The 57671-nt window shown below is 69.7% G+C and carries 53 protein-coding genes (1 of these 53 running past the window's edge); 19 read left to right on the top strand and 34 right to left on the bottom strand.

Going from position 1 to position 57671, the window contains the following annotated elements; translation table 11 throughout:
• Positions 1 to 1201: the 5' portion of a chaperonin GroEL gene (groL, locus tag ACWDNU_RS20960; RefSeq protein ID WP_449670108.1), read on the bottom strand. It extends 416 nt beyond the left edge of the window; 1201 of the gene's 1617 nt are visible here — the first part of the coding sequence; the start codon lies at positions 1199 to 1201; its stop codon lies off the left edge, out of view.
• Positions 1202 to 1299: 98 nt separating this feature from the next.
• Positions 1300 to 1593 (bottom strand): co-chaperone GroES, encoded by a 294-nt coding sequence (gene groES / locus ACWDNU_RS20955; RefSeq protein ID WP_009072407.1) that lies wholly within the window; start codon positions 1591 to 1593, stop codon positions 1300 to 1302.
• 382 nt (positions 1594 to 1975) lie between these two features.
• Between groES and ACWDNU_RS20950 the strand changes: the two genes are divergently transcribed.
• A complete protein-coding gene (locus ACWDNU_RS20950) occupies positions 1976 to 3898 on the top strand; it encodes an N-acetylmuramoyl-L-alanine amidase (RefSeq protein ID WP_449670107.1) in 1923 nt (640 codons plus the stop codon).
• A gap of 45 nt (positions 3899 to 3943) precedes the next feature.
• Here ACWDNU_RS20950 and ACWDNU_RS20945 read toward each other — a convergent pair whose 3' ends face one another.
• Together ACWDNU_RS20945 and xrtP are read right to left on the bottom strand one after the other, a co-directional pair.
• Positions 3944 to 5272 (bottom strand): glycosyltransferase family 2 protein, encoded by a 1329-nt coding sequence (locus tag ACWDNU_RS20945; protein ID WP_449670131.1) that lies wholly within the window; start codon positions 5270 to 5272, stop codon positions 3944 to 3946.
• A gap of 53 nt (positions 5273 to 5325) precedes the next feature.
• Positions 5326 to 5832, bottom strand: coding sequence for an exosortase P (xrtP, locus tag ACWDNU_RS20940; protein ID WP_449670130.1), 507 nt, complete (start codon positions 5830 to 5832; stop codon positions 5326 to 5328).
• Between the two features lie 377 nt (positions 5833 to 6209).
• On the opposite strand from xrtP, the gene ACWDNU_RS20935 reads away from it, so the two are divergent.
• The 3 genes from ACWDNU_RS20935 (at position 6210) to wecB (ending at position 8410) form a co-directional block, all read left to right on the top strand.
• A complete protein-coding gene (locus ACWDNU_RS20935; protein ID WP_344270351.1) occupies positions 6210 to 6977 on the top strand; it encodes a choice-of-anchor P family protein in 768 nt (255 codons plus the stop codon).
• A 20-nt stretch (positions 6978 to 6997) separates the two neighbouring features.
• Positions 6998 to 7177 carry an LPXTG cell wall anchor domain-containing protein gene (locus ACWDNU_RS20930; protein ID WP_344270349.1) on the top strand — a complete coding sequence of 60 codons (180 nt, stop codon included), beginning with the start codon at positions 6998 to 7000 and terminating at the stop codon, positions 7175 to 7177.
• Between the two features lie 69 nt (positions 7178 to 7246).
• Complete coding sequence (wecB, locus tag ACWDNU_RS20925; protein ID WP_449670129.1) at positions 7247 to 8410, top strand: non-hydrolyzing UDP-N-acetylglucosamine 2-epimerase; 1164 nt, start codon at positions 7247 to 7249, stop codon at positions 8408 to 8410.
• Here the strand turns inward: wecB and tsaD are convergent.
• The 3 genes from tsaD to tsaB are packed head-to-tail and all read right to left on the bottom strand — an operon-like array spanning position 8391 to position 10581.
• Positions 8391 to 9437, bottom strand: a complete 1047-nt coding sequence (tsaD, locus tag ACWDNU_RS20920; protein WP_449670106.1) for a tRNA (adenosine(37)-N6)-threonylcarbamoyltransferase complex transferase subunit TsaD — start codon at positions 9435 to 9437, stop codon at positions 8391 to 8393. The two genes, wecB and tsaD, sit on opposite strands and share 20 nt — an antisense overlap.
• Positions 9437 to 9919, bottom strand: a complete 483-nt coding sequence (gene rimI, locus ACWDNU_RS20915) for a ribosomal protein S18-alanine N-acetyltransferase (RefSeq protein ID WP_344270343.1) — start codon at positions 9917 to 9919, stop codon at positions 9437 to 9439. The genes tsaD and rimI overlap by 1 nt, the downstream gene beginning before the upstream one ends.
• Complete coding sequence (gene tsaB / locus ACWDNU_RS20910; RefSeq protein WP_449670105.1) at positions 9916 to 10581, bottom strand: tRNA (adenosine(37)-N6)-threonylcarbamoyltransferase complex dimerization subunit type 1 TsaB; 666 nt, start codon at positions 10579 to 10581, stop codon at positions 9916 to 9918. The genes rimI and tsaB overlap by 4 nt, the downstream gene beginning before the upstream one ends.
• 354 nt (positions 10582 to 10935) lie before the next feature.
• Between tsaB and ACWDNU_RS20905 the strand changes: the two genes are divergently transcribed.
• The 7 genes from ACWDNU_RS20905 (at position 10936) to ACWDNU_RS20875 (ending at position 18709) form a co-directional block, all read left to right on the top strand.
• Complete coding sequence (locus ACWDNU_RS20905; RefSeq protein ID WP_370932159.1) at positions 10936 to 11424, top strand: hypothetical protein; 489 nt, start codon at positions 10936 to 10938, stop codon at positions 11422 to 11424.
• 4 nt (positions 11425 to 11428) lie between these two features.
• Complete coding sequence (locus ACWDNU_RS20900) at positions 11429 to 12028, top strand: DUF3558 family protein (RefSeq protein ID WP_449670104.1); 600 nt, start codon at positions 11429 to 11431, stop codon at positions 12026 to 12028.
• Positions 12025 to 13329: a hypothetical protein gene (locus ACWDNU_RS20895; protein WP_449670103.1), complete on the top strand. Its 1305-nt coding sequence runs from the start codon at positions 12025 to 12027 to the stop codon at positions 13327 to 13329. The genes ACWDNU_RS20900 and ACWDNU_RS20895 overlap by 4 nt, the downstream gene beginning before the upstream one ends.
• 3 nt (positions 13330 to 13332) lie before the next feature.
• Positions 13333 to 14079, top strand: a complete 747-nt coding sequence (locus ACWDNU_RS20890; RefSeq protein ID WP_449670102.1) for an ESX secretion-associated protein EspG — start codon at positions 13333 to 13335, stop codon at positions 14077 to 14079.
• Between the two features lie 109 nt (positions 14080 to 14188).
• Complete coding sequence (locus tag ACWDNU_RS20885) at positions 14189 to 15610, top strand: acyl-CoA synthetase (protein ID WP_370932163.1); 1422 nt, start codon at positions 14189 to 14191, stop codon at positions 15608 to 15610.
• Positions 15607 to 16923: a carboxyl transferase domain-containing protein gene (locus ACWDNU_RS20880; protein ID WP_449670101.1), complete on the top strand. Its 1317-nt coding sequence runs from the start codon at positions 15607 to 15609 to the stop codon at positions 16921 to 16923. Before ACWDNU_RS20885 ends, ACWDNU_RS20880 begins: the two co-directional genes overlap by 4 nt.
• Positions 16924 to 17305: 382 nt before the next feature.
• The gene (locus tag ACWDNU_RS20875) at positions 17306 to 18709 is read left to right on the top strand and encodes an MFS transporter (protein WP_370932165.1); all 1404 of its coding nucleotides are present in this window, start codon (positions 17306 to 17308) and stop codon (positions 18707 to 18709) included.
• A 66-nt stretch (positions 18710 to 18775) separates the two neighbouring features.
• Here the strand turns inward: ACWDNU_RS20875 and tsaE are convergent, their stop codons facing one another.
• The 8 genes from tsaE to glmS form a co-directional block, all read right to left on the bottom strand.
• The gene (gene tsaE, locus ACWDNU_RS20870) at positions 18776 to 19231 is read right to left on the bottom strand and encodes a tRNA (adenosine(37)-N6)-threonylcarbamoyltransferase complex ATPase subunit type 1 TsaE (protein WP_370932166.1); all 456 of its coding nucleotides are present in this window, start codon (positions 19229 to 19231) and stop codon (positions 18776 to 18778) included.
• Positions 19228 to 20316, bottom strand: coding sequence for an alpha/beta fold hydrolase (locus ACWDNU_RS20865; RefSeq protein WP_449670100.1), 1089 nt, complete (start codon positions 20314 to 20316; stop codon positions 19228 to 19230). Before ACWDNU_RS20865 ends, tsaE begins: the two co-directional genes overlap by 4 nt.
• On the bottom strand, positions 20313 to 21434 hold the full coding sequence (alr, locus tag ACWDNU_RS20860) for an alanine racemase (RefSeq protein ID WP_449670099.1): 1122 nt from the start codon (positions 21432 to 21434) through the stop codon (positions 20313 to 20315). The genes ACWDNU_RS20865 and alr overlap by 4 nt, the downstream gene beginning before the upstream one ends.
• A 29-nt stretch (positions 21435 to 21463) precedes the next feature.
• Entirely contained in the window at positions 21464 to 22564 is a 1101-nt protein-coding gene (locus ACWDNU_RS20855) for an ABC transporter ATP-binding protein (protein WP_354748156.1), read from the bottom strand.
• Positions 22565 to 22567: 3 nt separating this feature from the next.
• Positions 22568 to 24001: a xylulokinase gene (xylB, locus tag ACWDNU_RS20850; protein WP_449670098.1), complete on the bottom strand. Its 1434-nt coding sequence runs from the start codon at positions 23999 to 24001 to the stop codon at positions 22568 to 22570.
• A complete protein-coding gene (locus ACWDNU_RS20845; RefSeq protein WP_370932170.1) occupies positions 23991 to 24815 on the bottom strand; it encodes a DeoR/GlpR family DNA-binding transcription regulator in 825 nt (274 codons plus the stop codon). Before ACWDNU_RS20845 ends, xylB begins: the two co-directional genes overlap by 11 nt.
• Before the next feature lie 326 nt (positions 24816 to 25141).
• Positions 25142 to 26587 carry an NAD(P)H-hydrate dehydratase gene (locus ACWDNU_RS20840; protein WP_449670097.1) on the bottom strand — a complete coding sequence of 482 codons (1446 nt, stop codon included), beginning with the start codon at positions 26585 to 26587 and terminating at the stop codon, positions 25142 to 25144.
• Between the two features lie 11 nt (positions 26588 to 26598).
• Positions 26599 to 28461, bottom strand: a complete 1863-nt coding sequence (gene glmS, locus ACWDNU_RS20835; RefSeq protein ID WP_449670096.1) for a glutamine--fructose-6-phosphate transaminase (isomerizing) — start codon at positions 28459 to 28461, stop codon at positions 26599 to 26601.
• A gap of 194 nt (positions 28462 to 28655) precedes the next feature.
• Between glmS and ACWDNU_RS20830 the strand changes: the two genes are divergently transcribed.
• On the top strand, positions 28656 to 29492 hold the full coding sequence (locus tag ACWDNU_RS20830; protein WP_449670095.1) for a dienelactone hydrolase family protein: 837 nt from the start codon (positions 28656 to 28658) through the stop codon (positions 29490 to 29492).
• 14 nt (positions 29493 to 29506) lie between these two features.
• Here the strand turns inward: ACWDNU_RS20830 and ACWDNU_RS20825 are convergent, their stop codons facing one another.
• From ACWDNU_RS20825 to rplM, 6 genes are all read right to left on the bottom strand, one after another.
• Positions 29507 to 29956 carry a hypothetical protein gene (locus tag ACWDNU_RS20825; protein ID WP_449670094.1) on the bottom strand — a complete coding sequence of 150 codons (450 nt, stop codon included), beginning with the start codon at positions 29954 to 29956 and terminating at the stop codon, positions 29507 to 29509.
• On the bottom strand, positions 29953 to 32676 hold the full coding sequence (locus ACWDNU_RS20820; RefSeq protein ID WP_449670093.1) for a hypothetical protein: 2724 nt from the start codon (positions 32674 to 32676) through the stop codon (positions 29953 to 29955). Before ACWDNU_RS20820 ends, ACWDNU_RS20825 begins: the two co-directional genes overlap by 4 nt.
• Positions 32676 to 32990, bottom strand: a complete 315-nt coding sequence (locus ACWDNU_RS20815) for a hypothetical protein (RefSeq protein ID WP_370932176.1) — start codon at positions 32988 to 32990, stop codon at positions 32676 to 32678. Before ACWDNU_RS20815 ends, ACWDNU_RS20820 begins: the two co-directional genes overlap by 1 nt.
• A 128-nt stretch (positions 32991 to 33118) precedes the next feature.
• Complete coding sequence (gene glmM, locus ACWDNU_RS20810; RefSeq protein ID WP_449670092.1) at positions 33119 to 34456, bottom strand: phosphoglucosamine mutase; 1338 nt, start codon at positions 34454 to 34456, stop codon at positions 33119 to 33121.
• A gap of 206 nt (positions 34457 to 34662) precedes the next feature.
• A complete protein-coding gene (rpsI, locus tag ACWDNU_RS20805) occupies positions 34663 to 35151 on the bottom strand; it encodes a 30S ribosomal protein S9 (protein ID WP_037816243.1) in 489 nt (162 codons plus the stop codon).
• A gap of 11 nt (positions 35152 to 35162) precedes the next feature.
• On the bottom strand, positions 35163 to 35615 hold the full coding sequence (gene rplM / locus ACWDNU_RS20800; RefSeq protein WP_009072361.1) for a 50S ribosomal protein L13: 453 nt from the start codon (positions 35613 to 35615) through the stop codon (positions 35163 to 35165).
• A 253-nt stretch (positions 35616 to 35868) separates the two neighbouring features.
• On the opposite strand from rplM, the gene ACWDNU_RS20795 reads away from it, so the two are divergent.
• A complete protein-coding gene (locus ACWDNU_RS20795; protein WP_370932178.1) occupies positions 35869 to 36774 on the top strand; it encodes a hypothetical protein in 906 nt (301 codons plus the stop codon).
• A gap of 52 nt (positions 36775 to 36826) precedes the next feature.
• On the top strand, positions 36827 to 37510 hold the full coding sequence (locus ACWDNU_RS20790) for a DUF4333 domain-containing protein (RefSeq protein WP_370932179.1): 684 nt from the start codon (positions 36827 to 36829) through the stop codon (positions 37508 to 37510).
• Between the two features lie 139 nt (positions 37511 to 37649).
• Here the strand turns inward: ACWDNU_RS20790 and ACWDNU_RS20785 are convergent, their stop codons facing one another.
• The 5 genes from ACWDNU_RS20785 to eccCa form a co-directional block, all read right to left on the bottom strand.
• Positions 37650 to 37940 carry a WXG100 family type VII secretion target gene (locus tag ACWDNU_RS20785; protein WP_116202478.1) on the bottom strand — a complete coding sequence of 97 codons (291 nt, stop codon included), beginning with the start codon at positions 37938 to 37940 and terminating at the stop codon, positions 37650 to 37652.
• Between the two features lie 61 nt (positions 37941 to 38001).
• A complete protein-coding gene (locus ACWDNU_RS20780; protein ID WP_370932180.1) occupies positions 38002 to 38322 on the bottom strand; it encodes a WXG100 family type VII secretion target in 321 nt (106 codons plus the stop codon).
• A gap of 241 nt (positions 38323 to 38563) precedes the next feature.
• Positions 38564 to 38923 carry a hypothetical protein gene (locus tag ACWDNU_RS20775; protein WP_449670091.1) on the bottom strand — a complete coding sequence of 120 codons (360 nt, stop codon included), beginning with the start codon at positions 38921 to 38923 and terminating at the stop codon, positions 38564 to 38566.
• Between the two features lie 10 nt (positions 38924 to 38933).
• On the bottom strand, positions 38934 to 40958 hold the full coding sequence (locus tag ACWDNU_RS20770) for a type VII secretion-associated protein (RefSeq protein WP_370932182.1): 2025 nt from the start codon (positions 40956 to 40958) through the stop codon (positions 38934 to 38936).
• Between the two features lie 43 nt (positions 40959 to 41001).
• Positions 41002 to 45018 carry a type VII secretion protein EccCa gene (eccCa, locus tag ACWDNU_RS20765; protein ID WP_370932183.1) on the bottom strand — a complete coding sequence of 1339 codons (4017 nt, stop codon included), beginning with the start codon at positions 45016 to 45018 and terminating at the stop codon, positions 41002 to 41004.
• Positions 45019 to 45346: 328 nt separating this feature from the next.
• Here eccCa and eccD point away from each other — a divergent pair, with 328 nt between their 5' ends.
• Positions 45347 to 46747 carry a type VII secretion integral membrane protein EccD gene (eccD, locus tag ACWDNU_RS20760; protein ID WP_370932184.1) on the top strand — a complete coding sequence of 467 codons (1401 nt, stop codon included), beginning with the start codon at positions 45347 to 45349 and terminating at the stop codon, positions 46745 to 46747.
• A gap of 8 nt (positions 46748 to 46755) precedes the next feature.
• A complete protein-coding gene (locus ACWDNU_RS20755) occupies positions 46756 to 48420 on the top strand; it encodes a S8 family serine peptidase (RefSeq protein WP_449670090.1) in 1665 nt (554 codons plus the stop codon).
• Between the two features lie 136 nt (positions 48421 to 48556).
• Here the strand turns inward: ACWDNU_RS20755 and ACWDNU_RS20750 are convergent, their stop codons facing one another.
• The 3 genes from ACWDNU_RS20750 to eccB all read right to left on the bottom strand — a co-directional run bounded on the left by ACWDNU_RS20750 (position 48557) and on the right by eccB (position 51531).
• The gene (locus tag ACWDNU_RS20750) at positions 48557 to 49585 is read right to left on the bottom strand and encodes a WXG100 family type VII secretion target (protein WP_370932186.1); all 1029 of its coding nucleotides are present in this window, start codon (positions 49583 to 49585) and stop codon (positions 48557 to 48559) included.
• Positions 49582 to 49890 carry a hypothetical protein gene (locus tag ACWDNU_RS20745; protein ID WP_449670089.1) on the bottom strand — a complete coding sequence of 103 codons (309 nt, stop codon included), beginning with the start codon at positions 49888 to 49890 and terminating at the stop codon, positions 49582 to 49584. The genes ACWDNU_RS20750 and ACWDNU_RS20745 overlap by 4 nt, the downstream gene beginning before the upstream one ends.
• A gap of 90 nt (positions 49891 to 49980) precedes the next feature.
• Complete coding sequence (gene eccB, locus ACWDNU_RS20740; RefSeq protein ID WP_370932188.1) at positions 49981 to 51531, bottom strand: type VII secretion protein EccB; 1551 nt, start codon at positions 51529 to 51531, stop codon at positions 49981 to 49983.
• A 526-nt stretch (positions 51532 to 52057) separates the two neighbouring features.
• Here eccB and ACWDNU_RS20735 point away from each other — a divergent pair.
• From ACWDNU_RS20735 to ACWDNU_RS20725, 3 genes are read left to right on the top strand one after another with little or no spacing between them, the layout of a single operon-like run.
• The gene (locus tag ACWDNU_RS20735) at positions 52058 to 52417 is read left to right on the top strand and encodes a hypothetical protein (protein ID WP_449670088.1); all 360 of its coding nucleotides are present in this window, start codon (positions 52058 to 52060) and stop codon (positions 52415 to 52417) included.
• A complete protein-coding gene (eccE, locus tag ACWDNU_RS20730) occupies positions 52414 to 53646 on the top strand; it encodes a type VII secretion protein EccE (RefSeq protein ID WP_449670087.1) in 1233 nt (410 codons plus the stop codon). Before ACWDNU_RS20735 ends, eccE begins: the two co-directional genes overlap by 4 nt.
• Before the next feature lie 8 nt (positions 53647 to 53654).
• On the top strand, positions 53655 to 54374 hold the full coding sequence (locus tag ACWDNU_RS20725; RefSeq protein WP_370932190.1) for a hypothetical protein: 720 nt from the start codon (positions 53655 to 53657) through the stop codon (positions 54372 to 54374).
• A 55-nt stretch (positions 54375 to 54429) separates the two neighbouring features.
• Here the strand turns inward: ACWDNU_RS20725 and ACWDNU_RS20720 are convergent, their stop codons facing one another.
• The 5 genes from ACWDNU_RS20720 to ACWDNU_RS20700 form a co-directional block, all read right to left on the bottom strand.
• Entirely contained in the window at positions 54430 to 54852 is a 423-nt protein-coding gene (locus ACWDNU_RS20720; RefSeq protein WP_449670086.1) for a type II toxin-antitoxin system death-on-curing family toxin, read from the bottom strand.
• Complete coding sequence (locus tag ACWDNU_RS20715) at positions 54849 to 55052, bottom strand: CopG family transcriptional regulator (protein WP_370932192.1); 204 nt, start codon at positions 55050 to 55052, stop codon at positions 54849 to 54851. Before ACWDNU_RS20715 ends, ACWDNU_RS20720 begins: the two co-directional genes overlap by 4 nt.
• A gap of 59 nt (positions 55053 to 55111) precedes the next feature.
• The gene (truA, locus tag ACWDNU_RS20710) at positions 55112 to 55948 is read right to left on the bottom strand and encodes a tRNA pseudouridine(38-40) synthase TruA (RefSeq protein WP_449670085.1); all 837 of its coding nucleotides are present in this window, start codon (positions 55946 to 55948) and stop codon (positions 55112 to 55114) included.
• A 72-nt stretch (positions 55949 to 56020) separates the two neighbouring features.
• Positions 56021 to 56563 carry a 50S ribosomal protein L17 gene (gene rplQ, locus ACWDNU_RS20705; protein WP_449670084.1) on the bottom strand — a complete coding sequence of 181 codons (543 nt, stop codon included), beginning with the start codon at positions 56561 to 56563 and terminating at the stop codon, positions 56021 to 56023.
• A gap of 42 nt (positions 56564 to 56605) precedes the next feature.
• The coding region (locus ACWDNU_RS20700; protein WP_449670083.1) for a DNA-directed RNA polymerase subunit alpha at positions 56606 to 57671 on the bottom strand (1066 nt) is incomplete at its 5' end.

The raw sequence follows: 57671 nt of genomic DNA, 5'->3' as shown, positions 1-57671 counted from the left end.
TCGAAGCCACGGCGTCCTCGATGCGGTGCTTGCGCTCGTTCAGCTCGGTCTCGGTAGCAGCGCCGACCTTGATCACGGCCACGCCGCCGCCGAGCTTCGCGAGCCGCTCCTGCAGCTTTTCGCGGTCCCAGTCGGAGTCGGTGGTCTCGATCTCCTTGCGGATCTGCGCGGTCCGCGCGGCGATGTCGTCCTTCGTGCCGCCGCCGTCGACGATCGTCGTGTCGTCCTTGGTGACGACGACCCGGCGGGCCTTGCCCAGCGAGCTGAGGTCGACCTCGGACAGCTTGCGGCCGATCTCCGCGGAGATCACCTCGCCGCCGGTGACGACCGCGAGGTCGTCCAGGAACGCCTTGCGGCGGTCGCCGAAGAACGGGGCCTTGACCGCGACCGCGGTGATCGTCTTGCGCAGCGAGTTCACCACGAGGGTGGACAGCGCCTCGCCGTCGACGTCCTCGGCGATGATCAGCAGCGGCTTCTTCGCCTCGACGACCTTCTCCAGCACCGGGAGCAGGTCGGCCAGCGCCGAGATCTTCTCGCGGTGCAGCAGGATGTAGGCGTCCTCGAGGGTCGCCTTCTGGTCCTCCGGGTTGGTCGCGAAGTGCGCCGACAGGAAGCCCTTGTCGAACTGGACGCCCTCGGTGATCACGAGTTCGGTCGCCAGCGTGGACGACTCCTCGATGGTGATCACGCCGTCCTCGCCCACGCGCTCGACGGCCTCGCCGAGCAGCGCGCCGATCGCCGCGTCACGCGAGGTGACGGTGCCGACCTGGGCGATGTTGTCGCGGCCCTTGACCGGGGTGGCCTTGGCCTTGAGGACCTCGATGACCTTTTCCGCGGCCGCCTCGATGCCCTTGCCGACCGAGGTCGGGTTGGCGCCGGCGGCGACGTTGCGCAGGCCGTGCTTGACCAGCGACTGGGCCAGCACGGTGGCGGTGGTGGTGCCGTCGCCCGCGACGTCGTTGGTCTTGGTGGCGACGCTCTTCGCGAGCTGCGCGCCGAGGTTCTCGAACGGGTCGTCGAGCTCGACCTCACGAGCGACGGTGACGCCGTCGAGGGTGATCGTCGGGCCGCCGAACTTCTTGTCGAGGACGACGTGGCGACCGCGCGGGCCGAGGGTGACCTTGACCGCGTCGGCGAGCTTGTTCACCCCGCGCTCGAGCGCGCGACGAGCGTCCTCGTCGAAACTGATCTGCTTGGGCATAACGCTTTCCGCTTACCTTTCGGTTGTCGTGCGACGCAAAACGCCCCGCACCCCGGCATGAGCGGGGCCCGGGGCGTCCTTGCGCTGCGAGTGACGCGTCAGTTGATGACGGCCAGCACGTCGCGGGCGGAGAGGATCAGGTAGTCCTCGCCGTTGTACTTGACCTCGGTGCCGCCGTACTTGGAGTAGATGACGACGTCGCCGACAGCCACGTCCAGCGGAACGCGGTTGCCCTTGTCGTCGATGCGGCCCGGGCCAACGGCCAGAACCTTGCCCTCCTGGGGCTTCTCCTTGGCGGTGTCGGGGATGACGAGGCCGGAAGCGGTCGTCTCCTCGGCCTCGCTCGTCTGGACAACGATCTTGTCCTCGAGCGGCTTGATGTTCACGCTCACCGGGTTGACCTCCACGGTCGTCGAAAGCGTCGGCATGATGACTGGTTACGGCTCATACCACCCCCGCCGTCGCGGGTGCCGGGGCGTGTCCGGGCCGTTCATTTAGCACTCTAGCCACGTGAGTGCCAGCTTCGCAAGGAGGGTCCGCTCACGAGCCGGAACTCGGGACGGAAGCCGCTGACCGGCGGCTTTGTTCCACACGGATTCCGCACCCCCGGCCGGGCGCGGCGATCAGGTGCGCACGCCCGGCTCGTCCGCTGGCCCAGGCTCCGCGGGCGCCGCCGCGTGCCCGTTCGGACGCATCCGGCGGATAAACCCCACCAACTCCCCCGGCGGCTGGTTGGATCCGCACAGACAGGCATCTCACTCCTGGAGTCCTCCTATGCCCCGCTCACTCCCGTGGCGCCTGGCCGCCGCGACCACCGGGCTGCTGGCACTCACCGCGATCGCGGTCACTGTCCCGGCCTCCGCCCAGCCAGCCAACGAGGCCCGCCAGCGCGACTTCGCCGACGCCGCCCGCGAATTCGGCGTCCCGCTGGACGTCCTGCTCGGCGTCTCCTACCTCGAATCCCGTTGGGACACCCACTCCGGCGCTCCCAGCACCGCCGCCGGCTACGGGCCGATGCATCTCACCGACGTCCGCACCACCGGCCTGCGCACCAGCGAGTTCGACAACCCCGACGAAGACCCCCGCGGCGACGACTCGCGGCCGACGCTGCGGCTGAAGCCGCTCAAGCCCTCGCCTCCCCCGCCCGGCAGCCAGACCATCGACAAGGCCGCCGAACTGCTGCACACCGACGCCGCGAAGCTCCGTACCGACGCCGAAGCGAACATTCGCGGCGGAGCGGCACTGTTGGCCCAGTACCAGCGAGAGTTGGGCGTCAAGAGCGACAACGCGAAGGACTGGTACGGAGCCGTCGCGCGATACAGCGGCTCCGAAGACGTCACCGGCGCGCGCACCTTCGCCGACGAAGTCTTCGCCACCATCAGCAGCGGCATCACGCGTACGACCGACGACGGACAGGCCGTCAAACTCGCCCCGGCCTCCGACGTCACCCCGGACCGCGCCCAGGCGGACCGCCTCGGGCTGCGCGCCGGAGAGCCGCCGGCCACCGAGTGCCCGCGGTCGATGTCCTGCGAGTCGGTGCCCGCGCCGTTCCAGAAGATCGGCGACAGCTACGGCAACTACGACAAGGCCGACCGCCCGCGCGACCAGAAGATCGACTACATCGTCATCCACGACACCGAGGGAACCTGGGACTCGGTGATGAAGCAGGCCCAGACCCCGGGCCAGACCGCGTGGCACTACACAGTCCGCTCGTCGGACGGCCAGGTCGCCCAGCACGTGCCGACGAAGGACGTCGGCTGGCACGCCGGGAACTGGTACCTGAACGCGAAATCCCTCGGCGTCGAGCACGAGGGCTTCGCCGCGCAGGGCACCTGGTTCACCGAGGCGATGTACCGCCAGTCCGCGAAGCTCGTGCGTTACCTCGCGCACCGCTTCGGCGTTCCGCTGGACCGCGCGCACATCCTCGGCCACGACAACGTTCCCGGCCCGAACGCGGACAAGATCAAGAGCATGCACTGGGATCCCGGCCCGTACTGGGACTGGGCGCACTATTTCGACCTGCTCGGCTCTCCGCTGGAGCACGAGGGCGCGCCGGATTCCGGCCTCGTCATGATCGCGCCGGAGTACTCCGTCAACCGTCCGGTGTTCACCGGCTGTGACAAGATCGGCTCCGGAAACCCTTGCCCGGAACGGAGTTCGAGTTCCGTCGTGCTGCACACCGAACCGAGCGAATCCGCGCCGCTGCTGTCCGACGTGGGCATGCACGGGCCGAATCCGTCCACAATGGACGTCTCAGACATCGGCAGCCGCGCGGCCACCGGCCAGAAGTACGCCGTCGCGGACACCAAGGACGACTGGACCGCGATCTGGTACCTCGGGCAGAAGGGCTGGTTCCGCAACCCGGGCGACGCGCCCACCGCGTATCCGGCCGACGGATTCGTCGCGACTCCCAAGGAGGGCAAGGCGACCGTGCCGGTCTACGGGAGCGCGTACCCGGAGGCCGGGGCGTACCCGAAGGACATTCCGGTGCAGGAACTCAAGCCGCTGCCGTACCAGCTCGGCGCGGGCCAGAAGTACTCGGTCGGCGGGCTGACCGGCTCGGAGTACTACTCGGCGTCGTTCGACGTCGCGGCCAACAAGGTCGTGAAGGGCAAGTCGAGGTACGTGGAAATCCAGCTCGGCCACCGCGTGGCGTACGTCAGCCGCGACGACGTCGACCTCGAACCGGCGTCCTGATCAACCCTCGTGAGCGGCGATCCCGGTTCTAACCGGGATCGCCACTCACGAGTCCAAAGCCACTTTCACGCCGGCGCTGGCCTCGGTGTTGCGCCGGGTCTTGGCCCAGCCGTTGCGACCGCGCACCAGCCGGAACAGCGCGCGCCAGGACGTGATGTAGAAGGTGTAGATGTAGGCCGCGTACAGCAGGCCCATGCCGATGCCGCGGAAGACGTTCTTGCTGCGCAAGCATTTCATCTGGTAGATCGGGCCCCACACGACGAATGGCAGCAGCCCGAACGAACCGTAGATCGCGAACAGGATCCAAGCTCCGCCGGTGAACCACGTCCACACCTGGCCGGGATCGCCCGCGGTGCTCACGAGAAGCATGATGAACGGCACCGGATACAGCAGCGAGCCGAGCAGCTGCATCCACGGCTGCGCCAGGTAGTACATCATCTCCGCGGCGCCCAAAGTGGACACATGCGGTGAGTCCCAGATGCGGCGCAGGTACCGCATGCATTGCATGGTTCCTTGACCCCAGCGCGTGCGCTGCACCAGGAATCGGCGGAGGCTGTACAGACCTTCTTGCGCCACATGCGAATCCGGCGTGAACCCGGTGCGCCAGCCCGCGGTGAGCAGGTGCACGCCGAGTTCGAAGTCCTCCAGGAGCGAACCGCGCCACGGGGCCAGTTCGTCACCGGCGATCGAGTCCAATGCGGACAGTCGGGTGAACTGCCCGTTGCCGCCCATGGAGATCGTGCCGGTGAAGCCGCGCGACGTCTGGATCGCCGCGATCGCGGTACGGAACTCCAAGTCCTGCAGCTGGGCGAGTTTGAGCCCGAACGCGCGGGAGAACCACGTGCGACCGGGCGGACGGCTGCGGAAGTTGCTCATCCGGACGTCGAGCTGGACGGCACCGACGGTCTCGTCGCCGAACAGGTGGTCCGCCGCGCACACTTCGAGGCAGTTGGGCGCGGGACGGCCGTCCGCGTCGACCACCACGACCACCACGCGATCGCGGTCCGCGTCCGGGCCGAGCCATTCGTCCAGCTCGCGGTAAGCGGCGTTGAGCGCGTCCCCCTTGCCGGTGCGCGCTTCCGGGCGCTGCCGGGCGACGAGGTGCAGATTCGCGTCGTAGCCGCCGTTGCGCCGCCACACCGAGCGCACGACGCGGGCTGTGCGGTCGTCGGAGTCGTCGTCCACAACCCACACGTGCGCGCGGCGGAAGGTGCTGCGCAGGTACTTCACCGTCTCGCGGATCACCACCTCCTCGTCGCGGCAGGGGACGAAGAAGTGCCAGGAGAAGTCGGCCGGATCGCCGACCGGAGCGGGCTTGCGGCGCAGGTACGGCACGACGATCACCACGACGTACACGAGGAACGCGACGCTCATGGTGAGCGCGAAGGCCTGCGTGACCGACAGCAGGATCTTCAGGCCGGAGTCGCTCACGCCGCGGCCTGCTTCTCGGCCTTCGTCTTCCGCGTCGCCAGCCACACGAAGAGCACCAGCGAGATCGCGCCGCCGATGACGCTGACCAGCGAACCGAGCAGCGTGTGGCCCCAGTAGTAGCCCTCGTCGGTGCCGAGCCCGTTGACCAGCCCGACGATGGTGAGAATCCGTAACTGATTAACCAAAATCACCGCGATCGCGGAAATTCCCAGCGAGAAAAAGAGCCTGCGGGCATTCTGTGGCCGGAACCACAGAAGTGCGGCGGTTACTAATAGCAACGGCAGCAGAAGGAATACCGACGAGCATTCCGGAGTCATCCGCAACCCGAATGGAGTATCGCCGGACAACCCGAAGTAGACCGATTCCCGGTTTCCGGCCACATAGACCCCCGATGAGGTGACAACCCGGAGGATGGCACCGGCCAGTTGCACTTCCAGCTCGCGGTACCCGCGCTCCACGAGCACCAGCACGACCCCCGCGGCAAGCACCCCGAACACCGCCATACGCAGCGGAAACCGGGATGCGCCGGACACCGGCGCGTTGACTGCTGTCACGACGACCCTCTCGAGAAGAAACCCAGCGGAACCGGGGCGGTACCGGCCACGGTCGTGTCCGCGACGGTTTCCGCCCTTCCCCGGGCAGCCCCTTTTCGGGGATACCCGAGCAGCTTTCGGCATATTCTTACTCAAGCTTGCTAGTCCGTTCGAGTGATACTTCGCGCAACCTGGGAAAAAGCCGAATCTATATCACCCGATGTGGTGATCCACCGAAAAAGCTGTGCCATTTCGGAAACGTCCGCCGATAACCGATCCGCGTGCCGACTCTTGCTCAGCGGGTTTAGTCCGCGCGGCGGCTCGCCCTGAGAAAATTCGGAGGACCAGTGAAGAGACACCTCGTGCGACGAGGCGGCATGCTCGCCGTTGTCGTGGCGAGCATCGCCCTGGCCGGAGCCGCTCCGGCCAGCGCCGCTCCCGGCGACGGGTCGGCCTACGGCGTCAACGTCAACGTGACGCTGCTCGGCCAGCCCGCGGTGCACCTCGGCCCGCTCGCGGCCGCGAACACCGGCGGCCCGACGGAAAACACCGCGGTCTCCGCGAACGTTCCCGGCGTGCTCACCACCGGCGTGATCAACACGTCCGCCGTGCGCGACGACAACTCCGGCGCGGTCACAGCGAAGGCGTCCACCGCCGACGTCGGGCTGCCGCTGCTCAAGGCCGCCGTCGGCAATGTCGGCGCGAAGGCGGTCGAAGCCGTCTGCACCGCGACCCAGGAAGGCGTCAAGGGCAGCACCACGCTGGTCGGCGCGAACCTCGGCAGCCTCGGCAAGGTCGACGCCACCCCGGCGGCGAACACCGAGCTGAAGGTCCAGGTCGGCCCGCTGCACGTGGCGACGCTGATCCTGAACGAGCAGATCAAGAACCCGGACGGCAGCCTCACCGTCAACGCCCTGCACCTGAAGCTGCTCGGCGGCGACGCGCTGGGCGCGCTCGGTTCGGGCGACGTGATCCTGTCGTCGGCGACCTGCGGTCCGGCCGCTCCGCCGATGCCGCTTGCCTCCGGTGCGGGCATGTGGATCGGTTTCGGCGTGCTCGCCGCCGTCGCGGTGCCGGTCGGCCTGCGCTTCACCCGGCGTCGTTCGGCCGCCTGATCCGGTGAGGTGATGGATCGATGTACAAGATGCCTGGCGCCGGGGTCGGCGTCGCCGGTGGCGGGGTGGGCACCCTCGCCGCCACCGGTGCCGACGTCGGCTGGTGGCTCGCGGTCGGCATCGCGCTGGTGATCCTCGGGATCGCCGCGCTGATCGCCGTCCGCCGCCGGAATCGGCGGTTCTCCCGCCTGGACGGCTGAAGAATCCGGGCTGCCGGCGTGATCCCGCCGGCAGCCCGGATTTCCGGGACACTCGAAAGGGTGAAAACGTTGGACGTGATGCTGCTGGCCGGGACGCGGCCGGAGGCGGTGAAGCTCGCGCCGCTCGCGCTGGCTCTGGACGCCCGGCCCGGGCTGCGGCCGCTGGTAGTGCACAGCGGACAGCACCAGGGCATGGTCGAACAGGCGCTGGCCCCGTTCGAGGTGGCGATCGATGCGTGGCTCGACGTGCCGCCGCGAGTGTCCGGCACGCAGGCGGAACTGGTGTCCGGCCTGCTGCCCGCACTCGACGCCGCGCTGCGCCGGTATCGGCCGTCGGCGGTCGTCGTGCAAGGCGACACCACCACCGGACTGGCCGGCGCGCTCGCCGCGTTCTGGCTCGGCATCCCGGTGGTGCACCTCGAAGCCGGGCTGCGCACGCACGACCTGGCGTCGCCGTTCCCCGAGGAGGGAACGCGGCAGATGATCTCGCGGATCGCAGCGCTGCACCTGGTCCCGACCGCGGCCGCGGGCGCGGCTTTGCTGGCCGAGGGCGTTCCGGCGGAGCGCATTACGCGTACTGGCAACACTGTCGTCGACGCGGTGCTGGCGGTGGCCGCACGCGATTTGCCTGCCCGTGATCCGGCGCTTGCCTTGCTGGAGATGGGAATCGCCGAAGCGGGCGAACAGTTGGTGCTGGTCACGTCGCATCGCCGCGAGTCGTGGGGTGAACCGTTGACGCGCACGCTGACCGCGGTGCGGCAGATCGTCGACGCCCATCCGCGCGTGCAGGTGCTGTTCCCAGTGCATCCGAATCCGGCTGTGCGGGAACAGGTCGAAGAAGTGCTGGGCGGGGTCGCGCGGGTGACCGTCACCGAGCCGTTGGAGTACCCGGATCTCGTGCGCGCGCTGCGGTTGGCATCGCTCGTGCTGACGGATTCCGGTGGTATTCAAGAAGAAGCGCCGACGTTCGGTACACCAGTGCTGGTGCTGCGCGACACGACGGAACGCCCGGAAGCGGTCGAAGCCGGTTGCGCTTGGCTGGTCGGCACCGACACGGAGCTGATCACCGACACCGCCGCACGCATCCTTCGCGGCGAGATTAGCGCTGCCGCGTCAGCGAATCCTTATGGAAACGGCTCCGCGGCAGCACAGTCGGCTTCGGCGATCGAGGCGCTGCTAGGGGTGTCCCTTGATGCTGCTGCTCTCGTGAGTCCTAAAGGGACACAATGTTGACTGGCAGACCCGGGTTCGCCGAGAAGTCCAACGGCGCCACCGCCCGGCCTGCCGCCACCACGTGCGCGCCCAACGCCGCGATCATCGCGCCGTTGTCCGTGCACAACCGCGGCCGCGGTACGCGCAGCTCAATACCGGCCTCAGCACAACGCTCCGCCGCCAGCTCCGAAAGCCGCGAATTCGCTGCCACACCACCGGAAATTACCAAAGTGCCGATGTCTTGTTCGCGTGCGGCACGGATCGCCTTCGCGGTGAGCACGTCTGCGACCGCTTCCTGAAAGGACGCCGCGACGTCGTTCACCGGCACGGCGTCGCCAGCGCGCTCAGCGTTCTCCACCCAGCGTGCCACGGCCGTTTTCAAGCCAGAGAAGGAAAAGTCGAACTTCGCGTCACGCGGACCGGTCATGCCGCGCGGGAACGCGATCGCCTTCGGGTTGCCCTGTTTGGCCGCCTTGTCGATCGGCGGCCCGCCCGGATACGGCAGTTCCAGCACGCGCGCGACCTTGTCGTACGCCTCGCCCGCCGCGTCGTCCACAGTGGACCCAAGCTCGGTGATGCTCGACGCGATGTCGTCCACTCGCAACAGCTGCGTGTGCCCACCGGAAACCAGCAGCGCCAACACCGGCGACGGCAGCGGGCCGTGCTGCAACGTGTCCACCGCGATGTGCCCGGCAAGGTGATTCACGCCGTACAGCGGCACATCCAGCGCGGTGGCATAGGCTTTCGCCGCCGAAACCCCGACCAGCAACGCTCCCGCAAGACCCGGCCCAGCCGTCACCGCAATAGCGTCCACATCGGACAGTTTCAGCCCCGCAGTGGCGAATGCCCGCTCCGCCGTCGGCACCATCGCTTCGAGATGCGCGCGACTGGCGACCTCCGGCACGACGCCGCCGAAGCGAGCGTGCTGGTCCACACTGGACGCGACCTCGTCGGCGAGCAGTTCCACCGTGCCGTCGTCGTGCAGCCGGACGAGGCCGACGCCGGTCTCGTCGCAGGAGCTCTCGATACCCATGATGACGCGCGCCATCAGCCGGCCACCTCGTCTCGTGCCGGGGCCTGCGCGGGGCGGGCCATGGTGAACGCGTCGGCGCCGGAAGGCTGGTAATAGCGCTTCCGGATGCCGAGTTTCTGGAAACCGTGTGCCTCGTACAGCGTCACGGCCGGGTCATTGTCCGTACGCACTTCGAGGAAGACAGCCGCGTGCAGTTCGTCGGCGCGCGTCAGCAACGCTCGCAGCAACGCCTTGCCGATGCCCTGCCCCTGCGCCTCCGGCACGACGCCGATCGTGTGCACGTTCGCTTCGTAGTCGCCGCGCCGCCCGACCACCGCGAGCCCCGCGTATCCCAGCAGGGTCTCGCCGTCGTCCGACCGCGCGGCCAGGTAGTAATGGCCCTGATCGAGCTCGGAATGAAACGCGCGCGCACTCCAGGGATCGTCGCCGGGAAAGAGGATCTTCTCGATCTCCGCACACCTCGCGACGTCAGCGCGGCGCAGCTGGTCGAGCTTCACAGCGCGGTCACCCTCTTGCGGGCCGAGGGCTCGACAGCGTCCGGACGACGCAGGTAGAGGGGAGTCAACGGCTCCGGCTCCGCGCGCTCGAGAAGCGCCGTACGCGCAACGCGCACCAACCCAGCCGGCGACGGAAACCGCGGCTCGATCGGCACCACGCCCACCGCCGCCGCGTACTGCAACGCCCCGTCCCCCGCCGCGACGCGAATGTCGGTTTCGATGTCCGCGGGCCGCTGTACGTGAGGACCGTCAGTGCGCGCGCCCGAAGCGTCGTACGCAGCCCAGTAGACCTCGCGACGCCGCGCGTCCGTGAAGACGAGAAACGGCTTCTCCGTGCGCACCACGTCAGCAGCGATCGCGTCGAGACTGCACACCGGGTACGCCGGAATGCCGAGCGCGTGCGCGTACGCAGCCGCCGTGGCCATCCCCGCCCGCAACCCAGTGAAGGGCCCCGGCCCGACGCCGCACACGATCGCGTCGAGCTCGCGGAGCGTGACCCCAGCTTCGTCCGCAGCAGCAAGCGCATGCGGGGCAATCAGCTCGCCGTGCGCCCTCGGATCCACCGTGACGCGGTCCGCCCGAGTGACGAGCTCAGCCTCGTCGAGAGCGACGATGCCCGCCGTCACCGCCGGAGTAGCCGTGTCGATCGCCAATACCAGCACGATTTCCCAGGATAGCTCTGGTCCGAAGGAGACCGGGGAGCGGGCGGGGCGGATGGGGGCTCGGGAAAGATACGTTCCGTGATGAAGCTGCCTTTCGTGGCCGTGGTGGTTCTGGCAGGTTGAGCCGCTCGACGTGGCCAAGTACGAGCAGGCACCTTGCGCTCCGCACACCCCGGCCCAGGCCGCGGAGGTCATCGAGTCGGTCCACAGCAGCTCTGATCACTGTCAAGACAGCTTCCTGACACCTGCCCGGCTTGGGGGATTTTGTCCACACGCGGAACCTCGACCGATTAAGCTCAGTCAAAGCGTCGGCAGTCGGAGACAGTGCCGCCGGGACCGAGGGGGAGCGTCATCGTGGGCAATGGGGAGTCGTCCAGCAGCCAGCCGGTGGACGGGCGCGCGGGGTACGTCGACCCGGAAGAGCAGGCCAAACGCGACCGCCAGGACAAGCAGTTCGGCGAAGCGATGAACTCCAACGGCGTGCGCGTCTACCAGCAGCGCGCGGCCGAGGACGCCAAGGTGAACGCCGCCGCGGCGGGTGGCGGGTTCAACATGGACATCGCGGCGATGAAGACCTTGCAACCGGAATGGCAGAGCATCGCCGACGGCCTGAACGGCATGATCAGGTCAGGTCGGCAGTTGCGCGCGGTAACGCCGCCGGCCAGCGACGACGGCAGCTCCCTGCAGAAGCGAGCAGCGGATATGCATGCCGACGCCTACCTCACGAGTCTTCAGCAACAGCAGACCTACGCGCAGGGTTATGCCGACCGGTTGAAAGAAGCCATCGGCAAGTACGAGAAGCAGGATCATGCCAACACGACCAGCATGAGCAAGCAAGGATGACCCGGTGACGAAGACCAGCCTCCGCGCCGCGGCGACAGCGATCCTGCTCCTCGCCCTGGCCGCTTGCACGTCCAATCCGGGTTCTCCCGCGCCGTCGACTCCGAGCGCGCCACCGGCGACGTCTTCGGCCGCGCCCGATGTTCCCCAGGTAGCCAACCCGCTCGACGTCGCCAAGTACGAGCAGGCACCGTGTTCTCTGCTCACCCCGGCCCAGGCCGCGGAGGTCATCGAGTCGGTCCGCACCACCACCGACGCCGGAGCCGGAGCACCGATCTGCAGCTGGTACGGCCCGGACAACAGCAGCGTCGGCATCGGATTCGTCCCCAACGGCGGCGGACTCGCCAGCGCCTACCAGTACAAAGACAGCTCATCCGGATACTTCGAGAAAGCACCCGACACCGACGGCTACCCGACCGTGCTTTCCGGCCCCACCGACGACCGCAAAAAAGGCGGCTGCCAGGCCATCGTCGGCGTGAAGAACGACGAGACCTTCACCAGCTCGGTCATCCTCCGCGAATCCTCCCCGCATTACGGCGACCCGTGCGCATTGGCCATCACAGCGGCTACCGCAGCGATCAAGACGATCAAGACAGGTGCGCGATGACTAATTACACTCCGCAGCAAATCGTCGGCTTCGTCACAAGCGGCAAGGGCTCCGGCGGGATGTACACCGGGGCAGACCTGTCCTCGGATCTCTCCCGCCAGCACCAGGAAATCGCCGGCCGGATGCAGCAGCTGCAAGGCAAGATGAGCCAGTACTGGCAGGGAGATTCCGCCGGTCAGGCCTACGCCGGCGCGGGCCCGCTCGTGCAGGCGTCCCAGGTCAGCGGGCAGCATCTCCAGCAGGCGCAGGACCTCTACCACGGCCAGGGCGGCTCGTTCCAGCAACTGCACAACAAGATCCAGGACATCGGCGACATCGGCGAGAAACCGGCAGGCGACTGGGTTTCCGGGACCCCTCTCTCGTTCCTCTCGAACCGGCAGCACGAGATTGACGACTGGAACCGGAAAGCTCAGGCGATCACCGAAAGCTACGACTCTTACCACCAGGAGTCGTCGGACAATTCGAGTCGCTGGGCGGACCCGTCCCAATACGGGCAGCTCGCGATGCCCTCCGCGGGCGGCGACTTCACCATCACCCAGCCCGGCAGCACCGGTACCGCTCATCTGCCCACGCACTACACCCCGGGCGGCCCCGGCGGCACCGCTGGCACGTACTCCGAGGGCGGCTACGTCGGCGGCGACAACAACACCAGCAGCAGCACCGGCGGCAGCAACACCGGCCACCGCGATCACACGAACGATCGCACTGGGCCTCCCGGGGTGACGCCTCCTTCGGAGACTCACCGGTGGGATCCGGAGGTTCCGCCGCGCAACGGTCCGACGGATACGCCGGGCAAGTACCACCCGCCGCACAGCGATTTGCCGGATGACACTCGGACCTCTGGCTATGTTCCGCCGGATCTGACCAGCACCAGCAATCCCAACAACACCAGCAACCCCAACTCCTGGTCGTTCAACAGCAGCAACCCCAACACCGCCACCCCCAACGGCGGCAGCAGCGGTCTGTACACCCCGGGGCTCCCAGGAACTGGCAGCGGTTACTCGGGCAACCCAGGCAGCGGCAACCCCGGCAACAGCAACAGCGTCGGCCGAGGAGCGGGCACCGGTACCGGGCCGTTCGGTGGCAACGCCGAAGCCGCCGCCAGAGGTGGAGCAGCCGCCGGAGCCAACGGGCGTGCGGGGGCGCCGGGCATGGGTGCGGGTGCGATGGGTCGCGGGCAGAAGGGCGAGGGGGAAGACGACCTCGTCCACGAAACCGCCGACTACCTGGTCGAGCAGGACCCCGACGCGGCCCTCATCGGCGACCTTCCCAAGGCGGTTCCGCCGGTGATCGGGCTCTGACGGATGCTGGTGCTCGCCCGCGAGGTGGTGCTCCCTGCCGACTGTCTTCCCGTCGCGGCGGAGCTCGCCGGGGTTTCCCTGCCGGCGGCGCTCTCGCCCGACCCGCTTTGGCGCGACCCCGAGGAGACGCACGCGTATCGCGAAGCCGCGGTGAACGCCATGGCCGACCAGGGCGTCTGGGGGCGCGGCGGTCCGGACGAGACGTTCGTCCGGACCATGACCGTGTTGTGCCGCGGGGCCAGTGAGCTGTCGGCGACCGTCGAGAGCGGGCGGGATCGGCGGTATCGGCTGGTCGTCGCGGCATTGAACAAAGACGCGGTGCTCGCGTGCCACATGCCCTCCACCGGCACTGTGGTGTTGCGGCCGGCCCGGCCGGAAGCGCTGGCGGAGGACTTGATCCGCGAACTGCCGCGTGTCAAGCCCGCGCAGGGGCAGGCGGTGTCGGTGCCGGAATCGGCGTTGAATCTGGCGATCGACGGCGGCCCGGCGCGGCAGGACGTGCGGCATTTGCTCGACGTCGCCGCGCTCCCCCGCGTCGGCGGCGGGCAGATCACGGCGGCCGCCCGGGACGGGCTTGGCGGGCGGCGGATCAGCGGGCGCGACATCTGCACCTATTACGACACCGAGCACGGCCGCTACCTGTTCTCGTTCTCCGAAACCGCGGGCGGCGAGCGGTACGTGAACGTCGCCCCGGCCCGGCACGAAACGATGGTCGAACGCGTGCGCGCGCTGCTCGATAATCTCGCCTGAACCTGGGTACCCCTGACAATCAGGATCTGTGAATCGCGTCGCAGGTGGCCACCGCCACAAGGCGGTACGGTGCGGTTCCAGGTGCCGGTGACGCAGGAGGTCCGCGAAAGTGCCCGATCCGCTGTTCCCCGCAGTCGCCGCCGGATCCGGCAAGGAAGCGCTGCGTTTCGGAGACCGAAAACTCACCTACGCCGAGCTCGGCGCGGTCGCCGGGGCGCTGGCCGCTGAACTGCCCCGAGACCGCCGGGTCGCGGTGTGGGCGACGCCGACGCTGCACACCAGCGTCGCGGTGGTCGCCGCGCTGCTCGCCGGGGTTCCGGTGGTGCCGCTCAACCCCAAGATCGGCGAACGCGAACTCGGGCACATCCTCGCCGACAGCGAGCCAGCGCTGGTGCTCGCCGAACCCGGCGTCGAACTGCCCGCCGCGCTCGATCTGCCGCGTCGCGACATTCCGCTGGAAGGCAACGGGAAACCGCCGGCCAGCGAGCCGGACGCCGAGGCTCCCGCGTTCATCGTCTACACCTCCGGCACGACCGGGCCGCCCAAGGGCGTTGTGCTGCCGCGCCGCTCGATCGCGACCACGCTCGACGCGCTCGAGGACGCTTGGCAGTGGACCGCTGACGACGTGCTCGTCCATGGGCTGCCGTTGTTCCACGTGCACGGCTTGATCCTGGGCATCCTCGGGCCGCTGCGCCGTGGCGGCTCGGTGCGTCACCTGGGGCGGTTCTCTCTCGAAGGCGTCACGGAAGAGCTCGCGAACGGCGCGACGATGCTGTTCGGCGTCCCGACGATGTATCACCGGATCGCCGAAGCGGTCGCGACCGACGAAGGCCTCGCCAACGCGCTCAAGTCCGCGCGGCTGCTGGTCTCCGGCTCGGCCGCGCTGCCGGTGCACGACCACCAGCGGATCACCGCCGCGACCGGGCAGCAGGTCGTGGAGCGCTACGGCATGACCGAAACTCTGATGAACACCAGTGTCCGCGCCGACGGCGAGCGCAAGCCGGGTTCGGTCGGCGTTCCGCTCGCCGGGGTCGACCTGCGACTGGTCGACGAGTCCGGGGATCCAGTGCAAGAGCCGGACGCGGTCGGCGAGATCCAGGTCCGCGGGCCGAATCTGTTCACCGAATACCTCAACCGGCCGGACGCGACGGCCGCGGCGCTCGACGGCGGCTGGTTCCGCACCGGCGACATGGCCACCCGCGACCCCGACGGCTACGTCCGGATCGTCGGCCGCAAGGCCACCGACCTGATCAAGAGCGGCGGCTACAAGATCGGCGCGGGCGAGATCGAGAACGCACTCCTGGAGCACCCGAACGTCGCCGAGGTGGCGGTGACTGGCGAACCTGACGACGACCTCGGCGAGCGCATCGTCGCCTGGGTCGTGCCGGACGGCGAGCGCCCGGCGCTCGAAGACCTCGCCGATCACGTGTCGAAACTGCTTGCTCCGCACAAGCGGCCGCGCGTCGTGCGATACCTGGATGCGTTGCCGCGCAACGACATGGGCAAAGTCATGAAGCGAGCGCTCGGATGAACACCACCGCGCGCGAGCTGCTGGCCGCTATCTCCGACGGGTTCACCGACCTGTCCCTCGCGGACACTCCGGCGGACGATCCGCTCGGCTGGCCGGGATATCCGGAGGCCAGGGCGGCCGCCGCCGCGCGCACCGGCGAGGCCGAATCGGTCGTCGTCGGAGAGGCGAAGATCGGCGACGTGCCCACGGTGCTGATCGCCTGGGAGTTCGGCTTCCTCGGCGGTTCAATCGGACAGCAGACCGGCGATCGCGTCGAGGCTGCTTTCGCCCACGCGAAAGAGCGTGGGCTGCCGGTGGTGTCGCTGGTCGCGACTGGCGGCAGCCGGATGCAGCACGGCATGCGCGCGCTCTCCCAGCTCCAGCGAATCGCGCGCGCCTCGGCGGACGCGCGCGCGGCGGGTGTCCCGCAGATTTCCATTCTGCGTAACCCGTCCACCGGCGGCGGCTGGGCGACGCTCGGTGCCGGTTCCGACGTCGTGTTGGGACTGCCAGACACGCAAGTGGGCTTCGCTGGCTCCCGCGTACGGCCTGCGACATCGCCCGCGGAGGCGTACACCGTCGAAGCGAAGCTGGAATGGGGTCAGGTCGACCGTCTCGTTGAGACAGACGAGCTGGGTGACGTACTCGCGCGATGGCTACAGCTGCTGGCTTCACCGTCGACAGAACCCGCGCCCCCGCCTAACGCCCGTCGAGACGCCGCGCTGCCCGAAACCGGATGGGACGCGGTACGGACGGCTCGCGCTTCTTCGCGAGCGCGCGCACCCGAATACCTCGACGCGTACTTCGACTGGCGAGAGAACGTACAAGGCGACCGCGCTGGTCACGTCGACGAAGGCGTCCAATGTGGCTTCGGCTGGCGAGAAGGCCGCGCGATCGCGTACGCAGCACAGTGCGGCACCGCGACCCGCCCGGCAGGCTTTCGCACCGCAGCACGGCTTATCCGGCTGGCGTCCCGGCTAGGGATTCCGGTGCTGACGCTTGTGGACACTCCCGGCGCGGCAAACGACGCGGAAGCGGAAGAAGGCGGGATCGGACCAGCGATCGCGGAGTTGTTCGAGGCGATCGCCACCGCCGCGGTGCCGGTGACGACACTCGTGATCGGCGAAGGCGGTTCCGGCGGCGCGCTGGCTTTCGCCGCTCCGGGCACGACCTGGATCGCCCCGGACGCCTACTTCTCGGTCACTTCGCCGGAAGCGGCGGCGGCGATCCTGAAACGGCCGATGACCGACGTACCGGCCGTGGCCGACCAGCTGCGGTTGCGCCCGCAGGATCTGGTCGGCCTCGGCCTGGCAGTCGGAATTGTCGAGCCCTAGAGCTCCGAGAGTCCTAACGGGTCACGCCTCGACGGCGCGCACCCGCCACTTGCGCTGCGCGTAGGACGCAAGGGTCGCCGCGACAGCGACTCCCGCGGTTGCACAGCTTGCGATGGCCACGAATACTGCCGTCATTGCGGCTCCTCCTCACGGGGTGCGCACGCCGATGCCGTCGGCGAATCCGGATGATCCGCTGGCCGACGTGTGCGAGTTGATGGGGTTGAACAGGTATCTACCTGCTATAACGCATGGTCCCCGCTACGCGTTACCTGCGCTACCCCCGTGCGGGAGTGAGACGTATCACGTTACGCTTTGGATCGCTCGCGGTAGGTGATGTCGGGGGCTCTGCGCAGTGAGTCCTGGAAAACGCGAAAGGAGCGATGTGACAGAGGCAGCAGACGGGAGGGGGCCGTCGGGCGGCGCCACGGTCACGGACGACGCGACGATGCGCCGGGCGGTCGGCGCGGCCGCGGTCGGCAACATCACCGAGTGGTTCGATTTCGGGGTCTACGGCTACCTCTCCACCACCATCGAGGCACAGTTCTTCCCGCCCGGCAATCCCGCGCTGGCCCAGCTCGCGACGTTCGCGACCTTCGCGGTGGCGTTCCTGGTGCGTCCGCTCGGCGGCCTGTTCTTCGGTCCGCTCGGCGACAAGATCGGCCGGACCAAGGTGCTCGCGGTGACGGTGATCCTGATGGCGACCGGCACCTTCCTCATCGGACTGATCCCGTCGTACTCCTCGATCGGGCTGGCCGCGCCGATCCTGCTGGTGTGCGCGCGGGTCCTGCAGGGCTTCTCCACCGGCGGCGAATACGCGGGCGCGATGACGTTCATCGCCGAGTACAGCCCGGACCGCCGCCGCGGCTACTTCGGCAGCTTCCTGGAGTTCGGCACCTTCATCGGGTACGCGCTGGGCGCGACCGTCTCGTCGGTGCTCCCGCTGGTTTCGACGCCGGCCTTCATGGACACCTGGGGCTGGCGGATCCCGTTCATGGTGGCGCTGCCGCTCGGCATCGTCGGGGTTTACCTGCGGACGAAGCTCGAGGAGACGCCCGCGTTCCAGCAGCTGCTCGACGAATCGGGCAAGCGCGAGGACGCCGAGGCCAAGCACGTGGTCCGCACGATCTTCGCGAAGTACTGGCCGACGATGCTGCTGGCCGGCGGGCTCGTGGTGACCTGGAACGTCACCAACTACATGCTCACCAGCTACATGCCGACCTATCTCAAGGACGACCGCACGATGTCCGAGAACGGCGGGCAGGCGATCTCGGCCACCGCGGCGGAGTGGCTGCAGATCGGCGTGCTGTGGCTGGGCGTGCTGCTGATCCCGTTCCTCGGCAAGCTCAGCGACCGCTACGGCCGCAAGCCGATTCTGTGGGTCGGCGCGGGCGGGCTGATCGTGCTCGGCCTTCCGATGGTGCTGCTGCTCAAGAGCGGGTCGCTGATCTCGGTGCTGCTCGGCCTGGTCCTGATGGGACTGCTGCTGATCTGCTTCTCCTCGACCTGCCCGTCCACGCTGCCCGCGCTGTTCCCGACCGAGGTCCGGTACGGCGGGTTGTCGATTTCGTTCAACATCTTCGTGTCGGCGTTCGCCGGGACGGTGTCGCTGGTGATGAGCGCGCTGGTGCTGGCCACCGGGGATCTCAAGTGGCCTGGGTACTACCTGATGATCGCTGGCGTGGTCGGCGTGCTGACGCTGCTGAAGCTGAAGGAGACGGCGCGGAAGCCGTTGCCTGGCTCGGCTCCGTCGCTGTCTGCCAGCGAGGAGGCCACGGCCGGGCGGTAATCGCCTGACTGGCCGTGAAGGGCCCCTTGAAGGAATCTGATTCCCTCAAGGGGCCCTTCACGGCGTTCAGGCCGCTTTCAGCTCGTCGACCCGGCTCGTCCAGGAGCCGTGCGGTTCCAGCACGACAGTCCGGGTGTCGTCGTCGTGGCGGGTCAGCCGGACGACGAGGTGGTCCTCCGACAGCCGCTCCGCGCTGCCCTCGCCCCATTCGACGACCACCGCGGACGACTCCAGGTCGGTGTCCAGGTCGAGATCGTCCAGCTGGGACAGATCTCCGCCCAGCCGGTACGCGTCCACGTGGATCAATGGGACTCCGGCCGCGCCCGCGGCGTGTACTCGCGCCAGCACGAACGTCGGCGAGCTGACCCGGCCGCCAACGCCGAGGCCGTCCGCGATGCCGCGGGTCAGCGTCGTTTTTCCGGCCCCTAGCGGACCGTCCAGCAGCACCAGATCGCCCGCGCGCAGGGCCGCGCCCAGCGTCCGCCCGAAGGCCATCGTGTCCTCGGGGGTTTCCAGAATCACCTTGTCCACCACCAGTTTCGCCGGTTCGGCGCGGCGCTGCCACCACAGCGCTGCAGCAGGTCGATGAGATGGCTGTTCACCAGCTCGGGCTGTTCGAGCTGCACCATGTGCCCGGCTCCGCGCACGCGCACCAGCTCGGCGTCCGGCAGCTCGGCGGCGATCCGCTCGGCGTGCGCGAACGGCGTGAAGCGGTCCGAGTCGCCGCCGATGACCAGCACTTGTGCGTGTTTCAGCCCGGCCAGCACAGCGTAGCGATTGTGGCTGCCGAGAGTGTCGACGAAGTTGAGCAGCCCGCGCACCGGCGTGACCGCCAGCATTTCCAGCATGAAGTCGACCAGGCGCGGCGAGACGTCGCGGCTGCCGAAAGCGAGCCGCCGCACTGCCTGCCGAGTGAGCTGACCGCCCGCCGCGCGGACGAACTCCACCAACCCGGGTTGCCACCCGGCCAGCTCGCCGACGCCGCGCGTGAGCGGGTTGTACTTGGACAGCAACGGCCTCGGCAATCCGCGCGCGCCGACTTCGCCCGCCGCGGTCGCGATGAAGGCGACGCCGCATACGCGGTCCTCGAAGAGGTCTGGCCGTTGCGCGGCCAGCTCCATGATCACCATGCCGCCCATGGAATGTCCCATGAGGACAATCGGTCCTTCGGGCACCATCGCACGCAGCACGCTGTCGAGGTCGTGCGCGAGCTGTTCGATCGTCGACGTCTCGGTAGACGCTTCTCCGGACAGACCGTGGCCGCGATGGTCGAAGTAGACCTGCCGTACGCGGGGCAGTCGCAGCGAAGCGACATCGCGGCGCTGGAAGTGCCACGAGCGCCGCGAAAGCGCGAAGCCGTGTACGCCGACGAGAGTCAGCTCTGGCTTCTCGCCGTCCTCAGGGTCGATCTCCTCGACCGACAGCGGCGTGCCGTCTTCAGCGGCGACAGTGGACGTACGGTCCGGCTTCAGCTCGCCCAGCGGCTCGTCGGCGAAGGGGTCTTCGGTCGGTTTACGTTGCTGCGTCGCGACAACTGCCGCTGCCGCACCCGTGACTACCGCTCCGACTCCGCCGACGATCGCCCACAGCCGCGCCGAAGGAGTCACGCCCGCTCCCCCACGTACCGGCGCTGTACGCGCGGCCGGTACATCGAGGTGACGATCTCGTAGTCGATGGTGCCGAGCTTGTCCGCCCATTCGCGCGCGGTCGGCTCGCCGGAGCGGCCGGATCCGAACAGCACGACCTCGTCGCCGACGCGCGGCACGTCCTCGTTGCCGACGTTCACCACGAGCTGATCCATGCAGACCCGCCCGACGACCGGCCGCCGCCGCCCGCCCAGCCAGACGTCCATCCGGCCGGACAGCGTGCGCGGAACCCCGTCGGCGTACCCGGCGGGCACGAGCGCGAGCGTGGTGTCCTCCGGCGCGGTCCAGGTGTGGCCGTAGGAGACGGATTCGCCGGCGGCCAGCGGCTTCGTGAGGACCACGCTGGAGCGGAACGTCATCGCCGGGCGCAGGTCGTCGTCGGTCGGCACCGGGTTGAGGCCGTACATCGCGATGCCCGGACGGACCAGGTCGAAGTGCAGGTCGGGCCGGGTGAGCGTGGCCGCGGAGTTGGCCAGGTGCCGGATCGGGTCGAGCCCGGCGGCGCGGGCCGCGTCGTAGGCCTCGGCGAACAGCTTCGCCTGCGCGTCGATCGACGCGTGGCCCAGTTCGTCGGCGCAGGCCAGGTGCGACCAAATGGCCACTACCTCGACGCCGCGCGCCTTGGCCGCCGCCTCGACCAGCGCCGGCCAGTCGGCGGGCGGGCAGCCGTTGCGCGACAGGCCAGTGTCGATTTTGAGGTGCACACGAGCGCGTTTTCCGGTCCGCTCCGCGGCGGCGTCGACCCGGGCCAGCTCACCGAGGGAGCTGACGCCGAGGTCGATGTCCGCCTCGATGCCGGGCGCGAAATCCAGCTCCGGCACGTCCAGCCAGCTGAACAGCCGAACCGACAGCCCGGCGGCCCGCAGGTCGAGGGCCTCCTGCAGCGAGCAGGTGCCGAGCCAGGTGGCCCCGGCTTCGACAGCGGCGCGGCCGACTGGCACCGCGCCGTGGCCGTACGCGTCGGCTTTGACCACGCACATCACGGCCGCACCGGGTGCCCGGGCGGCCAGCAAGGAAACGTTGTGGCGCACAGCGCCGAGATCGACCACGGTCTCGGCGTGCGGAGAACTGGCAGTCATAACGACTGCCAGTTTCCCACGTCATCGGCTCAGGAGAGACGCTGCCCGGACGTGCCGGAGAACACGTGCAGTTCGTCCGGACGGATCCGCAGGTGCAGGGTGTCGCCCATGCGGGGCGGCGTACGCGGGTCGACGCGCGCGACCACATTGCGTGACGCTCCCTCAGCGGACTCCTCGACGCCAGCGCCGAGCTTGCCGTAGACGTATGCGTCCGAGCCCAGCTCCTCGACCAGTTCGACCTTGATCGGCAACGTGCCGTCGGTGTCGGTGGTGGCTTCCAGCGACTCGGGGCGGAAACCGATGGTGACCGTGTCGCCGTCGGCCGCGGAACGGACCTCGGGCTTGAGCGGCACCTGCACGCCGCCGACCTCGGCACCGTCCGCGGTGAGCTTCGCGGCGACCAGGTTCATCGCCGGGGAGCCGATGAAGCCCGCGACGAAGACGTTTTCGGGCCGGTCGTACAGCGCGCGCGGGGTGTCGCACTGCTGCAGCAGACCGTCCGACAGCACCGCGACGCGGTCACCCATCGTCATGGCCTCGACCTGGTCGTGGGTCACGTACACGGTGGTGACGCCGAGGCGGCGCTGCAGCGCGGCGATCTGCGTACGGGTCGAAACCCGCAGCTTCGCGTCGAGGTTCGACAGCGGCTCGTCCATGAGGAACACCTGCGGCTCGCGCACGATCGCGCGGCCCATCGCGACGCGCTGGCGCTGACCGCCTGAGAGCGCCTTCGGCTTGCGGTCCAGGTACTGCTCGATGTCCAGCAGCTTCGCCGCGTCGAGCACCTTCTGCTTGATCTCCGACGCGGGCCGCCCGGCGATCTTCAGCGCGAAGCCCATGTTCTGCGCGACCGTCATGTGCGGGTACAGCGCGTAGTTCTGGAACACCATCGCGATGTCGCGCGAACGCGGCGGCAGCTGCGTGACGTCGCGGTCGCCGATCCAGACCGCGCCCTCGTCGATGTCCTCCAGGCCCGCGAGCATGCGCAGCGCGGTGGACTTGCCCGAACCCGACGGCCCGACCAGCACGAGGAACTCGCCGTCGGCGATTTCCAGGTCCAGCGCGTCGACGGCGGGACGCTCGGTCCCGGAGTAGCGCCGGGTCGCCTTGTCGTAGGTGATGCTGGCCATCGGTCAGTCCTCTCCCAATTTCGCGGAAACCCCGTGCGCGGCCTCGCGCGCCTCGAGGTGGCGTTGCTGGATCTCGATGCCCGCGGCGCGCAGTGCCCCGGCGGGTTCGTCCAAAACGAGCTGGCTTTCGGTCCCGTGCCACACGGGCGGTTCGGCGCTGCCCGCGAGCGCCCAGGCGGCCTGCCGAGCGGCTCCCTGCGCGACGTACTCGCCGACCTCGGGAATCACGACGGGCAGGCCGAGCACGATCGGCGCGATCGCGCGCACCGCGGCGGACTGCGCGCCGCCGCCGATGAGCAGCACGCGCTTCACGGCCATGCCCTGCGCGCGCACCGCGTCGAGCCCGGCGGCCAACCCGCAGACCATGCCCTCGACGGTCGCCCGCGCGACGTTCTCCGGCGTCATGTTCGCCCTGGTCAGGCCGTGCAGCGAACCGGTCGCGCCGGGCAGGTTCGGGGTGCGCTCGCCGTCGAGGTACGGCAGCAGCGTGAGCCCGCCCGCGCCCGGTTCGGCGGACAGCGCGAGCCGGTCGAATTCGGCCAGGTCGACGCCGAGCATCGCCGCGCCCGCGGTGAGCACGCGGGCGGCGTTGAGGGCGGCGGTCAGCGGGAGGAAGCGGCCGGTGGCGTCGGCGAATCCGGCGACCAGGCCGCTCGCGTCGGCCGCGCCGGTCTCGGTGACGCCGAAAACCGTGCCGCTGGTGCCGATCGAGATCACCGCGTCGCCCGGAGCCAGTCCGAGGGCGAGCGCGGCGGCCATGTTGTCGCCAGTGCCCGCGGAGACGAGCATGCCGTCGCTGGTGTGCCCGGCGACGTCGGACGGTCCGAGCACCGTCGGCAGATCCGGGGTGCGACCGCCGAACGCGTGCGCGAGGACGTCAGGGCGATAAGTGTTGTCTGTCGGCGAGAAATAGCCGGTGCCGGAGGCGTCGCCGCGGTCGGTCACCGCGGTTTCCGGGCGGCCGAGCAGCCGCCAGGTGAGCCAGTCGTGCGGCAGCAGAACGCGCGCGACACGATCGGCGTTCTCCGGCTCGTGCTCGGCGAGCCAGCGGAGCTTGGTGACGGTGAAGCTCGCGACCGGCACCAGCCCGACCGACTTCGCCCACACACCGGGTCCGCCCAGCTCTTCGGTCAGGTCTTTGGCCGCCTGCGCGGAACGGGTGTCGTTCCACAGCAATGCCGGACGGACTACCTCACCGGACTCGTCGAGCGTGACCATGCCGTGCTGCTGACCGCCGACCCCGATGGCCTTGACGCCGTCGAGAACGTCGCGAGTGGCGTCCGCAAACGCTTGCGCCCACGCTGCGGGGTCGACCTCGGTGCCGTCCGGGTGCGGTGCGCGACCGGTGCGCACGATCTCGCCCGTGCGCGCGTCGCAGACCACGACCTTGGTCGACTGGGTCGACGAATCGACCCCGGCCACCAGCTCAGCTGTCATAGGGCTGCCCCTCCTCGACGTACTCCGCGGCCTCGACCGCCGTTCCCTCGTTCAGCGCGGCCTCGATCTCCTCAGTCGGAGTGGCTTCGCTGGTGATCAGGAGGTCGTAATCGCCGACGGTGCCGTGCGCGTACGTCGCGGTGCGGCCGAACTTCGAATGGTCGAGCACCAGCACGTTGCGGTTCGCGGCGCGCAACACGGCTTTCTTCAGCTCGGCGTAGTCGCGGACCGGGTGGAACAGCCTGCCCACCGCGACCGCGCTCACCGAGACGAACGCGATGTCCACGCGAATGCGCTCGAGCAGCGCGAGCACGTCGGGGCCGGAGCAGGAGTCGTACTCGGGGTCGTAATGCCCGCCTGCCAGGACCACGTCGACGCCGGTGCCCAGCAGTCGCGCAGCCTGCAGCGAGTTGGTGATCACGGTGAGGCGTTCAAGCTGGGCCAGCCGCTCGACCAGCGGAAACAGCGTGGTGGAGTCGTCCACGAACACGGTCTGGCCAGGCTCGACCTGCTGAATCGCAAGATCCGCGAGGGCTTCCTTCTCCGCCGAGTGAAGCGTGAACCGGCTGGCGGTCTCCATGGTGAGCGCCGGATACGCCTCGACCTTGCCGCGCAGCTTCCGCAACAGCCGCTTGTCGGCGAGGTCGTCGAGGTCGCGGTGCATCGTCATGAGGCTCACGCCGAACCGGGCGGTGAGGTCGTCGATGCGGACTTCGCCCTGGTCAATGACGTAGTCGAGGATCTCCTGGCGCCGCTGCTCCACCGCGGCGTCGGACGGGCGCGTCTTCGGCCGTCCTGGCGTGTCTCGACTCACATCTCGTTCTTACCAGATATCGCGAGCCGAGTTAACACGTAACTCGATAACTCCTGGGTCACCTTCGAAGCGCTCCCATAGGTCTTCTCAGCTGCGTGCGGGGTGCCCGCCCTCGTTGCCAGGCCTGGCGCGCGCTAGTCACGGAGGTCGAGGTACGCAGCTTGTCTCGCCAGGAGGTGGACCGCGCCCCCTAGCCGACAACACTGCCACGAACCCGCCCCCACACCGCACTGAGAAACCCCAATGCCACATTGGGCGCGTTAGATGCACCCAATGTGGCGTTCGGTGCGTCAGATGCACCCAATGCCACATTGGGGAAGCTCTGGTCAGCGGGCGGTCGCGCGAACCAATCGGAGCGCGGCGGGGATGGCGTCGACCAGACCGGACGCGGACGTCGGCACCTCCTCCGCGGCAAGCGCGCCTGCTAGCGAATGCACCTGCGCGGCGGCCGCGGCGGCCAGCCACGGGTCGAGTCCGGCGGCAAGCAGCGAGCCGACCAGACCGGTCAGCACGTCGCCGGAGCCAGCGGTGGCCAGCCACGAACCGCGCGGGGTGTTCACCGCGACGCGACCGTCCGGAGCGGCGACGACTGTGCAGTGGCCTTTCAGCAGCACAACGGCGTCGTACTTCTTCGCCGCCTCCCGCGCTGCCGCCACGCGATCCGCGCCCGGGCGGCGGCCCATCAGGCGTTCGTACTCGCCAGCGTGCGGGGTGAGCACGAGCGGAGTGTCCGGGTCGCGGGCGTCGAGGACTTCGGGGGTGTGCGCGATGAGCGTGGTGGCGTCGGCGTCCGCGCACACCGGGACGCCCTGGCCGAGGATGTGCCGCAGGATTTCCCGGCCTTCGCCGCCGGTGCCGATCCCCGGCCCGACGACCCACGCCTGCACCCGGCCCGCGTCGGTGACCGAGCCGGTCGCGACGATCTCCGGCCAGCGCGAGCGCACGACGTCCGCGGCGTGCCCGGCATAGCGGACCATGCCCGCCGTCGCGCGGACTGCGGAACCGGACGCGAGCACCGCCGCCCCGGGGTAGGTCGCCGATCCGGCCGCGATGCCGACGACGCCTTGGGTGTATTTGTCGTCCTCCGGGCCGGGAATCGGCCACGCCTCAGCGACGTCAGCAAGGTCCAGACGCTGCAGATCCGGCTCGTCCAGCCACGGCCGCAGGCCGATGTCCACTAGCACGACCTCGCCGCATTCCTCCGGAGCCAGCACGTGCACGGGCTTCAGCGCGCCGAACGTGACCGTGCGCTCGGCGGTGACGTGCGGACCGTCGACCGCGCCGGTGTCCGGGTCAACGCCGCTTGGCAGATCCACCGCCACCACCGGGGCTTCGATCTGCGAGACCAGCTCGGCTGCTTCGGGACGCAGTGGGCCACGGGCGGAGATACCGACAATGCCGTCCACGACGACGTCCGCCTTCTCGATCCACTGTGGACTGTCCGCAATGGACACAACGCGGCCGCCGGATCGCCGCAGGGCAGCCAATCCGGCCGGGTGCGCCTTCTCCGGCTTCAGCAGTACGGCAGCCACCGCGACCCCGCGCCGACGCAGGAAAGCGCCAGCCCACAACGCATCGCCGCCGTTGTTGCCCGAGCCGACGAGCAGCACGACCCGCCGACCGGAGACGCCGCCGGTGTCCTCGGCCAGCAGCCCGGCCACCTCGGCGGCGAGGCCGAAGGAGGCCCGGCGCATCAGCTCGCCGTCCGGCGTGCGCGCGAGCAGCAGGTCTTCCGCCGCGCGAATCCGTTCTGTAGTCCAGATTCCTTGCACGGCGGCTCCCGCTACTCGACAGTGACGGACTTCGCCAGGTTACGCGGCTTGTCGATGTCGTACCCGCGGGAACTGGCGATCTCCGCGGCCAGCACCTGCAGCGGCACGGTGGAAACCAGCGGCTGCAGCAGCGTCGGCACCGCGGGCACCTCGATGAGTTCGTCGGCGAACGGGCGCACGGTCTCGTCGCCCTCCTCGGCGATCACGATCGTGCGCGCGCCCCGCGCCTGGATTTCGCTGATGTTCGACACCAGCTTCGAGTGCAGCACCGCGCGGCCCTTCGGCGACGGCATCACGACGACGACCGGCAGGCCCTCTTCGATCAGCGCGATCGGACCATGCTTCAGCTCGCCCGCCGCGAAGCCCTCCGCGTGCATGTACGCGAGTTCCTTCAGCTTCAGCGCGCCCTCCAGCGCCACCGGGAACCCGACGTGGCGGCCGAGGAACAGCACCGCGCGCGAGTCGGCGATCCGCCGCGCGATCTCGCGCGTCTGGTCCACAGTGGACAGCACCTTCTGCACCGCCGCCGGCATCGCTTCCAGCTCGGCGAACTCGCGGGCGACCTCGTCCGGGTACTTCGTGCCGCGCGCCTGCGCCAGCGCGAGGCCGACGAGGTAGTTCGCGGCGATCTGCGCGAGGAACGCCTTGGTCGAGGCGACCCCGATCTCCGGCCCGGCGTGCGTGTACAGCACCGCGTCGGACTCGCGCGGGATCTGCGCGCCGTTGGTGTTGCAGACCGCCAGGACGCGGGCCTTCTGCTCGCGCGCGTGCCGCACGGCTTCGAGGGTGTCCGCGGTCTCGCCGGACTGGGAGACGGCGACGACGAGCGTGTCGCGGTCGAGAACCGGGTCGCGGTAGCGGAACTCCGACGCCAGCTCCACCTCGACCGGCAGGCGGCACCAGTGCTCGATGGCGTACTTCGCGACGAGGCCGGAGTGATACGCCGAACCGCAGGCGATGACGAAAACCTTATCGACGTCGCGCAGGTCCTGATCGGAGATGCGCTGCTCGTCGAGGATGATCCGGCCGGCCTCGAAGTGCCCGCGCAGCGTGTTCGCCAGCGCCTCCGGCTGCTCCTCGATCTCCTTGAGCATGAAGTACTCGTGGCCGCCCTTTTCGGCGGCCGACAGGTCCCAGTCGACGGTGAACGGCTTGGCCTGCGCGGCGTCGCCGTGGAAGTCGGTGACCTCGTAGCCGTCGCGGGTGATGACGACCAGCTGGTCCTGGCCCAGCTCGACGGCCTCGCGGGTGTGCTCGATGAACGCGGCGACGTCGGAAGCGACGAAGTGCTCGCCCTCGCCGACCCCGACCACCAGCGGCGACGACCGGCGCGCGGCGACGATCGTGTCCGGCTCGTCCGCGTGCGTCACGACGAGCGTGAACGCGCCCTCCAGGCGGCGGCACACCGCGGCGACGCTGGCCGGCAGGTCGCCCTTGGTGTCGCCCTCGGAGTAAGCGAGGGAAACCAGGTGCGCGGCGGTCTCGGTGTCGGTGTCGCTGGCCATCTCGATGCCCGCGGCCTCGAGCTCGCCGCGCAGCGCGGCGAAGTTCTCGATGATCCCGTTGTGCACCACGGCCACGCGACCGGTGGTGTCCCGGTGCGGATGCGAGTTGCGGTCGATCGGAGCCCCGTGGGTGGCCCAGCGGGTGTGGCCCATGCCCGCGGTCCCCGCGAACGCGTCGCGGCCGACCTCGTCGAGCCGGGCTTCCAGGTTGGCCAGACGGCCGGCTTTGCGCTCGACGGTCAGCGCGCCGGCGCCGTCCAGCACCGCCACGCCAGCCGAGTCGTAGCCCCGGTATTCCATGCGGCGGAGCCCACCGAGCACGACGTCCAGAGCCGGGCGGTGTCCGACGTATCCCACGATTCCACACACGCGAACTAGCGTAACGAGACAAGTCCAGTCCCCTACTCCGGTCCCTCGACCGGGGTTTTCAGTGCCGCTGAGCTGGGCGAGCGACCTCCCGGACAACGCCTGACCGGGTGTCGGCGCAGTCCGGCGGCGGACCCCTAAACCGATCGGGGTGGCGCACCGGGCCGGGGCGGGGCACGGGCAGTAAGGTCACGCGCATGGCCAGCAAGCCCAAGCAGCTGCTCACGGAGCTGTCCCACCCGGGACCCCACGAGGTTTTGCGCGGCAACCTCGCCCTGGTCGGACTGCCCGGCGTCGTGTTCACCCCGCGCCAAGGCCTTGGCCTGCCCGCCATCGCGTTCGGGCACGGCTGGATGCAGCCGGCCACGCGCTACCGGCAGCTCCTGCACCACCTCGCGAGCTGGGGCGTAGTCGCCGCGGCCCCCGCGACCCAGCTGGGCCCGCTCCCGTCGCACCGCCTCCTGGCCGGCGACCTGCTGACAACGCTCGACGTCGTCACCACGGTCCGCCTGGGCCCGGACGGCATCAGCGTCGACCCGGAGAAACTGGGCCTGGCAGGCCACTCCACCGGCGGCGGTTCGGCAGTGCTCGCAGCCGCCCAGTCCGCCGGAGCAGGCGACGAAGCGCGCCCGAAGGTCCGCGCAGTGGCGACAGTTGCTGCGGCACAGACGTTCCCGGCCGCTACGGAAGCCGCGAAGGTGATTAGCGCCCCTGGCCTGCACCTGGCCGTGGACGGCGACCTGGTGGCCCCGGCGGTCGGCCATGCGGACGCGATCGCCCAGGCTTGGGGCGGCCCGGTGCAGCTGCGGACGCTGGCGAAGTCGTCCCATCTCGCGGTGACCGAGGGCCGGCACTGGAGCCAGCTGCTGCTGCAGGGCAAACCGCAGCGGGCGACTCAGCAGCTTGCGAAGGCGCTGTTTACTGCGTTCTTTCTCACGCATTTGACGGGTACGGACAAGTACCTGCCGCTGCTGGACGCGGATGTGAAGCGCGCGCCGATCGAGGTTCCGGAGGACGAGGAACCGGCTGCCTGATCAGCCGGTTCGGCTCAGGTAGCCAGCCAGTCGGTGTGCGTGTAGTCGTCCTCGTCGTGGTGCACGCCACGCCGATGCCGCCCGGACGCCGGAGCAGCGGCAGGCGGCGCCGGAGCCGGCGGAGGCGTGCCCGGCCGCTCCGGAGCGGGCTCGGCGGGCACGTAGCCGGCGCGACGTTCCTTCTCCGCCTCGTCGTCCTCGAAGCCGAAGCTGACCTCGCCCTTGGGCTTGTCGCCGACCGTCGACTCCATCACCCAGCCGCCGGCCTTCGCCGCACGACGAGCGCTCTCCTGCACGCGGACGATCACCTGGCCGACCGTGCGCAGCTGCTTGTCGCTGGCCTCTTTGCTTTCCTTGAGGTCTTTCCGGACCCGGCTGCCGATCAACGCGAGCCGTTCCTCCGCCTCGCGTTCGATCTGGGCCATCTTGTGGCGGAACCCCGCCCCCAGGTCTTCGCCGCTCACCGCGTCCCTCCCCCGCTGTCCCGGCCAGGCTGATCGTCGTCGAGCAACGAACCGCTGATCCGGTTCGAGCTGGACTGCGAACCGAAAAGACCGCCGTCGACACGGTACGCGCTCGACGAACGCTCCTGCTCTCCTCCGCCGCCCGGCGCACTGCCGAGGCCGCCCATCATCCCGCCGCCCATCATGGCCGGGGTGCCGGAGCCGCTCGCTTCGTGATGCACGGGCGCGGTGCCGAGCTGCGAGGTGTCGGTCGGCGGACCGTCGCCTGCCGAGGCCGCCATCGGGTCGCCGATGTCGCCGAGACCGACGTGCGGAACGGTGCCGATTCCGGGGTCGGAGGAGAACGGGTCGAGCACGGACTGGGCACTCGTCGAGTCGTCCGGTCCCGACGCCGCCGCTGGCTCGTGCGTCGCGGGCAGTTCGTGCGCGGGCGGTTGGCCAGGGATGACCTGGTGCTCCTGCGCGACTGGCTGGCCGGGGACGGCTTGGTGTCCTTGGGCGGCAACTTGATCCGGGGATTGGTGGCCTTGCGCGGCAACCTGATCCGGAACTTGATGGCCTTGCGCGGCGACCTGGTCGGGGACAGCCTGGTTGGCCGCAGCGGCGACCGGCTGGCCCGCTGCCGCCGCCGCGTCCGGCACTGGCGTGCCGGGCGGCGTCGGGGCGCCCGGCGTGGCCTGCCCGGCGACCGCCGAAGCCGCAGCGGCTCCACCACCGCCGGTTCCCCCGTTGTGGTTGCTGGGGTTCAGCGCACCGTCGTCGCCGAGGGTGTACTTCGTCGGATGGCCGGAGCCGTCGTCGATGGTCACGACCGTCGGGCCGTCGGCTCCGGACGGCCGCTCGGCCACGATCGACAGCTTGCCGTCCTGGATGTGGATCTTTCCGTCCGGACCCGGCTGGTACTTCTGCCCGGATCCTTGCGTGCCCTCGTGCCCCTGCGCCCCGTCGTGGCTCTTCGCGGCGTCCTGGGCCGGGGTTCCGTCGTGCCCCTGGCCAGTCCCCTGCGGACCGTCGTGCCCCTGCGGACCGAACCCGGTCACCGGGTCCGGATGCTGGCCCGGCACCGGAGTCCCCGGTGGCGTCGCACCGGGCTTCGCCTGGTCGCCGAAGTCGAGGTCGTAGGTCTTCTGCTTGCCCGTGCCGTCGTCGACGCTGATCCCCATGTGCCCGTCCTTGCCGGGTTCGGACATGGAGATCTTGTGGCCGTCGTGCTCGACGGTCATCGTCTCGGGCTCTTCGGGCTTGAGCGCCGCGCCCGTCTTCGGGTCGATCGGATACGGCTGCCCGGTCTTCGGATCGACCTCGAGCGGCTGGTGAGTGACCGGGTTGAGGCTCTCGGCCGGCTGCGGCTGAGTCTGCGGCGTTTCCGGCATCTTGGGCGTCTGCGCCGCGGCTGGGGTCGGCCCGGAGCCGCCGGTGCTCGGCATCCCCGAGTCCTTGCCGCCACCACCCGAGGACGACGGCGTGGTCTGCTGGCCGCCGCCCCCGTCCTGCTGCTTCCCGCCGCCCTGGTCAGCGGGCTTCGACGACGTGGTGAAGAGATCCTCGCGCGCCTTGCCCAGCGACGCGCCGAGTTCGTTCCACACCTGGTCGACGCTCGTCCGCGTGTGCTCGCAGACCTGCTGCCAGTTGGTGACGTGCTTGTCCATGAACCCGCAGAACCCGGCGAGCCACTTCTTGGCCCACTCCTGCCCGGCGTCCTTCGTCTCGTCGTTCAGATCGCAGCTATCGTGGTCGATCTTGTCCTTCATGTCCTGAGGCATCAGGCGAACGAAGTGCTTGAAGTCGTCGTCGCTCGCGTTCCGGCCCATCTCGGCGACGCGGATCAGCCGATCGATGTCGCCGGGCGAGAAGTCGCCCTTGTTGGGGTACTCGGTGATGTAGTAATCCTGCAGCCACTGGCATTTCGCCCGGATCAGCTTGGCGATCGAGGCGATGCTGCGGTCGATCAGGCCCGCCCCGTCCTTCAGGGTCTGTTCGACGGCCTTCGTGCCGTCGGTGATCCCCTTCCAGGACTGCTGAGCCGAATCCCGCGCGTTGCCCGACCAGTTGGCGAACACGGTCGCCATCCGATTGTCCTGGTCCGCCGCGGCGTCCACAATGGACGCGTTGACGTCCGTCAATTCCTTGGCAGCAGCCTTGAATTTGTCGAACGGGATGTCCCGCTGCTCGTCGAACGGGTCGCCGACGTGCGGCTGGAACGGATGGTCCGGCAGGTTCTGCGCGACGAGACCACGGGCGCGGCTGTAGAGCGGCAGCAGGTTCCGGAACGGCTGCAGGCCCGAAACACCGAGGTCGAGAATCTCGTTCGAGTTCGCGACACCAGGATCCGTGTCAGTGTTCTTGGCGCCCTGGTCTTTCAGCTTCTGCTTGTCGCCGTCGACCGCCTGCTGCTGCTTGTCCTGCGCCGCCTTCGCGCCCTTGTCGGCTTGGTCCTTCGCCTTGCCGTACCAGTCGTAGACATCGCTTTCGCTCGACCACTCCCAGTCCATGTCTCCTTCGGAGATGGACAGCTTGTCCTTGTAGTAGTCGCGCCAATGGTTGCGGTCGTCGTCGCTCTGGAAGCCGTAGCTCTGCGCTTCGCCGTCGTCGTTTTCGTCCTCGACGTAATCGAAGTAGCGAAGCGCCAGACCCCGTTTGGTGTTGCTGTCGATGCTGGGGTCGTTCATCAACTGCTGGAACTCTTGGAAAGTCGGGAAGTTCCCGCTGCGCTTGGACATCAGCGCTTGCCGCTCTTCGTGATGGAGTCCGAGCTGTGCGCCTCGTTGGACGTGTACTTCTTGCTCGCCGACCCGAGGTTGTTCCCGAAGTCCTCAGACGCCTTCACGTAGCTGTCGACGCATTTGCCGACCGCCTCGATCCCGGTCTTGTACAGCTGGAACGAGCCGTGGTGTTTCCGCCCGAAGTCCGCTTCGGTGATCTGCAGCTGCTTCAACGCGGGCAGCGTCGTCTGCAGCCGGTCCTTCGCCGCGTCCCGGACAAATCCGCCCGCCGTCTCCAGCATCTGCGGATCGACGTTCTGTCGGTTCCCCACGCTCGCCCCTCCTCGACTGCCCAGTGCTTCCGGACCTTGGACGCACAAAAGCCGTCGGCGGTGCCGGACACTCGTCTACGGAATGTACCCGGAGAGTGACGAGGAGCGCAGCGATTCGGGCAGTTCGGTCAGGAGACCGCGGACACGACCCCGGCCAGCCGATCCGCCGCTGCCTGAGCCGTGGCGTGGGCCGGAGCCTCGACCATCACCCGCACCAGTTGCTCAGTGCCGGAAGGACGCAGCAAAACCCGCCCTTCCTCGCCGAGTTCGGCTTCGACCTCGCCTACCGCGTCGCGGACTTCGGCGGACCCGGCCACCGCGGCCTTGTCCGCCACCGGGACGTTGACCAGCACCTGCGGGAGCCGGTTCATCACCGCGGACAGTTCCGCCAAGGGCTTGCCCGTCGCGGCCATCCTGGCCATCAGGCGCATCGCCGTCAGCAGGCCGTCGCCGGTGGTGGCGTGGGCGGGGAGGACTACGTGGCCGGACTGTTCGCCGCCGAGGGCCAGGCCCGACGCGCGCAGTTCCTCCAGCACGTAGCGGTCACCCACCGCAGTCGTGACGACCGTGATGCCGTGTGCCTTCATCGCCAGGTGCAGGCCGAGGTTGCTCATCACGGTCGCGACCAGGGTGTCCTTGACCAGCGCGCCTTCTTCGGCCAGCGCCAGTGCCAGGACCGCCATGATCTGGTCGCCGTCCACCAGTTCGCCGGCGGCGTCGACGGCCACGCAGCGGTCGGCGTCGCCGTCGTGGCCGATGCCGAGGTCGGCACCGTGTTCGACGACTGCCGCGCGCAGCAAATCAGGGTGGTTCGAGCCACAGCTGTCGTTGATGTTGATGCCGTCCGGCTCTGCGTGCAGCGCCACGACCTCGGCGCCGGCCCGGCGGTACGCCTCCGGGGCGGCCGCGGACGACGCGCCGTTCGCGCAGTCCACCACGACCTTCAGGCCGGTCAGCGGGTGCGGCGTCGCGGCGACCAGGTGCTCGATGTACTTGTCGAGCGCGTCCGGGACGTCAGTCACCCGGCCGACGCCGTCGCCGGTCGGGCGGGTGATGCCGGTCGCGTCGAGGCCGGATTCGATCTCGTCCTCGATGCTGTCCGGCAGCTTGTGCCCGCCGGCGGCGAAGAGCTTGATGCCGTTGTCCGGCATGGGGTTGTGCGAGGCGGAGATCATCACGCCGAGGTCCGCTTCGAGCGCGCCCACGAGGTACGCGACGGCGGGGGTCGGGAGCACGCCGAGCCGCAGGACGTCCGCACCGGCTGACGCGAGGCCCGCCACCACGGCGGCCTCCAGCATCTCGCCGCTGGCGCGCGGATCGCGGCCCACCACGGCCACCGGGCGGTGCGAACGGTCGTGCGCCGCCAGCACCCGGGCGGCGCTCGCCGCGACCGACAGAGCCAGCTCCGGGGACAGGTCGGCATTGGCCAGACCGCGTACCCCGTCGGTGCCGAACAGTCGAGCCATTTCGACCTCCTTGTCTTGATTCAGCGGCCTCGGGGCGCGCCGGGCCTCGACAAACCTAGCGCCGGGCCCGGCAGGGGTGATCCCCTGCCCTACCCCAAGACAGTCGTGCCAGTGGCGAAGAACGCATCACCAGGCCCGGAAAACGCCGGAAGCGCCCATCCGATGGACGGATGGACGCTTCCAGGGTTGCGCCAGAGTGCTGAATATCAGCGCTTGGAGTACTGCGGGGCCTTGCGGGCCTTCTTGAGGCCGTACTTCTTCCGCTCCGTGGCGCGCGCGTCACGGGTCAGGAAGCCGGCCTTCTTCAGGGCCGGGCGGTCGTCGGCGTCAACCTCGACCAGCGCACGGGCGATGGCGAGACGCAGCGCGCCGGCCTGGCCCGAGATCCCGCCGCCCTTGAGGTTGGCGAAGATGTCGAAGGAGTCCGGCTTCTCGACGGTGACGAGCGGCTCCTTGATGAGCTGCTGGTGCACCTTGTTCGGGAAGTACTGCTCAAGCGACTTGCCGTTGAGCTTGAACTCACCGGTACCCGGCACGACGCGGACGCGGACCACGGCCTCCTTGCGGCGGCCGACCGTCTGCGCGTTGCCACCGGCGGCACGCGACGGGCGCGGGGCGGCGGCGGACTCGCTGGTCGCCACGGCCTCGGCGGGGGTCTCGGTCGAAGCGACGACCTCGGTCTCGGTGCTGGTCAACTGTTCCTCACTCACTGCGCGACCTGCGCGATCTTGGTGATCTCGCGCGCCTGCGGCTGCTGCGCGGCGTGCGGGTGCTGCGGGCCGGCGTACACCTTCAGCTTCTTGGCCATGGCGCGGCCGAGCTTGTTCTTCGGCAGCATGCCCTTGACCACCTTCTCAACGAGGTGCTCGGGCTTGGTGTCGAGCAGCTCGCCGAAGGAGCGCTTCCGCAGACCGCCGGGGTAGCCGCTGTGCCGGTACGCGAACTTCTGCTCGCGCTTGTTACCGGTGAGAGCGACCTTCTCGGCGTTGACGATGATGACGAAGTCACCGGTGTCCACGTGCGGGGCGTAGGTCGGCTTGTGCTTGCCGCGCAGCAGCGTGGCGACCTCGGTCGCGAGCCGTCCGAGCACGACATCCTCGGCGTCGATCACGTGCCAGGCACGAGTGACGTCGCCGGGCTTGGGGCTGTACGTGGGCAAGGGTCTACCTCGTCGTCATTGCGTGTGGGTAATGTGCGGGCCGAGCGCTGACGCGCCGCAACGCACAACGACATATGAAGATACCCCTGTGGTCCCGCCTGTTGTGCAGCGGGGGTGCGAAGACGCCTCGTCGGCCGGTCACAGCGTACCCGACCGGTTCCCGGAACCACCACGCCGCCGCGCGCGTCCGCTCGAGGTGAGACGATTCGCTCGCGCATCCGCGCGAGCACGAGCGAGCACCTGGGGACAGCAGTTGAAGACACGAGCGAGGACGACCGCCGCCGTACGGACGACCGCGGCCGTCGCCGCCGTGCTGGCGCTCGCGACCGCGTGCGGGCAGGCCCGCGCCGGCACCGCGCTGCCCGACGGCGACCAGGCCGCCGCGTACGTCGGCGCGAAGTTCGAGAAGGCCATGTCCAAGCTCGCGGACACGATCGTCGAGCCGCGCAATGTGACCAACTCCGCGGACCGGTACTTCAAGTTCGACGACAAGTACCTGCACAACATCGTCACCTCAGCGCGCACCGGCAGCCCGGAGAGCCGCATCGTGCACAACCGGTCGCAGAAGAACCCCAACGAGTTCCTCGACTCGTTCACCCCGGCCGACGGCACCGTCGAGTACCTCTACCTCGGCCCGGCCTACAAATCGCTGGCGCCGACGCCGTGGGTGTCGATGCCGAAGCCGGAGGCCGGGCTCGTGCAGCCGTGCGCGTGGGGCGGGGTGCAGATCGCGTGCAAGATGGGCGACTCGGTCGACAGCTCGTACAAGGCGGACAAAAAAGCGCTGCGCGGCGCGAAGAGTTCCGCGGACGGCACTGAGCAGCTGACCGTGAACGTGCCGTTCTCGATCTTCCTCGACCGGCGCGTCGAACTGCTCCCGGACAAGGTGGTCAACGAGGTCGGCCCGGAGCTGCGCAAGGCCGTCGTGCCGAGCGTGATCACGCTCAAGCCGGACGGTTCGCTCGCCGAGTTCACGATGGCGGCCAAGTTCGAGGGCGACGGGCACAAGGTCGAACTGCGCTACGACTTCAAGTTCACCGGCGAAGCCACCGCCTCGGACCTGCCGACGATTCCGGACGCCTCGCAGGTCACCGTGCTCGCGGACGACGCGGCCAAACAGGACTTCTACCGGCGGCTCGGCGAACTGCAGGGGCGCTGATGCGCACTCTCCCGCCGATCCCCGCGCCCATCGAATCCCGAGGTGAGCACCGATGACCCAGCCTCCCGACCAGCAGCCGCAAGGGCAGCCGCAGTGGTGGCAGCCGGGGACGAACGCGCCGCAGCAGCCGGGGTATCCGTCCGAAGTGGACAGTTCCGGTTGGCAGGGCGGGCAGCCCGCGGGCGGACAGTGGGCGCAACCTCCGGCGCAGCAACCGTTTCCGCCCGCGCAGTATCCGCAGCAGGGTTACCCGGCTCAGCCCTACGGTCAGCAGCAGCCATATGGCGGGCCCGGGCAGCCGCACAGCCAGCCGACGCCGGTACAACCGGGACAGCAGGCATCCGGAAATCCTTACGGCGGCGGGTTCCAGCCGTCCGAGTACGGCGGGCTCGGCGCGTTCTCCACGGCCAAGGCAGGCAAACCGCGGTCGAAGAAACCGTTCCTGATCGGCGGTGCGGTCGTGGTGGTGCTGGCCGCCGCGGCCGGGATCTCGTGGGCGACCGGCGTGTTCAGCGGGGACACCCTGGACCAGAAGTCGTTGCAGGACGGCGTTTCCAAGGTGCTCAACGAGAACTACGGCGAGCCGGACGTCAAGAACGTCTCGTGCCCTTCGGGGCAGGCGATCGAGAACGGTGCCACCTTCGATTGCACGGTGCAGGTCGGCGGGCAGCCGAAGAAGGTGACCGTGCGGGTGCTCAACGACAAGCCGGAATATTCGGTCGGCGCTCCGCACTGAGCGGCGCGTTCTCCTCAGCCAAGCCAGGAAAGCCGCGGCCGAAGAAGCCGTTCCTGATCGGCGAAAACCCTTGCCAGCACGCGAAAACGGCGGGCCGACACCCGAAGGTGTCCGGCCCGCCGTGGTTTCGGGGCTTGGCTCAGAACAGGTTCTGCACCGAGCGGTCCGTCGCCTGGTAGCCGTCCGCGATCTGCGGCAGCACGGCGGCGATCTGCGCCAGAAGCTGGGTGAACTCGTCGAACTTCTGGTCCCACTCGTTCTGGGCCTGGATGTACTGGTCCTTCGCTTCACCGCTCCAGCTGTGGGTCAGCGGGTTGAGGTCGCTCTTCAGGTTGTCGAAGAGGCTCTTCAGCTCGCTGCCGGTGGCGGTGCAGTCCTCCGCCGCGCGGTGGATCGTTCCCGGGTCTACAACAATGCGGCCGTCAGGCATGTCAAGCTCCTGTCAGAAGAATGAATGAAGATGAAGTCGAATCCGAACGGGAAAGTCCCGATCAGCCAAGAACGCCGAAGCCCTTGTTGAGCGAGTTGATGTGCTCGTGCTGCGCCGCCTCGCTCTTGGCGTACATCGAGCCACCTTCCTGGAGCAGGGTGCCGATGCGGTGCAGAGCGTCGTTGAGGCCACGACCGCAGTCGTCGAAGCGGCGCATGACGTTGTCGAAGGCACGCTGCGCGTCGCCTTCCCAGCCCGCGCGGGTCGCCTCGATGTTGGAACGCAGGTCGCCCAGGTTCTTGTTCATCCGGCCGGTCGCCTCGACGACGCGCCCCTCGGCCTGAGTGAATTCCTTCGGATCCCCGGTGAAACCGCCAGCCATGGGAGCTACCCCCTTCGTTAGTGGTTGTGCGCGCCGGCTGGTGTTTCCGGCACTGCACCTACGACGAAGACATTGCCAGTTCGGTTCACACTTGTCGCGACTTCTTCTCAAGTAGTTGCTTGCGTGAACGCCGGGGCAGGGAACCGCCCGGCAACGGCCGGGTTAACGAGCTCCGGGCACCCCCGAAAAAACCTTGTCCACCAGCGTGGTTAGCACACGCACAGCCGGTTCCCGGAATATTTCAGGAGTCCCGGCTCATGATTCGCGACTGCGAAAAGTCCTCGTCCTCTTCACTCGTCCGTGTCTGTTCGGGCGAAATCTCGGGACGAACGGGAACCGGCTCGGACACCGCGGGTTCGACGGGCATCGGCAATCCGCGGGCCGCGCGGAACCGGCGGGCGGCCCCGCGCAACGCGGACGGCGCGGGTTCCGCGGCACCGGAAAGCCGTCGCCTGCCGAACTCCTTCAGCAGTTCCCGGTTTTCGCCGCGGCGCCGTTCGCTGCGCGCGAGCGCGGTGCCCGCGACGCGCCGCGAGAAAGTGACTGCGTCCTGGCCTGCTCGGGTGAATGCCGCTGGCGCGGATTCCGGTTCGGAGGCCACGAGTGCTCCTTCAGCTGGTGATCTTCAACGTGCGCACCACCTGCTCGCACGCGGCGTCGACGCGCTGCTGCACCGCCGGCGACTGGTACTGGCAGCCGACGTGCACCCGGATCCGGCCCTGCACGAGCACATACCAGCGGACGGTAATCCGTTCGGGTTTGCTCTCGACATAGCCGATCACGCTCCGGCCACCGTAAGTCAGATCCGAGCGGAACGCAGTGTAGTTCGCGTTTCCGGTCACCCCGGATCGCAACGCATCGACGAGTTTCTGCCGGTCCGCCGTCGCGTCGTAGTCCATGACGAACTCCTGCGCGAGCACGAGATCGTTGCCCCGCTCGGCGTCCTGCGGGTGCAGGATCACCTGCCGGTCCGCGACCTCGTCGGTGGTTTGGACCCAGTCGTTCGGCGCGACGAGGCTGAAGTCGTATTGGGAGAACGAACGGCCTTGCTCGGAGTTGTTCCCGTTGCTGACGAAGTACACGACGCCGCCCGCGATCAAGGCCACGACCGCCACCGCCGCGGTGATCAGCCACAGCTTGCGCCGTTTCTTCGCCTTGCCGCCGGAACTGCTCGACGCCTCCGCGCCAGGAGCACCGGGAGCGCCGAACGCCCCATTCCCGGAACTGTTCTGCCCCAACGCGTTCTTGCCCGGTCCGGTCTGCATTGGACTCGGCGGCGCTACGGCACCGAACGGCACGCTTTGCGGCCCGCTGGCCGGATTGGCCGGTGAAAAGCCGCGCGGCGGCACCGGAGCGTTCCGCGGCGGTGCGTTCAGCGCGTTCGGCACCGGCGGCACGCGACGGGTCGGCGCGTCCCCGCGGACGATCTCGGTGCGATGGTCGGATTGCCCCGGGATCGACGAACCGGGCAGCACCCCGGTGCGGTCCGGTTCCAGCAGCACCGCCCGGAGCGCGCCGCGCGCGACGACCGTCTCCGGCTGGTCCAGGCTCGTCGGCACCACTCCGGTGCGCTCGTGCACCAGCCGGGAGATCATCGGGATCCGGCTCGAACCGCCGACGAGGAAGATCGCCGCGAGCTGCTTCGGACGCAGGCCCGAGTCCGCGATCGCGGCACTGGTCAGCTCGACCACCCGGCCGAGCGGAGCCCCGATCAGTCGTTCCAAGTCCACTCGCGTCACGTGCGCGTCCGCGAACGGCGGCGGCAACGGGACATCGGTGTACGTGTGCCGGGACAACGTCTCTTTCGCGCCGCGGACGTCCTGCCGCAGCACCCGGCGCCGTCGGCGCTCGGCCAGCTCGCGACCCTCGACCAGCTGCTGCCACGCCTGCGGATCCGTGCCGGACACGAGCGACCCGACGTGCTCCAGCAGCGCCTGGTCGATGTCGGCCCCGCCGAAACTCGGATCGCCTCGGGTGGCCAGCACCTGGAACCCGCCCCGCTGCGGAGGCGCACCCGGCGCTCGCGCGGCGCGCGCGGCCTCCGGCGACCGCTGGACGACGCTGACGTCGACCGTGCCGCCGCCGAGATCGAGCACTGCCAACGCGTCGCCAGGACGGCCGGAGAACTCGACCGTCCGGCCGCCCGGCGAAGCTTCCGGGGCGAAGGTCGCCGCGTGGTACACCGCCGCGGCGACCGGTTCCGGCACCAGCGCCACCTCGCGCGCCAGCCGCCCCGCGGCCTGGCGCAGCAGCCGGGTGCGGATCGCGCCCCAGTCCGCCGGGTGGGTGAGCACCAGCAGATCCACCTCGGCGTCGCCCGCGACGCGCCGCGCCTCGGCGACTGCCCGGTCCAGCACCGCGTGCACGACGTCGATGACCCGCAGCACCGAATCGCCGAGCAGCAGATCGCCCTCGTCGATCCGCCGCTTCGGATTCGGCTCGTACCGCGACGGGTCGACGGCCGCCTGCCGCTCGGCCTCCTGGCCGACGAACAGGGTGCCGTCGGACGCCGCGTACACCGCCGAGGACATCAGCGGCTGCCCGTCGATCACCACGACCTGCGGTTCGCGGCCGTTGACCGACACCACGACACAGGTGCTCGAGGTCCCGAAGTCGATCGCGACCCGCACCGTCACCGGGCACCCCTTCGGTCAGGCGCGCCGGCTCCTCCCCGGCCGGTCAGTCCGGCTGGATCCACGACACCTGCACGAGCTGCTTCCCGTTCTTGCGGCTCAGCATGTTGCCCCGGCCCGGCGGCATGGCGCTCGGCCGGATGTTGCCGATCAGCACGCCCTCGTCGCGGGAACCGTTCATCACCATGCCGGTGGCCGCCAGCTCCTTGAGCTTGCCGATGACTGGGTCGTACGCCGCCCGCGACGCACCACCGGTGCGCCGGACCACGATCAAGTGCAGGCCGACGTCCTTCGCCTGGGCGAGGAACTCCGACAGCGGCTTGAGCGGGTTCGTGGACTGCGTCGCCACCAGGTCGTAGTCGTCGACGATGACGAACAGCTCCGGACCGGTCCACCAGGACCGGGTCTTCAGCTGTTCCTGGGTGACGTCCGGACCCGGCAGCCGCCGCGTCATCGACCCGTGCACGTCCTGGACCATGCTGTCCAGCTGCGCCGACGACACGGCGTAGCCGAGCAGCGAATCGCCCTCGAGGAACCCGAGCATCGTGCGCCGGTAGTCGACCAGCAGGATCACGGCCTCCTGCGGCGTGTAGCGCTCGGTGATGCCGCGCGCGATCTGCCGCAGCAGGTTCGTCTTGCCGGACTCGCCGTCGGCGAACGCGAAGAAGTGCGGGTCCGCGTCGAAGTCCAGGTAGATCGGCTGCAGGTCTTCCTCGTTGACGCCGATCGGGACCAGCTTCGTGTCCCGCTTCTGGTCGATCTGCAGGACCTCTTCGTAGGTGATCATCTCCGGCAGCAGGCGCACCTGCGGAGCCACCCGGCCGCGCCACGCCCCGCGGATCTTCGCGACCGCGTCCGCGACGCCCGCCGCGACCGTCTCCGGATCGCTCGACCCGTCGATCCGCGGCAAGCCGGTGAGCAGGTGCAGCTTGTCGCGGGTGAGCCCGCGGCCCGGCCGACCGGCGGGCACGTTGACCGCGATCCGGCGGTCCATTTCGGACTCCGTCGGGTCACCGAGGCGCAGCTCGAACCGCGTGCCGAGCATGTCCTTGATCGCCGGCCGGAGGTCGGCCCACCGGTTGGCCGAGATGATCACGTGCACGCCGTACGCCAGACCCTGGGTGGCCAGCCGCGTGATCGACGTCTCCAGCTCCTCGAAGTCGTCGCGCAGCGCCCGCCAGTTGTCCACGATCAGGAACGCGTCGCCGAACGGGTCCTGCTCCGGCGTGATCTCGCCGCGGCGCTTCCGGTTGCGGAACTCCGTCATCGAGTCGACGCCCAGCGCCCCGAACCGGCCCTCGCGCTCGGTCAGCAGCGTGGTCAGCTCGGCCACGATCCGGCGGGCCTTGTCCGGCTCGCGCCGGGCCACCGCGACCCCGCCGACGTGCGGAAGGTCCGCGAGGCCGGCGAGGGTACCGCCACCGAGGTCGAGGCAGTAGAACTGCGCTTCCTCGGGGGTGTGGGTGAGCGCCATCGACATGATCAGCGTCCGGAGCATGGTCGACTTGCCCGACTGCGGGCCGCCCGCGATGACGCCGTGGCCCTGCGCACCGGAGAAGTCCGCCCACAGGAAGTCGCGCCGCTGCTCGTACGGCCGGTCGACGATGCCCATCGGCACCTGCAGCCTGCCGTTGCCGAAGAACCCGACCGGGGAAAGGCCGCGGTCGTCGGTGGGGTTGAGGTTCGGCAGCATCGTGTCGAGCGAGTTCGGCTCGTTCAACGGCGGCAGCCACACCTCGTGCGCGGGCGGGCCCTGCCCGATCAAGCGGCTGACGATGACGTCCAGCTCGCTGGGCTCGACCGCCTCTTCGGACTCCTGCTGTTTCGGAGCCTCTTCCTCGACGACCGGTTCCGGCTCGGGTTCCTTCGGCAGCTCGACGAAGTCCGGCACGAACAGCTGCGGCCGCTTGTCGGCGCGCACCACGGTCGCGGCCGGACCGGCCGCCTTGATGCCCGCGGGCCGGTACGGGCCCGAGACGTAGGAAGCCTTGAACCGCACCAGGGTCGAGGTGTCGTACTTCAGGTAACCGCCACCGGGGACCGACGGCAGTTCGAACGCGTCCGGCACGCCGATCGCCGCGCGGGATTCCGCCGCGGAGAACGTCTTGAGGCCGATCCGGTAGGACAGGTGCGAGTCGAGACCGCGCAGCTTGCCCTCTTCCAGCCGCTGCGACGCGAGCAGCATGTGCATCTGCAGCGACCGGCCCAGCCGGCCGATGGCGACGAACAGGTCGATGAAGTCCGGCTTCGCCGCCAGCAGCTCGGAGAACTCGTCACAGACGATGAACAGCGCGGGCAGCGGGTCGAGGTCGGCGCCGTTCTCGCGGGCCTTCTCGTATTCCCAGACGTTCTTGAAGTTGCCGCCGTTCTTCAGCGCTTCCTGGCGGCGGTTCATCTCGCCGGCCAGCGCGTCCTTCATGCGGTCGACCAGCGTGACCTCGTCCGCGAGGTTGGTGATGACCGCGGACACGTGCGGGGCCTTGTCCAGACCCAGGAACGTCGCACCGCCCTTGAAGTCGACGAGGACGAAGTTCAGCGTGCTCGACGAGTGCGTGGCCAGCATGCCCAGCACCAGCGTGCGGAGGAACTCCGACTTACCGGAACCGGTCGCGCCGATGCACAGGCCGTGCGGGCCCATGCCCTCCGCCGCGGCTTCCTTGATGTCCAGCTCCACCGGCTGGCCGTACTCGCCGACGCCGAACGGGACGCGGTAGCGGTCGCGGATCGGCCGGGGCCGCCACGCCTGCTGGACGTCGAACGTCATCGGGTCGCCGGGGATGCCGAGCAGCTCCAGCAGAGAGGGGTTGGACAGCAGCGGCTCTTCGTCGCTGACGTCCTGCCCGCCGCCCCCGCCGACGCGGTACGGCGCGAGAAGCCGGGCCAGCGCCTCGACCTCCACCACCGACAGCGAGTCCGGACGGCCGAACCATTCGACCCCGCCCGCGCTGCGCGCGCCGAGCCGCTCCTCCTCGACCACGAGCCGCAGGCCGCGCCGCGCGGCGAGGTTGCCGACCGAATCGGAAAGGTCGACCAGGGTGACGCCGACCAGGCCCTCCTCGAGGATGATCTGCTCCTCGCGGGTGACCTCGGCGTCGTCGATGATGATCACGACGTGCGGCTGGTCCGGAGCGGGCGTCGCGTTGCGGGAGAACCGCTGCCGGTCGCGCAGCTCCTCGTCCAGCCAGTCTTCGATCTGCTTGAGCGAACCGGCCATCATGCGCAGCTGGCCGATGCCGTCCGACAGCGTCGGGTGCTGGGTGTGCGGGAGCCACTTGGCCCACTCCCACTCCTCCTTCGCCCGGCCCGCGGTGGCGACCGCGATCATCACGTCGTCCGGGCTGTGGAAAGCCACCAGCTGGGCCAGCATCGCGCGGGTCAGCGCGCGGGTGCGGTGCCGCTCGCCCTGCATGCTGACCGCCGCGAACCCGCGGAGGGTGATCTGGGTGGGCAGGTCGGGCACGATCGAGTGCGCGCGCACGAACCGGCGCAGCGCGAGGGTGGCGATCGGCTCCAGTTCGTCCACCGGGCCGGTCTGGGGCGGGACCAGCCGGGTGGCGAGGCGGTGCGAGCTGCGGCCGACGCGCAGGTGCAGGAAGTCCTGGTCGTTCTGCCTGCGCTCCCACATCCGGCGGCTCGCCGCGAGCGACCACAGCGACTGCGGGTCCGGGTGCACCCATTCGAGGGCGGCGCGCTGGTCGACCATCGCCTCGCGGGCGCGGTCGCGCATCTGGCCGAGGTACCGCAGGTAGTCCTTGCGGTCCTCGTCCATCTCGGCCTTCTTCTGGCCGCCGCCCTTTCCGCCGCCTCCGGCGAGCATGCCGACGGTGCCCATCAGCATCATGCCGCTCATCATGATCGTGGTCGGGTTTTTCGCGCCGCCCGCCGTGAACATGAAAACCATCATCCCGAGCGACGCGAAGATCATCACGCCCGGAATCGCCTTGGCGACAATGCTTCCCGGGATCGTGCGGGGCACTTCGGGCGGCGGCTCGAGATGCACCTCGCCGCCGGGCGGGCGCGGCGCGGCCAGCCGCGGCGACTTCTTGAACTGCAGCGTGCTCATCTCGAAGGACCCCTCTATTCCTGCTCGACGCCTGCACCCGGGTGCGCGGGACAACCTATCGAACGTCGCCCCGGAAATCCGGCCAACTCCAGGATCGGCATCTCGCACCCCCTCCGCGGGCCCCTGGCGGGGCCCGTCCTCCCAGTGCGCCCGAGTGTAAGGACCACCACCGACAGTAAACGGACCAGGCGGGGGAACCGACTGGTCGGACTGGTCTAAACGGGCCGGTACGGGTATTTTCGCCGACGATTTGCGGACACGCGCTGAAACCTGTCACCAGGTTCGGTATAAGTTCCCCCGGGAGCTGTCTTTCAGAGCGGGGGATCTAGTGGCAACGGGCACGACGGTATTCAGCAGGGTCACGGTGGTCGCACCGACGACACGCATCGACGTCGCGCTTCCGGCCGACGTGGCGGTGGCCGACCTGCTGCCCATGCTTCTGGAGATGGCCAAGGAGGTCACTCCGGACGGCGGGGCCCGGCACGGCGGGTGGGCGCTGGCCAAGCTCGGCGACGCGCCGCTCGACCCGAGCCGGACGCTCGCGTCCCTCGGCGTGGTCGACGGCGAGCTGCTGCAGCTGCGCAAGCGCAACGAGAACCCGCCGCCGCCGATGTACGACGACGTGGTCGACGCCATCGCGGAGTCCGACCCGGACACCTTCCGCCCGTGGACGAAGGAGACCGCGCGCCGCTTCGGCCACGTCGCGGGCGGGCTCGCCCTCTTCTTCTCCGCGCTGGCACTGTTCTTCAGCGGCTCCCTCTACGGCGGTTCCTCGCTCGGCCCGGCGATCGCCGGCGGCCTCGGCGCGATCGCCTGCGTCGCGGTCGGAGCCACGCTCGCCAAGGCCTACCAGGCCGAGGCCACCGGCGTGCTGATCGCCTCCGCGGGCGGCCTCCCGCTGGCGTTCGTGAGCGGGTTCTACATCGTGCCGGGGCTGTCCGTCCGGGCAAACCTTCTGCTCGGCGCGGTGCTGGTGCTGATCGTCTCGGCGGTCTGCATCCTCGTGGTCGGCGCGGGCATCCGGGTGTTCATCGCCACCGCCACCGCCGGCGTGTTCGGCTCGCTCGCCTTCCTCATCGCGACGCTCGTGACCAGCGCCGGCACCGCGGCGGTCGCGGCTGGCACGGTCGCCGTCGCGCTGGGCTGCATCTCCTTCCTGCCGCGCGCCACCATCTGGCTCGCCAAGCTGCCGCTGCCGTACGTGCCGAGCACCGCCGAAGAGCTGAAGGAAGACACCGGCTTCCCGGACTACAAGGCGATCGAGCAGCGCACCGCGGTCGCGCACGACTACATGACCGGCCTGATGATCGGCTGCGGCGCCACCACGGCGGTCGCGGCGGTCCTCGCGGCCACCGCGCCGAACGTCTTCGGCATCATCCTCGGCGTCGTCGCCACGCTGGTCCTGCTGCTGCGCGCCCGTGCCTACGCCAACGGCGCGCAGGCCATCGCGCTGCTCACCACCGGCATGGTCGCCGCGGCGGGCATCCTGCTCGGCTGGCTGTTCTTCTCCGCCACCGCCGAGCAGCGGCTGCTGTACGTCTTCGGCGCGCTGATCCTGATCGCCGCGGCCGCCCTCGTGGTCGGCGTGGTCTTCCCGGACCAGCGTTTCTCGCCGCCGCTGCGGCGCACGGTGGAGATCATCGAGGCGATCTGCATCGCCGTGGTGCTGCCGCTCGCTCTCGGCGTGATGGACCTCTACTCGACGCTGCGCCACCTCAACCTCAAGTGAGCCGCGCGATGGGCTCCCCTCGTTCCTTCCCCCGCAGGCTCGGCCTCCCGGGCCGCGCCGGGGTGGCGCTGTTCGCGGCCGGGCTCGGGCTGCTGTCCCCGTTCGCCGCCGCTCCGGCAGCGGCGCAGACGGCGAACGCGCCCGCGGGCACCTGGGCCACTCCGCCGCCGCTGGGTCCCGGCGACTCGCCGCCCGCCGACAGCCACGGCCCGGACAAGCCGTACAAGAAAAAGAACGACTGCGTGCAGCGCAGTCTCGGGCAGAACGTCGAGATCAACTTCCGCCCGTGGGGCCAGGACTACCTGCAGCTGTCGAAGGCGCAGGAGATCGTCCGCGCGGCGAAGGGATCGGTCGGGGGCGACCAGAAGGTCGCCGTGATCGACACCGGCGTCACGCCGCATCCGTGGTTCCAGGGCCGGGTGGAAAGCGGCGGGGACTACGTGGCGAAGCCGGACAACGGCGCGGCGGACGGCCTGCAGGACTGCGACGGCCACGGCACCGAGGTCGCCGGGATCATCGCGGGCAACCCGCAGGACCCGAAGGTCGGCTTCATCGGCGTGGCCCCGGACGCGCACATCGTGTCCTACCGGCAGTTGAGCGAGAATTACGCCAAGGACGACAGCCCGCAGCAGCCCTCGGCTCCCCCGTCCGGCGGCACCGGCCAGCCGCCCGCGGGCAGCAGCAACAGCGCGCAGCCCCCGGCTGGCAGCAGCAACAGCCAGCTGCCCCCGTCTTCGGGCGGCGGCACCGGCAGCGGTAGCGGCACGGCGCCCCAGCAGGACAACAAGGGCGACAACCGGCAGCTGGCGAAGGAAGGCACCGCGGGCACGCTCAACACGCTCGCGCAGATCATCCGCGGCATCGCCGACCGCGGCGGGATCGGCGTGATCAACATGTCGGTCGACCACTGCCGCGCGGGCACCGCGCCCGGCGACATCCAGGAGGGCGAACGCCTCGTCCAGGCCGCGGTGCACTACGCGGCCGAGCGGGACATCGTGGTCGTCGCGGCGGCGGGCAACGTCTCGGAAAACTGCCCGCAGAACGACCAGGCCGACCCGAACAAGCCGAAGTCGGTCGTCACGCCGCCTTGGTTCTCCGACGACGTGCTGTCCGTCGGCGCCATCCAGGAGGACGGCGGCATCGCGCCGTTCAGCGTGCACGGCCCGTGGGTCGGCGTCGCCGCGCCGGGCACCAAGATCGTGTCGCTCGACCCGGCGGAGCACTCGACCGGACTGGCGAACCTGACCATCGCGAACGGCTCCCCGTCGCCGATCCAGGGCACCAGCTTCGCCGCGCCGTACGTGGCGGGCGTTGCCGCGTTGGTCCGCTCGATGTACCCGCAAATGAACGCGCGCGACGTGGTCAAGCGGCTCAAGGCGACCGCGCAGCATCCGGCCGCTCCGGGCGGGCGGGACAACTTCGTCGGCTACGGCGTGATCGACCCGGTGGCCGCGCTCACCGCGAACCTGCCCGGCGACACCGGAAACCTCGCGCTGCCGAAGCCGGTGGTGCAGGAGGCCAAGCTGCCGCCTGCCGACGGCATCAGCTCGACCCCGATGATCGTCGCGCTCGCGGGCACTGGCGGCGGGGTGGCGGCGCTGCTGATCACACTGTTCGTGGTGCACACGATCCGGCGGAACCGGTCCCGGTCCGGGTCTCCGCCGACTCGATAACTCAGGCACGAAAAGGGCCGCTTCCCGCGATCATCGCGAGGAGCGGCCCTTTTGTTTGTCCAAAGTGGAGAGCGCCCGGTTCCAGGCCCGGAAAAGGCCGCTGGCCGCGGTTGTCGCGGCTAGCGGCCTTCCGGGGTCACTTTCCGGGTTTCGGCGGCTTCCCGTCCTTCTCCGGCCGTCGCGCGGGCGGGTCCTGGCCGATCACCGGCGGAGTCACCTGTGCGGGTTCGCCGAAGATCTCGGACGTCTTCGCCGCCGTGCGCTGCCTCGGCTTGTGCTGCGAGCTTCCGCCGCCACCGCCTCCGCCGCCCATTCCGGCGAAGCCCATCATCGGCATCATCGACGTGCCGGAGCCCTGGTTCGCCGCAGCGGACTGCGGGGCCGGGGCGACCGGCTCGACCGGCGGGATGCCCGCCTGGCCTTGCTCCAGCCGCGGATCGGCGGCGGTTTCCTTGCCGTGGTGGGAAGTCTCCGCGGCGGACGGGCTCACCGAATCGTCCGAAGAGGACGCGGAAGAGGCCACTGTGGACTCTCCGGTCGCCGGACTGGTCGCGGCGCCCGCGGGCCCGTCAGCGTCGTGCAGCCGGAACTGCTCCGCCGGATAGTGGTGCCGCAGCTCGATGCTCGACGGGCTCCCCGCCGGAGCGTCCACCCCGGCGCACAACCGGCCGAACTCGCGCAGCACGTCCTCCGCCGCCTCGTGCAAGGACTTCAGCGACTGCTCGGTGTCCCGCATCTGCGAACGCGCCCGCGAAGCGCCGCCGCTGGGCAGCATCGCCGATTCGGACAGCAGGTCGGCGGCGTCGACCAGCACCTCCTCCGCCGCGCCCGCGATCTTGCGCAGCGATTCGGTGAGCTGGTCGAGCGAACCGGCGAGCGCGTCGAGGGCGTCCTCCGCCCCCTCGCTCGCGGCGCGAATTTCGCCGAGGTAGGCGACAAACGCGTCCGCGTCGGGCCCTGTCCACGACGCATCGATCCGGCCGAGATCCTCCGCGAGGTCCTTGGACACCCTGGCCGCGGTGCGGGCCGCGGCGCGCAGGCTCTCGGCCTCCGCGTCCAGTTCCGCCCAGCGGCCGGTGAGCGGCTGGTAGTAGGCGGCGACCGGATCGGTGACGCCCAGCTCGCGGGCGAGCTCGGTCACGTACGCCAGAGACGGCTCGGTCACGAGATCCTCCCGGCGCGCTCGATCCGCTCGGCCGCGTCGGCGTCCCGCTCGGCGTGGCCGGTGGTGAGCTGCTCCAGCGCCGCGATGACCGACCGCAGCGCGGCCACCCCGGCGGTGAGCTGGCCGCGCAACGCTTGCGACGCCTGTGCGTACGACTCCGGCACGCCCAGCCGCCCAGCCGCCTCGCCGTACGCCTCGGCGGTGGTCGCTCTCGCGCCGACCTCGCCCGCGGCGGTCTCCAGTTCGTCGGCCGCCCGCGCGACTTTCGCCGCGTAGCCGCCGACGACCGCGCCGTCGATCCGCACGGCGCTTGTTCCCGGACTGCTTCCCGGCGCTGCCACGTTCAACCCTCCGCTCACCCGGCTATGTCCGAGTGTGACGGACGGAACCCGCGCTCAGTTCCCCGCGGGTTGCTGCTGTCCGGCCGCCTGCGGCTTGTACGAGCCCGCGTTCGGGTCGATCGGCACCGAATCGAACTGCTTCATGACGTTCTGCACGTTCAGCGACGCCCCGGTCGGCAGCAGCCCGATGATCGATTCCGGAGCGGGAAGCCGGTTGTTGAGCCCCAGCTCGTCCGCGGTCGCGGCGTCCGGGACGCCGTAGCGGATGCCGCGGTCGGAGATCAGCTGGATCGGGCCCTTGTTGAAGGTCGCGCTGGTCTCGGTGGCCGACTGCACCACCGCGCCGTACCCGGTCGGCATGTAGAAGCCGGTGATCGGCACGCCGTTCGGACCGGTGTTGCTGACGCTGATGATCTTCGAGGTGCCGTCGGCGTTCTTCTCCACCGGGATCTGCTTGTTGATGTAGACCGAGGTGTGCGCCTGGCTGTGGTCGGCGTTGAGCGACCAGCCGAGGCACGCCACCGGCGTCTGGACGGCGTCGAGAACGCTCGGGACGATCTGCGGGTAGGTGTCGACCCGCACGTAGCCGGCGTCGCCCGGCTGCAGCACCTTGACGTTGTTGATCTTGTCGAGGCCCAGCGTCGGCGTGGTGGCCGTGCCGCCGCTCTTCGCCGTGCGGACGATGTCCGCGACCGCGGGCGACACCTTCTGGATGCCGTTCTTCGCGATGAGCCAGAACTCCTGCGCGCCGCCGGTCGGCTGGGTCGAGAAGACGTTGCCGACGGTCAGGCCGTCGAAGCTGCTCGACGGCGTGGAACCCTCGTCGGCCACCGGCGGCGGGATCAGCTTGGTGACCTCGGGGATCGCGTTCAGCAAAGCCTGCGACACCTTGCGCGACTTCGTCGGCAGATGCAGCGCGGACCGCACCGGGTCGTTGGAGCCGGACGGCACCTCGGCACGCACGGTGTTCGCGTTCGACCGGTAGATGAGGTAGGTCTTGCCGTTCCCGGCGTCGCCGAGCAGCGCCTGGTTCTGCTGCAGTTCGCTGCCCAGCTTGTCGATGCCGGCGATCACGTCGGTGTTGGTCTTGTTGACCGAATCCGGCTGCGGCAGCGACTGGTCGAGCACGACCTCGTCGCAGACCGCCCAATTGGGGGTAATCCGCTGGTCCGCCGACGGCAGCAGCTGCGGCCCGTCCGGAATGCCGGTGAGCTTCTCGCGCGGCATGTTCTTCAACTGTTCATCAGAGACGACAGTCGGGTTCTTCACATCGGCCGCCTGCTGCTGGCCGCCCTGGCCGCCGCCCGGCTGTCCCTGGCTGCTCTGCTGCTTCTGCGCCATGAGGATCAGCCGCGCCGACGCGAGGTTGAAGGTAGGAATCAGTCGCGACGGGTTTCCCGTGACGACATACACGGTGCCGGACTGCTCGCCGATCACGATGTTGTCCGACTGCGGCACCGCGGGCGCGGGGCTCAACAGGCCCCACAGCACGAAAACGACGGCGCCCAGCACGCCGAGGATGACGCCGACCGCGGTGGCGCGCCCGTGCGAGCGCATCGGGTCGTGCAACATCACCGCATCACGGCGGACCAGCGCGGACTGCATCCTGCGCAGGACGAACTTGTATGCCTGAACCTGAGACTTAGTCGTGGGTGTTGATGGCATTCTCGACCTACAGTCCTCCCCGTCGCGGTACGGTTCCGCAGGATAGCCGTACGGGGACCGTCTGGTGTGGGGTTTCTACCAACTCCGGTTAGGGTCAGGCATCCCGGGACCGGCTTTCCGGGTACGCAGCACTCACGAGGGGAAGAGAACGCGCGGATGTCCGTCAGCACGCCTCCACGTCCGCCTGGTCCGCAGGGACCGCCACCGCCGCCCGGGGGACGTCCCCCGGGTCCGCCGCAGCGGCCCGGCAGAACCGGCGGACCCGGTGCGGCTCCCGGCGGCCCCGGAATGCCCCCTCGCACTCCCGCTCCCGGCGGTCCCGGTGGTCCCGGCGGACCTGGCGGCCCCGGACGGCCCGGCGGACCGGTCACTCCCGGACCCGGCGTTCCCAAGCCCGGCGCGCCCGGACCCAAGCCTGGCGGTCCCGCTGGACCCGGCGGCCCGGGCGGGCCCAAGCCTGGTCCTGGTGGTCCCAAGCCCGGCGGTCCCGCGGGTCCTGGCGGACCGGGCGGTCCCGGTGGCCCAGGCGGACCTGGCGGTCCCACCGGCCCGCGTACTGGACGTCCTGGCGGCGGCGGGCCCGGCGGTCCGCGCCCGGGCGGTCCCGGCGGCAACGGTCCCGGCGGACCTGGTGGCCCCGGAGGACCCGGCGGCGGCGGCCCCGGTGGTCCGGGCGGCCCTGGCGGCGGCGGTCCCGGCGGTCCGGGCGGTCCCGGCGGCGGCGGACCTGGTGGTCCCGGCGGCCCTGGCGGCCCGAGCGGCGGCGGCCCGGAAAGCAGCGAACCCGCACCGACCGGCGGCGGCACCGCGACCGCGCTCCGGATGACTCCGCCCTCGCGGCGGCGCTCGGGCGGCATTTCGCTCGGCCCGCTGCCGGTGGTCAACCTCGTCGTGCTGGAAGTCGGCGTCGCGATCGGGCTCGTGCTGCTCGCGATCAACATGCAGCTCAAGTACGTCGCGATCGGCGTCGCGGCGCTCGGCCTGATCTTCGCGTTCCTGCGCGTCGGCGGGCGCTGGTTCACCCAGTGGCTCGCGCTGACGCTGCGGTACCGGTTCCGCTCGCACGGCCGGGTGGCGACCCCTCCGCCGCCGACCAGCATCGAGGAACTCGCCGAGGAAAGCGCCGTCACCGGCCCGGAGGACGCGCGGGTCAGCCTGCTGCGGCTGGCCGTGCCGGACCTCGTGGTGGCGCACGCCGTCGACCACGAACGGCAGGAAGTCGGCATCGCCTGGAACGACGGCACCTGGACCGCGGTCCTGCTCGTCGAGCCGATGCCGGCGATGATCTCCCAGGCCGGCGGCGCGCCCAGCCTTCCGCTGTCCGCGCTCGCGCCGTGCCTGGAAGACCGCGGCGTGCTGCTGGATTCCATCCAGATGATCTGGCACAGCTACCCGGGTTCGGCCGCGATGCCCGCGGACGCCCCGGCGCTCAGCTCCTATCTCGAGGTGCTCGGCCCGCTGCCCGCGGCCGCCCGGCGGACGACGTGGATCGCGGTCCGGCTCGACCCGCGGCGCTGCCCGGAGGCGATCCGGGAACGCGGCGGCGGCGTCGTCGGCGCGCACCGCGCGATGATCGGCGCCCTGTCGCGGGTGCGGAACGCGCTGGAATCCCAGGGCGTGCCGACCCGGCCGCTCGACCCGGACGAGTTGTTGCGCGCCAGCATTTCCGCGGCCGAACTCACCGCGGTCGCGGGTTCGAACGAGAAGGTCAGCCTGCAGGAGAGCTGGACCGGCGTCACCGCGGCCGGCATCGGGCACTCCAGCTACGCGATCACCGGCTGGCCCAAGGGCAAGATCAGCGGCAGCCTCAACGGGCTCACCAGCGTGCGCGCGCTGTCCGCGACGGTCGCCATGGCGATCTCGCCGTCCGCCGACGAGGGCCGCATCGGCCTGCGCGGCGTGGTGCGGCTCAGCGCCCGCAACCCGCGTGAGCTGGACGCGGCCGACCAGCGGCTGCAGAGCATCGCGGAGCGGCTGGACGTCGACCTGACCCCGCTGAAGGGCATGCAGATCTCGGCGTTCTCCGCGACGCTGCCGATCGGAGGGACGGCATGAGTAGCGGCATGAGTGCCCGAGTTCGCGACGCAGGGCAGAACGCGGGCGTCGCCCCGGAGTTCACGGTCGATCCGGCGATGCTCGACGCGATCAGCCCGTCCGGCGACCGCGGCGGCGTCGTCCTCGGCTCCGGCCTCAAGGGCGAACCGTTGACGGTGTCGGCACTGCGCTCGCAGCCGACCCGCATCGTGCTCGTCGGCGGCCTCTACCTGGCCCGCCAGGTCGCGATGCGCGCCTTGGCGACGGGTGCCTGGGTGGTCGTGGCCACCGGACGTCCCGCGGCGTGGCAGGTGCTGCAGCAGGCCGCCGGAAGCCGGGACGGACGTCCGTCGCCGCTGGTGCAGATCCGCCGGCTCTCCCCGGTCGAGCTGCCGCGCCCGTCCGAGGACGCCCCGCTGCTCGTGGTCACCGACGGCGGCCCGACCCCGCAGGACCTGTTCCCGCCCCGGTCGCCGTGGCAGACCACGGTGTACGTGCTGCCGTACCTGCACCCGCAGGCAGGCACCACGGCCAACGCGGCGGACCTCGTTCTGATGCAGCGACTGCCCGCCGGGCAGGCTGAATTGGCCGCCCGCATCTGGCGCCTGCCGCCGCAGATGATGCGACAGCTGACCACACTGAAGGACGACCAGGTCGTCGCGCTGGGCACGAACCTGTGGCGTCCGCTGCGGCTGGTCACGACGCAGAAGGAACAGCAGCTGCTCGGCCCGGTCCGCCGGGGCGACTGAGCACCGCCAGAACAGCGAAAGGCCTCCTTGCCGGAATCCCGGCGAGGAGGCCTTTTCACATTTTGCGGTGTTCGGCCTCGGTCAAGACCTTCACGTTCGGCGGGAGGTCGATGGCGCTGGCCCATTCCGCCAGCCGCTCAGCCACCGCCTGATACGGCAACGTTCCCGTCGCGGTCGCGATCACCAGGTCGTACGCATCGTCCTCCGGCGCGTCCAGGTCGTAGCCGTTGAGCCCGTAGAAGACGTACACCGACATCCAGCCAAGGCGCTTGTTGCCGTCGATCAGCGGGTGGTTGCGAACGATGGATTCCAGCAGCACCGCGGCTTTCTCGTGCAGGTCCGGATAAGCGTCCTGCCCCATCAGCGAGGACTGCGGCCGGTGCGCCGCCGCGTCGAGCAAGCCCAGATCGCGCACCCGGGGCACGCCGAGATCCGCCGACAGCGTGAGCAGATCGTCGAGCGTCAGGTAGTCGATCACTGCGCCAGGCGATCGAGCAGGGAGGCGTAGCGGGCGCGGCCTTCGCTGGAAAGGTCGCGAACCCGGTCGTCCCGGACCCGGCGGGCCGCGGCGTCCGCGATCGCCCGCACCACCGCTTCGTGCTTGCTCACGCCGTCGGTCTCGGCAAGCAACGCGAGCGCACGCTCCATCTCGTCGTTCAACCGCAAAGTCATCGCCATGAGGTTGATGATACCACTCTGGTATCATCAGGGACCTGCTCTTTTACCGCCTGCCCGGCCTAAAGCTCGGTCGACGACCGCACATTCCGCGTCTGCTCCGCGCGCGCGGCCAGCAGCTCGTCCGGCGGGTAATCCACCGCCGTCAACGTCAATCCGTGTGCCGGAGCGACCGCGCTGTCCCGCGTCCCGCTCGCCAGAACCTCGCCCGGCCACCCGGTTCCGCGCCGCCCGTCCCCCACGAGCAGCAACACCCCGACCAGGCTGCGGACCATCGAATGGCAGAACGCGTCCGCGCTGACCCGGACTTCCAGCAGATGCTCGTCGATCCGCGTCCACTCCAGCCGCTGCAGCTCGCGGATCGTCGTGCCGCCCTCGCGCTGTTTGCAGTACGCCGCGAAGTCCTGCAGTCCCAGCAATTCCGCAGCGGCAGCGTTCATCCGCTCTGTCGACAGTGGACGACCCCAAGCCAGGGTGTCGTTGCGGCGCAAGGGATCGACGCCCCACGGGGCATCTGAGACGCGATAGCGGTAGTGCCTGCGGATGGCCGAGAACCGGGCGTCAAAACCGTCCGGGGCCACGCGGGCGTCCAGAACCCGCGCGTCGGCGGGCAAAAGCTTGTTCCAGCGGCCGCGCATCCGCGTCAGATCCGGGATTCCCTTTTCGTCCACGGGAATCCGGCCCGGCGCACCAGGCGCGAACGGGACGACGTCGACATGCACGACCTGCCCCGTCGCATGCACCCCGGCGTCCGTACGGCCAGCGACGACCACGGACTTCGGCACCGACTCCCCCGGCGGCTGACGCTGCAGCGCCTGCTCCAGTTCGGCCTGCACGGTGCGGCGGCCGGGCTGGCGGGCCCAGCCGGAGAAATCCGTGCCGTCGTAACTCACGTCCAAACGCAGACGAACGAGCCCGCCCTCCCCGTGGGGAGCGGCGGGCTCGTCCGATGTAGACAGTGCCGGCAGGACTCAGTCCTTCTTGGCGTCCGCGTCGCCCGAGGCAGCAGCCTCGTCCGCGGCGGGAGCCTCTTCGGCAGCCGGGACCTCTTCGGTCGCGGCGGGAGCCTCAGCGGCTTCCTCGACGACCGGAGCGGCGGCGACCTCGTCCTTGGCGAACTTGGTGCCGCGGGCCCGCTCGGCCTCAGAGGTCACGGTCTTCTCCGCGACCAGTTCGATGACGGCCATGGCGGCGTTGTCGCCCTTGCGCGGCATCGTCTTGGTGATGCGGGTGTAACCGCCGGCGCGCTCAGCGAAGTGCGGGCCGATCTCGGCGAACAGCTTGTGCACGACGTCCTTGTCCCGGACGACCTTCTGCACCAGGCGACGGTTGTGCAGGTCGCCCCGCTTCGCCTTGGTGATCAGCTTCTCGGCCAGCGGGCGGACCCGCTTGGCCTTGGCCTCGGTCGTCGTGATCTTGCCGTGCTCGAACAGCTGAGTGGCCAGGTTGGCCAGGATCAGCCGCTCGTGCGCGGCAGACCCGCCGAGCCGGGCTCCCTTGGTAGGGGTGGGCATGACTTTCTCCTAGTTCAGCTCACAGCGTCCGGGCACGAGGCCTCAGAGCTGCTCGGTCTCTGCGTAGTCCTGGCCATCGTCGTGGCCGTCGTCCGAAATCCCGCCGCCGATGCCGGCGACCCCTTCCGACCAGCCTTCGCCGTCGTAGCTGGTGGCAGCCGCGGACGGGTCGAACCCGGGCGGGCTGTCCTTCAGCGCGAGGCCGAGGCCGACGAGCTTCAGCTTGACCTCGTCGATCGACTTGGCGCCGAAGTTCCGGATGTCGAGAAGGTCCGCCTCGCTGCGCGAGACCAGCTCGCCAACGGTGTGGATGCCTTCGCGCTTCAGGCAGTTGTACGACCGGACGGTGAGGTCCAGGTCCTCGATCGGCATCGCGTAGGCGGCGATGGTGTCCGCCTCCTGCGGCGACGGGCCGATCTCGATGCCCTCGGCGTCGACGTTCAGCTCGCGAGCGAGACCGAACAGCTCCACCAGCGTCTTGCCCGCCGAGGCCACCGCGTCGCGCGCGGTGATCGACGGCTTGGTCTCGACGTCCAGGATCAGCTTGTCGAAGTCGGTGCGCTGCTCGACACGGGTGGCCTCGACCTTGTAGGTCACCTTCAGCACCGGCGAGTAGATCGAGTCGACCGGGATCCGGCCGATCTCCGCGCCCGCCTGCTTGTTCTGCAGGGCCGGAACGTAACCGCGGCCGCGCTCGACGACGAGCTCGATCTCGAGCTTGCCCTTGCCGTTCAGCGACGCGATGTGCAGATCCGGGTTGTGCACGGTGACGCCCGCGGGCGGCACGATGTCGGCAGCCGTGACCTCACCCGGGCCCTGCTTGCGCAGGTACATGGTGACCGGCTCGTCCTCTTCCGAGGACACGACCAGTTCCTTCAGGTTCAGGATGATGTCGGTGACGTCTTCCTTCACCCCGGGAACGGTGGTGAATTCGTGCAGCACGCCGTCGATGCGGATGCTCGTCACGGCCGCGCCCGGGATGGACGACAGCAGCGTGCGCCGCAGCGAGTTGCCGAGCGTGTAGCCGAAGCCGGGCTCCAGCGGTTCGATGGTGAACCGGGAGCGGGTCTCGTTGACCGTCTCTTCGCCGAGAGCCGGCCGCTGGGAA

Source organism: Amycolatopsis sp. NPDC003676 (assembly GCF_053587275.1).
The sequence above is the reverse complement of the archived record's forward strand: the minus strand, read 5'-3'. Positions and strand labels throughout refer to the sequence as shown.

What these genes read in the sequence shown, in the direction of transcription:
- ACWDNU_RS20950 (WP_449670107.1), top strand. Translation starts at nt 1,976, where the DNA reads ATGCCCCGCTCACTCCCGTGGCGCCTGGCCGCCGCGACCACCGGGCTG.
- ACWDNU_RS20945 (WP_449670131.1), bottom strand. Translation starts at nt 5,272, where the DNA reads ATGAGCGTCGCGTTCCTCGTGTACGTCGTGGTGATCGTCGTGCCGTAC.
- xrtP (WP_449670130.1), bottom strand. Translation starts at nt 5,832, where the DNA reads ATGGCGGTGTTCGGGGTGCTTGCCGCGGGGGTCGTGCTGGTGCTCGTG.
- ACWDNU_RS20930 (WP_344270349.1), top strand. Translation starts at nt 6,998, where the DNA reads ATGTACAAGATGCCTGGCGCCGGGGTCGGCGTCGCCGGTGGCGGGGTG.
- tsaD (WP_449670106.1), bottom strand. Translation starts at nt 9,437, where the DNA reads ATGGCGCGCGTCATCATGGGTATCGAGAGCTCCTGCGACGAGACCGGC.
- ACWDNU_RS20895 (WP_449670103.1), top strand. Translation starts at nt 12,025, where the DNA reads ATGACTAATTACACTCCGCAGCAAATCGTCGGCTTCGTCACAAGCGGC.
- ACWDNU_RS20890 (WP_449670102.1), top strand. Translation starts at nt 13,333, where the DNA reads ATGCTGGTGCTCGCCCGCGAGGTGGTGCTCCCTGCCGACTGTCTTCCC.
- ACWDNU_RS20880 (WP_449670101.1), top strand. Translation starts at nt 15,607, where the DNA reads ATGAACACCACCGCGCGCGAGCTGCTGGCCGCTATCTCCGACGGGTTC.
- alr (WP_449670099.1), bottom strand. Translation starts at nt 21,434, where the DNA reads ATGACTGCCAGTTCTCCGCACGCCGAGACCGTGGTCGATCTCGGCGCT.
- ACWDNU_RS20855 (WP_354748156.1), bottom strand. Translation starts at nt 22,564, where the DNA reads ATGGCCAGCATCACCTACGACAAGGCGACCCGGCGCTACTCCGGGACC.
- xylB (WP_449670098.1), bottom strand. Translation starts at nt 24,001, where the DNA reads ATGACAGCTGAGCTGGTGGCCGGGGTCGATTCGTCGACCCAGTCGACC.
- ACWDNU_RS20830 (WP_449670095.1), top strand. Translation starts at nt 28,656, where the DNA reads ATGGCCAGCAAGCCCAAGCAGCTGCTCACGGAGCTGTCCCACCCGGGA.
- ACWDNU_RS20820 (WP_449670093.1), bottom strand. Translation starts at nt 32,676, where the DNA reads ATGTCCAAGCGCAGCGGGAACTTCCCGACTTTCCAAGAGTTCCAGCAG.
- glmM (WP_449670092.1), bottom strand. Translation starts at nt 34,456, where the DNA reads ATGGCTCGACTGTTCGGCACCGACGGGGTACGCGGTCTGGCCAATGCC.
- ACWDNU_RS20790 (WP_370932179.1), top strand. Translation starts at nt 36,827, where the DNA reads ATGACCCAGCCTCCCGACCAGCAGCCGCAAGGGCAGCCGCAGTGGTGG.
- ACWDNU_RS20785 (WP_116202478.1), bottom strand. Translation starts at nt 37,940, where the DNA reads ATGCCTGACGGCCGCATTGTTGTAGACCCGGGAACGATCCACCGCGCG.
- ACWDNU_RS20780 (WP_370932180.1), bottom strand. Translation starts at nt 38,322, where the DNA reads ATGGCTGGCGGTTTCACCGGGGATCCGAAGGAATTCACTCAGGCCGAG.
- eccCa (WP_370932183.1), bottom strand. Translation starts at nt 45,018, where the DNA reads ATGAGCACGCTGCAGTTCAAGAAGTCGCCGCGGCTGGCCGCGCCGCGC.
- ACWDNU_RS20755 (WP_449670090.1), top strand. Translation starts at nt 46,756, where the DNA reads ATGGGCTCCCCTCGTTCCTTCCCCCGCAGGCTCGGCCTCCCGGGCCGC.
- eccB (WP_370932188.1), bottom strand. Translation starts at nt 51,531, where the DNA reads ATGCAGTCCGCGCTGGTCCGCCGTGATGCGGTGATGTTGCACGACCCG.
- eccE (WP_449670087.1), top strand. Translation starts at nt 52,414, where the DNA reads ATGACTCCGCCCTCGCGGCGGCGCTCGGGCGGCATTTCGCTCGGCCCG.
- ACWDNU_RS20725 (WP_370932190.1), top strand. Translation starts at nt 53,655, where the DNA reads ATGAGTGCCCGAGTTCGCGACGCAGGGCAGAACGCGGGCGTCGCCCCG.
- ACWDNU_RS20715 (WP_370932192.1), bottom strand. Translation starts at nt 55,052, where the DNA reads ATGGCGATGACTTTGCGGTTGAACGACGAGATGGAGCGTGCGCTCGCG.
- rplQ (WP_449670084.1), bottom strand. Translation starts at nt 56,563, where the DNA reads ATGCCCACCCCTACCAAGGGAGCCCGGCTCGGCGGGTCTGCCGCGCAC.